This is a genomic window from Leifsonia sp. NPDC058292 (assembly GCF_042880955.1).
In the GTDB taxonomy this organism is placed as follows: domain Bacteria; phylum Actinomycetota; class Actinomycetes; order Actinomycetales; family Microbacteriaceae; genus Leifsonia.
On sequence record NZ_JBHVYL010000003.1, the window covers coordinates 128,148 to 176,549 of the forward strand.

At 68.9% G+C, this 48,402-nt stretch carries 51 protein-coding genes (1 of these 51 cut by a window edge); 32 read left to right on the forward strand and 19 right to left on the reverse strand.

From position 1 onward, the window contains the following. The 4 genes from ACFVWR_RS03965 to ACFVWR_RS03980 form a co-directional block, all read left to right on the forward strand. A protein-coding gene (locus ACFVWR_RS03965) for a GuaB1 family IMP dehydrogenase-related protein (protein ID WP_387208211.1) crosses the window boundary here: on the forward strand, positions 1–950 show its 3' portion. Its footprint begins 490 nt before the window's first position; 950 of the gene's 1,440 nt are visible here — the last part of the coding sequence; the start codon falls outside the window, past its left edge; its stop codon occupies positions 948–950. A gap of 124 nt (positions 951–1,074) precedes the next feature. Next, complete coding sequence (locus ACFVWR_RS03970; RefSeq protein ID WP_387208316.1) at positions 1,075–2,379, forward strand: hemolysin family protein; 1,305 nt, start codon at positions 1,075–1,077, stop codon at positions 2,377–2,379. Further along, positions 2,372–3,409, forward strand: a complete 1,038-nt coding sequence (locus tag ACFVWR_RS03975; RefSeq protein WP_387208213.1) for a hemolysin family protein — start codon at positions 2,372–2,374, stop codon at positions 3,407–3,409. The genes ACFVWR_RS03970 and ACFVWR_RS03975 overlap by 8 nt, the downstream gene beginning before the upstream one ends. Positions 3,410–3,452: 43 nt before the next feature. Continuing rightward, entirely contained in the window at positions 3,453–3,833 is a 381-nt protein-coding gene (locus ACFVWR_RS03980; protein ID WP_387208215.1) for a VOC family protein, read from the forward strand. Positions 3,834–3,851: 18 nt separating this feature from the next. Here the strand turns inward: ACFVWR_RS03980 and ACFVWR_RS03985 are convergent, their stop codons facing one another. Together ACFVWR_RS03985 and ACFVWR_RS03990 are read right to left on the reverse strand one after the other, a co-directional pair. After that, positions 3,852–4,937: an NADH:flavin oxidoreductase/NADH oxidase gene (locus ACFVWR_RS03985; RefSeq protein ID WP_387208217.1), complete on the reverse strand. Its 1,086-nt coding sequence runs from the start codon at positions 4,935–4,937 to the stop codon at positions 3,852–3,854. A 34-nt stretch (positions 4,938–4,971) separates the two neighbouring features. After that, entirely contained in the window at positions 4,972–5,589 is a 618-nt protein-coding gene (locus ACFVWR_RS03990; RefSeq protein WP_387208220.1) for an HAD family hydrolase, read from the reverse strand. 49 nt (positions 5,590–5,638) lie between these two features. Between ACFVWR_RS03990 and ACFVWR_RS03995 the strand changes: the two genes are divergently transcribed. Next, the gene (locus ACFVWR_RS03995; RefSeq protein ID WP_387208223.1) at positions 5,639–6,535 is read left to right on the forward strand and encodes an NAD(P)H-hydrate dehydratase; all 897 of its coding nucleotides are present in this window, start codon (positions 5,639–5,641) and stop codon (positions 6,533–6,535) included. Positions 6,536–6,538: 3 nt separating this feature from the next. Here the strand turns inward: ACFVWR_RS03995 and ACFVWR_RS04000 are convergent, their stop codons facing one another. Next, positions 6,539–7,240, reverse strand: a complete 702-nt coding sequence (locus ACFVWR_RS04000; RefSeq protein WP_387208318.1) for a YceI family protein — start codon at positions 7,238–7,240, stop codon at positions 6,539–6,541. A gap of 110 nt (positions 7,241–7,350) precedes the next feature. Between ACFVWR_RS04000 and ACFVWR_RS04005 the strand changes: the two genes are divergently transcribed. The 4 genes from ACFVWR_RS04005 (at position 7,351) to ACFVWR_RS04020 (ending at position 10,644) form a co-directional block, all read left to right on the forward strand. After that, complete coding sequence (locus ACFVWR_RS04005) at positions 7,351–8,679, forward strand: hypothetical protein (protein WP_387208226.1); 1,329 nt, start codon at positions 7,351–7,353, stop codon at positions 8,677–8,679. Positions 8,680–8,726: 47 nt separating this feature from the next. After that, positions 8,727–9,035 carry an MTH1187 family thiamine-binding protein gene (locus ACFVWR_RS04010; protein WP_387208229.1) on the forward strand — a complete coding sequence of 103 codons (309 nt, stop codon included), beginning with the start codon at positions 8,727–8,729 and terminating at the stop codon, positions 9,033–9,035. Beyond that, complete coding sequence (locus ACFVWR_RS04015; protein WP_387208231.1) at positions 9,035–9,262, forward strand: hypothetical protein; 228 nt, start codon at positions 9,035–9,037, stop codon at positions 9,260–9,262. Before ACFVWR_RS04010 ends, ACFVWR_RS04015 begins: the two co-directional genes overlap by 1 nt. A gap of 107 nt (positions 9,263–9,369) precedes the next feature. Further along, positions 9,370–10,644 carry an MFS transporter gene (locus ACFVWR_RS04020; RefSeq protein WP_387208233.1) on the forward strand — a complete coding sequence of 425 codons (1,275 nt, stop codon included), beginning with the start codon at positions 9,370–9,372 and terminating at the stop codon, positions 10,642–10,644. 18 nt (positions 10,645–10,662) lie between these two features. Here ACFVWR_RS04020 and ACFVWR_RS04025 read toward each other — a convergent pair whose 3' ends face one another. Genes ACFVWR_RS04025 through ACFVWR_RS04050 form a run of 6 tightly spaced genes read right to left on the reverse strand, consistent with a single transcriptional unit; the run spans position 10,663 to position 16,536 of the window. Next, entirely contained in the window at positions 10,663–11,316 is a 654-nt protein-coding gene (locus ACFVWR_RS04025) for a response regulator (RefSeq protein WP_387208236.1), read from the reverse strand. A 49-nt stretch (positions 11,317–11,365) separates the two neighbouring features. After that, positions 11,366–12,574, reverse strand: coding sequence for a hypothetical protein (locus ACFVWR_RS04030; RefSeq protein ID WP_387208238.1), 1,209 nt, complete (start codon positions 12,572–12,574; stop codon positions 11,366–11,368). After that, complete coding sequence (locus ACFVWR_RS04035; protein WP_387208240.1) at positions 12,571–13,734, reverse strand: sensor histidine kinase; 1,164 nt, start codon at positions 13,732–13,734, stop codon at positions 12,571–12,573. The genes ACFVWR_RS04030 and ACFVWR_RS04035 overlap by 4 nt, the downstream gene beginning before the upstream one ends. 15 nt (positions 13,735–13,749) lie before the next feature. Continuing rightward, positions 13,750–14,955: a homoserine O-acetyltransferase gene (locus ACFVWR_RS04040; RefSeq protein WP_387208243.1), complete on the reverse strand. Its 1,206-nt coding sequence runs from the start codon at positions 14,953–14,955 to the stop codon at positions 13,750–13,752. 40 nt (positions 14,956–14,995) lie between these two features. Next, positions 14,996–15,754: a potassium channel family protein gene (locus ACFVWR_RS04045; protein WP_387208246.1), complete on the reverse strand. Its 759-nt coding sequence runs from the start codon at positions 15,752–15,754 to the stop codon at positions 14,996–14,998. 2 nt (positions 15,755–15,756) lie between these two features. Beyond that, on the reverse strand, positions 15,757–16,536 hold the full coding sequence (locus ACFVWR_RS04050) for an SDR family oxidoreductase (protein ID WP_387208249.1): 780 nt from the start codon (positions 16,534–16,536) through the stop codon (positions 15,757–15,759). Between the two features lie 151 nt (positions 16,537–16,687). On the opposite strand from ACFVWR_RS04050, the gene ACFVWR_RS04055 reads away from it, so the two are divergent. After that, on the forward strand, positions 16,688–18,010 hold the full coding sequence (locus ACFVWR_RS04055) for a bifunctional o-acetylhomoserine/o-acetylserine sulfhydrylase (RefSeq protein WP_387208251.1): 1,323 nt from the start codon (positions 16,688–16,690) through the stop codon (positions 18,008–18,010). Between the two features lie 66 nt (positions 18,011–18,076). Here the strand turns inward: ACFVWR_RS04055 and ACFVWR_RS04060 are convergent, their stop codons facing one another. Continuing rightward, on the reverse strand, positions 18,077–19,588 hold the full coding sequence (locus ACFVWR_RS04060; protein WP_387208253.1) for an MFS transporter: 1,512 nt from the start codon (positions 19,586–19,588) through the stop codon (positions 18,077–18,079). A 42-nt stretch (positions 19,589–19,630) separates the two neighbouring features. Here ACFVWR_RS04060 and ACFVWR_RS04065 point away from each other — a divergent pair, with 42 nt between their 5' ends. The 5 genes from ACFVWR_RS04065 (at position 19,631) to ACFVWR_RS04085 (ending at position 23,267) form a co-directional block, all read left to right on the forward strand. Continuing rightward, on the forward strand, positions 19,631–20,149 hold the full coding sequence (locus tag ACFVWR_RS04065) for a phosphoribosyltransferase (protein WP_387208255.1): 519 nt from the start codon (positions 19,631–19,633) through the stop codon (positions 20,147–20,149). A 16-nt stretch (positions 20,150–20,165) separates the two neighbouring features. Continuing rightward, the gene (locus tag ACFVWR_RS04070; protein WP_387208257.1) at positions 20,166–20,876 is read left to right on the forward strand and encodes a uracil-DNA glycosylase; all 711 of its coding nucleotides are present in this window, start codon (positions 20,166–20,168) and stop codon (positions 20,874–20,876) included. A 46-nt stretch (positions 20,877–20,922) separates the two neighbouring features. After that, entirely contained in the window at positions 20,923–21,501 is a 579-nt protein-coding gene (locus ACFVWR_RS04075; protein WP_387208259.1) for a GNAT family N-acetyltransferase, read from the forward strand. Between the two features lie 525 nt (positions 21,502–22,026). After that, positions 22,027–22,656 carry a hypothetical protein gene (locus ACFVWR_RS04080; protein ID WP_387208262.1) on the forward strand — a complete coding sequence of 210 codons (630 nt, stop codon included), beginning with the start codon at positions 22,027–22,029 and terminating at the stop codon, positions 22,654–22,656. Positions 22,657–22,718: 62 nt separating this feature from the next. Beyond that, on the forward strand, positions 22,719–23,267 hold the full coding sequence (locus ACFVWR_RS04085) for an EXPERA domain-containing protein (RefSeq protein WP_387208264.1): 549 nt from the start codon (positions 22,719–22,721) through the stop codon (positions 23,265–23,267). A gap of 81 nt (positions 23,268–23,348) precedes the next feature. Here the strand turns inward: ACFVWR_RS04085 and ACFVWR_RS04090 are convergent, their stop codons facing one another. The 4 genes from ACFVWR_RS04090 to ACFVWR_RS04105 all read right to left on the reverse strand — a co-directional run bounded on the left by ACFVWR_RS04090 (position 23,349) and on the right by ACFVWR_RS04105 (position 26,213). Then, on the reverse strand, positions 23,349–24,125 hold the full coding sequence (locus tag ACFVWR_RS04090; protein WP_387208266.1) for a hypothetical protein: 777 nt from the start codon (positions 24,123–24,125) through the stop codon (positions 23,349–23,351). Then, positions 24,122–25,039, reverse strand: a complete 918-nt coding sequence (locus ACFVWR_RS04095; protein WP_387208269.1) for an ABC transporter ATP-binding protein — start codon at positions 25,037–25,039, stop codon at positions 24,122–24,124. Before ACFVWR_RS04095 ends, ACFVWR_RS04090 begins: the two co-directional genes overlap by 4 nt. After that, a complete protein-coding gene (locus ACFVWR_RS04100; protein WP_387208271.1) occupies positions 25,036–25,398 on the reverse strand; it encodes a GntR family transcriptional regulator in 363 nt (120 codons plus the stop codon). The genes ACFVWR_RS04095 and ACFVWR_RS04100 overlap by 4 nt, the downstream gene beginning before the upstream one ends. 116 nt (positions 25,399–25,514) lie before the next feature. Further along, positions 25,515–26,213, reverse strand: coding sequence for a hypothetical protein (locus tag ACFVWR_RS04105; RefSeq protein WP_387208273.1), 699 nt, complete (start codon positions 26,211–26,213; stop codon positions 25,515–25,517). A 41-nt stretch (positions 26,214–26,254) separates the two neighbouring features. Here ACFVWR_RS04105 and ACFVWR_RS04110 point away from each other — a divergent pair, with 41 nt between their 5' ends. Further along, positions 26,255–27,682: an amidase gene (locus ACFVWR_RS04110; RefSeq protein ID WP_387208276.1), complete on the forward strand. Its 1,428-nt coding sequence runs from the start codon at positions 26,255–26,257 to the stop codon at positions 27,680–27,682. Here ACFVWR_RS04110 and ACFVWR_RS04115 read toward each other — a convergent pair. Next, complete coding sequence (locus ACFVWR_RS04115; RefSeq protein ID WP_387208278.1) at positions 27,664–27,993, reverse strand: MmcQ/YjbR family DNA-binding protein; 330 nt, start codon at positions 27,991–27,993, stop codon at positions 27,664–27,666. The genes ACFVWR_RS04110 and ACFVWR_RS04115 overlap by 19 nt on opposite strands. Before the next feature lie 22 nt (positions 27,994–28,015). On the opposite strand from ACFVWR_RS04115, the gene ACFVWR_RS04120 reads away from it, so the two are divergent. Beyond that, positions 28,016–29,410 (forward strand): pyridoxal phosphate-dependent decarboxylase family protein, encoded by a 1,395-nt coding sequence (locus ACFVWR_RS04120; protein ID WP_387208280.1) that lies wholly within the window; start codon positions 28,016–28,018, stop codon positions 29,408–29,410. On the opposite strand, the gene ACFVWR_RS04125 is transcribed toward ACFVWR_RS04120, so the two are convergent. Together ACFVWR_RS04125 and ACFVWR_RS04130 are read right to left on the reverse strand one after the other, a co-directional pair. Continuing rightward, positions 29,407–31,218: a gamma-glutamyltransferase family protein gene (locus tag ACFVWR_RS04125; protein WP_387208282.1), complete on the reverse strand. Its 1,812-nt coding sequence runs from the start codon at positions 31,216–31,218 to the stop codon at positions 29,407–29,409. The genes ACFVWR_RS04120 and ACFVWR_RS04125 overlap by 4 nt on opposite strands. 31 nt (positions 31,219–31,249) lie before the next feature. Continuing rightward, the gene (locus tag ACFVWR_RS04130; RefSeq protein WP_387208321.1) at positions 31,250–31,603 is read right to left on the reverse strand and encodes a DUF1844 domain-containing protein; all 354 of its coding nucleotides are present in this window, start codon (positions 31,601–31,603) and stop codon (positions 31,250–31,252) included. 318 nt (positions 31,604–31,921) lie between these two features. Here ACFVWR_RS04130 and infC point away from each other — a divergent pair, with 318 nt between their 5' ends. The 14 genes from infC to ACFVWR_RS04200 all read left to right on the forward strand — a co-directional run bounded on the left by infC (position 31,922) and on the right by ACFVWR_RS04200 (position 45,626). Beyond that, positions 31,922–32,578 carry a translation initiation factor IF-3 gene (gene infC / locus ACFVWR_RS04135; RefSeq protein ID WP_387208323.1) on the forward strand — a complete coding sequence of 219 codons (657 nt, stop codon included), beginning with the start codon at positions 31,922–31,924 and terminating at the stop codon, positions 32,576–32,578. After that, on the forward strand, positions 32,578–32,772 hold the full coding sequence (gene rpmI / locus ACFVWR_RS04140) for a 50S ribosomal protein L35 (protein WP_387208284.1): 195 nt from the start codon (positions 32,578–32,580) through the stop codon (positions 32,770–32,772). The genes infC and rpmI overlap by 1 nt, the downstream gene beginning before the upstream one ends. Before the next feature lie 34 nt (positions 32,773–32,806). Then, positions 32,807–33,199, forward strand: coding sequence for a 50S ribosomal protein L20 (gene rplT / locus ACFVWR_RS04145; protein WP_387061220.1), 393 nt, complete (start codon positions 32,807–32,809; stop codon positions 33,197–33,199). A 28-nt stretch (positions 33,200–33,227) separates the two neighbouring features. Next, on the forward strand, positions 33,228–34,043 hold the full coding sequence (locus ACFVWR_RS04150) for a TrmH family RNA methyltransferase (RefSeq protein ID WP_387208286.1): 816 nt from the start codon (positions 33,228–33,230) through the stop codon (positions 34,041–34,043). Positions 34,044–34,089: 46 nt separating this feature from the next. Further along, positions 34,090–35,130 (forward strand): phenylalanine--tRNA ligase subunit alpha, encoded by a 1,041-nt coding sequence (gene pheS, locus ACFVWR_RS04155; RefSeq protein ID WP_387208288.1) that lies wholly within the window; start codon positions 34,090–34,092, stop codon positions 35,128–35,130. Beyond that, positions 35,130–37,676 carry a phenylalanine--tRNA ligase subunit beta gene (pheT, locus tag ACFVWR_RS04160; RefSeq protein WP_387208290.1) on the forward strand — a complete coding sequence of 849 codons (2,547 nt, stop codon included), beginning with the start codon at positions 35,130–35,132 and terminating at the stop codon, positions 37,674–37,676. Before pheS ends, pheT begins: the two co-directional genes overlap by 1 nt. A 311-nt stretch (positions 37,677–37,987) precedes the next feature. Further along, positions 37,988–39,031: an N-acetyl-gamma-glutamyl-phosphate reductase gene (gene argC, locus ACFVWR_RS04165; RefSeq protein ID WP_387208292.1), complete on the forward strand. Its 1,044-nt coding sequence runs from the start codon at positions 37,988–37,990 to the stop codon at positions 39,029–39,031. After that, positions 39,028–40,200 carry a bifunctional glutamate N-acetyltransferase/amino-acid acetyltransferase ArgJ gene (gene argJ, locus ACFVWR_RS04170; RefSeq protein WP_387208294.1) on the forward strand — a complete coding sequence of 391 codons (1,173 nt, stop codon included), beginning with the start codon at positions 39,028–39,030 and terminating at the stop codon, positions 40,198–40,200. The genes argC and argJ overlap by 4 nt, the downstream gene beginning before the upstream one ends. Further along, positions 40,200–41,114: an acetylglutamate kinase gene (gene argB, locus ACFVWR_RS04175; protein WP_387208296.1), complete on the forward strand. Its 915-nt coding sequence runs from the start codon at positions 40,200–40,202 to the stop codon at positions 41,112–41,114. The genes argJ and argB overlap by 1 nt, the downstream gene beginning before the upstream one ends. A 44-nt stretch (positions 41,115–41,158) precedes the next feature. Then, a complete protein-coding gene (locus ACFVWR_RS04180; protein WP_387208325.1) occupies positions 41,159–42,337 on the forward strand; it encodes an acetylornithine transaminase in 1,179 nt (392 codons plus the stop codon). A gap of 37 nt (positions 42,338–42,374) precedes the next feature. Beyond that, positions 42,375–43,340 carry an ornithine carbamoyltransferase gene (gene argF, locus ACFVWR_RS04185; protein ID WP_387208298.1) on the forward strand — a complete coding sequence of 322 codons (966 nt, stop codon included), beginning with the start codon at positions 42,375–42,377 and terminating at the stop codon, positions 43,338–43,340. A gap of 3 nt (positions 43,341–43,343) precedes the next feature. Further along, the gene (gene argH / locus ACFVWR_RS04190; protein ID WP_387208300.1) at positions 43,344–44,813 is read left to right on the forward strand and encodes an argininosuccinate lyase; all 1,470 of its coding nucleotides are present in this window, start codon (positions 43,344–43,346) and stop codon (positions 44,811–44,813) included. Then, positions 44,813–44,953 carry a hypothetical protein gene (locus ACFVWR_RS04195; RefSeq protein WP_387208302.1) on the forward strand — a complete coding sequence of 47 codons (141 nt, stop codon included), beginning with the start codon at positions 44,813–44,815 and terminating at the stop codon, positions 44,951–44,953. The genes argH and ACFVWR_RS04195 overlap by 1 nt, the downstream gene beginning before the upstream one ends. Before the next feature lies 1 nt (position 44,954). Further along, on the forward strand, positions 44,955–45,626 hold the full coding sequence (locus ACFVWR_RS04200) for a DNA-3-methyladenine glycosylase (RefSeq protein ID WP_387208304.1): 672 nt from the start codon (positions 44,955–44,957) through the stop codon (positions 45,624–45,626). Positions 45,627–45,641: 15 nt separating this feature from the next. Here the strand turns inward: ACFVWR_RS04200 and ACFVWR_RS04205 are convergent, their stop codons facing one another. Next, positions 45,642–46,253, reverse strand: coding sequence for a hypothetical protein (locus ACFVWR_RS04205; protein WP_387208306.1), 612 nt, complete (start codon positions 46,251–46,253; stop codon positions 45,642–45,644). Next, positions 46,250–46,864, reverse strand: coding sequence for a DNA-binding protein (locus ACFVWR_RS04210; protein WP_387208308.1), 615 nt, complete (start codon positions 46,862–46,864; stop codon positions 46,250–46,252). Before ACFVWR_RS04210 ends, ACFVWR_RS04205 begins: the two co-directional genes overlap by 4 nt. 139 nt (positions 46,865–47,003) lie before the next feature. Here ACFVWR_RS04210 and tyrS point away from each other — a divergent pair, with 139 nt between their 5' ends. Next, positions 47,004–48,305 carry a tyrosine--tRNA ligase gene (tyrS, locus tag ACFVWR_RS04215; RefSeq protein ID WP_387208310.1) on the forward strand — a complete coding sequence of 434 codons (1,302 nt, stop codon included), beginning with the start codon at positions 47,004–47,006 and terminating at the stop codon, positions 48,303–48,305. Positions 48,306–48,402 lie beyond the last annotated feature (97 nt).

Here is a 48,402-nt window from a genome sequence, read left to right on the forward strand (position 1 = left end):
ACATCACCGACGGGCGCAGCGCGTTCGACGTGATGAACGCCGCCGGGCTCGAGTTCGCGCCGGTGCTCGACCACGGCCGGGTGGTCGGCACCCTCAGCCAGCGCAGCGCGCTGCGCGCCACCATCTACACGCCGGCCGTCGACGCGCACGGCCGGCTGCGGGTCGCCGCGGCCATCGGCATCAACGGCGACGTGGCAGGAAAGGCCAAGGCGCTCGCCGCTGCCGGCGTCGACGTTCTGGTCATCGATACGGCGCACGGCGACCAGGAGGGGATGCGCAGCGCCATCCGCCAGGTGAGGGCGCTCGACCTCGGGCTGCCGATCGTGGCGGGCAACGTCGTCACCGAACAGGCGGTGCGCGACCTCGTCGAAGCAGGCGCGGACATCCTCAAGGTCGGTGTCGGCCCCGGCGCCATGTGCACGACCCGCATGATGACCGCCGTCGGGCGCCCCCAGTTCTCCGCGGTCCTCGAGACGTCGGCCGCGGCCCGCGAGCTCGGCGCGCACGTGTGGGCGGATGGCGGAGTACGGTATCCGCGCGACGTGGCGCTCGCGCTCGCCGCCGGCGGCGCCTCCGTGATGATCGGCTCGTGGTTCGCAGGAACCATCGAGGCGCCGGGGATGCTCGACTCCGACGCGAGCGGTGCCCTCTACAAGGAGAGCTGGGGCATGGCGAGCACGAAAGCGGTCAAAGGCCGGTTCGAGCGGCTCGACGCCTACGAGCTCGCGCGGAAGACCCTGTTCGCCGAAGGCATCTCGAGTTCGCGCATCTACCTCGACCCGCTGCGGCCGTCGGTGGAAGACCTGCTCGACATGATCACGACCGGCGTGCGCAGCTCGTTCACCTACGCCGGAGCCCGCTCGGTGCCGGAGTTCCACGAGCGCGCGCTGGTCGGCATCCAGTCGGCGGCCGGCTATGAAGAAGGCAAGGCCCTCCCAGTCTCCTGGTAGCGACGGGGCGGTATAGTTGGCGGGGAAATGGACGACCCTCCCTCTGCTGCCAGCCCATTCCTCCGCACTCAAGAGCGCGGTACCCCACTTTGCGGGGGTGACGACCGTGGCCTCTGAGTGGATCATGCTCGGCGTCGGCCTCCTGCTGACGGTCGGCACCGGCCTCTTCGTGGCCAGCGAGTTCGCGCTGGTGAACCTCGACCGCGGCGACCTCGAAGCCCGCCGGGCGCGGGGTGAGACGCGCCTGACGATGACCATCGCGGCGCTCAAGATCACCTCGACGCACCTCTCGAGCGCCCAGCTCGGCATCACGCTGACGACACTGCTCACCGGTTACACGATGGAGCCGGCGATCAGCGGTCTGTTGCGCGGGCCGCTGACGTCGACGGGCCTGCCCGACGGCGCGGTGGCGCCGATCTCGACCACGGTCGCCATCGTGGTGGCGACGCTGCTCTCGATGATCCTCGGCGAGCTCGTTCCGAAGAACTTCGCGCTCGCGCTGCCCATTGCGACGGCCAAGCTCGTCATCCCGTTCCAGACGATGTTCACGGTCGTCTTCAAGCCCTTCATCGCGCTCCTCAACGGCACGGCGAACGGCGTGCTGCGTCTCTTCGGCATCGAGCCGAAGGAGGAGCTCTCAGGGGCGCGCACGGCGGAGGAGCTGTCGTCTCTGGTGCGCCGCTCGGCCAGCGCCGGCGTTCTCGAGGAGGACACGGCGACGCTGCTGAGCCGCACGCTCGCCTTCTCCAGCCACACCGCGGCTGACGTCATGACACCGCGGCCGCGCATCGCGACGGTGCAGCGGGGCGAGCCGGCACAGGCCGTGCTCGACCTCGCCCGGCGCACTGGATACTCGCGGTTTCCCGTGATCGACGAGGACATCGATGACATCGCGGGCATCGTGCACGTCAAGCAGGCGGTCGCCGTTCCGCGCGAGCGGCGCTCCCGCGTTCCCGCCTCTGCCCTGCAGACGGATGCCCTGCGCGTGCCGGAGACGATGAACCTCGACACCCTGCTCGGCGAGCTGCGGGCCCGCGGCTACCAGATGGCTGTCGTCGTCGACGAGTACGGCGGAACCTCGGGAATCGCAACACTCGAAGACCTCGTGGAGGAGATCGTGGGAGAGGTGGCGGACGAGCACGACCGCACGCGTGCCGGCGTGGTGCGCGGGCGCGACTCGCTGACCTTCCCCGGAATCCTGAGGCCAGACGAACTGCAGGAACGCGCGGGCGTCACCGTTCCCGACGACGGACCGTACGAGACGGTGGCCGGCTTCGTGATGAACGAGCTCGGGCGCCTGCCGGTCGTCGGCGACGAGGTGCAGCTGCACGGTGGGACGCTTCGGGTGGAGCGCCTCGACGGACGGCGGGTGGACCGCATCCGGTACACGCCCGACCCGGAGATCGAGGAGGTGAGCGACCATGAGTGACTGGGCGGGAATCATCTGGCTCGTCGTGCTGCTACTCGTCAACGCGTTCTTCGTCGGCGCCGAGTTCGCCGTGATCTCTGCGCGTCGCTCACAGATCGAGCCGCAGGCCGAGCGCGGCAAGCGCAGCGCGAAGACGGCGCTCTACGCCATGGAGCACGCGACGCTCATGCTCGCGACGACACAGCTGGGCATCACGGTGTGCTCGCTGCTCATCCTGAACGTCTCCGAGCCGGCCATCCACCACCTGCTGGAGGGGCCGCTGCATCTGACCGGCTGGCCGGACGAGGTCATCGGCACGATCGCGTTCATCGTGACCCTGGTGATCGTGTCGTTCCTGCACGTGGTGTTCGGCGAGATGGTGCCGAAGAACCTGTCGTTCTCGATGCCAGACAAGGCTGCGCTGCTGCTGGCTCCGCCGCTCGTCGCGATCGGCCGGGCCGTGCGCCCGATCATCGTCGCGTTGAACGCGTCCGCCAACAGCGTGCTGAGGCTGTTCCGGGTGGAGCCGAAAGACGAGGCCGCAAGCACGTTCACGCTCGACGAGGTGGCGACGATCGTCAGCCAGTCGACGCGGGAAGGGGTGCTCACCGACCGCACGGGAGCGCTCACCGCGGCGTTCGAGTTCACCTCCAAGAAGGTGCGGGATGTGGCGGTCGGGCTCGACTCGCTGATCACGCTGCCCGTATCGGCGCGGCCGGTCGACGTCGAGCGTGCGGTGTCGAAATACGGGTTCTCGCGCTATGTCGTTCCCGACGCATCGGGTGAGCCGACGGGCTACCTGCACCTCAAGGATGTGCTCGACCTCGAAGAGACCGGATTCGAACTGCCGGTGCCGGCGAAACGCATCCGCCGCCTAGCGACGGTCTTCGCCGACAGCGACCTCGAAGACGCCCTGGCGACGATGCGTCGCTCGGGGGTGCACCTGGCGCGCGTCGTCGACGCCGACGGCACGACGACGGGAGTGCTGTTCCTCGAAGACATCATCGAAGAGCTCGTGGGAGAAGTGCAGGACGCGACCCGGCGCTCTTGAGGCCGAAGGCGCGTACCCTGGACCTAGAAGAGGAGGAAATCTCATGTTAGAGAAATTTCCGATCTATGCGGTCCTGCCTGCTTCCGACCTCCAGCGCGCCACGGAGTGGTTCCGCGACAAGCTGGAACTCGAACCCGAAGAGGCCGTCGAAGGTGTCTACACGGTCTATGCCGCCAGCGGTGGCGCGAAGATCCAGCTCTATGAGACGGCGAACGCCGGCACCGCGGAGAACACCGCGATGGGATGGTCCACCGACGACATCGAGGGGACCGTCGCTCACCTGCGCGACCGGGGCGTCGTGTTCGAGGAGTACGACTTTCCGGGGCTGAAGACCGAGAACGGCATCGCCACATCGCCCGGCGATCGCGCGGCGTGGTTCAAAGACAGTGAGGGCAACATCCTCTGCGTGTCGCAGAAGAACTGAAGAACTGAAGAACTGTACCTAGCGGCGCCAGCGGGCACGCAAGTACTGCGAGGGCCAGTAGTCGACCTCCACGCCGAGCTCGTGTGCGGCGCGCAGGGGGAAATGCGGGTCGCGCAGCAGCTCCCGGGCCAGCATCACCGCATCCGCTTCGCCGCGTTCGACGATGTCGGCCGCCTGCTGCGGGGTGGTGATGAGGCCGACGGCGCTTACGCCCACCTCTGCGGAGCTGCGAACGTGTGAGGCGAACGGAACCTGGTAGCCCGGCTGGAGCGGGATGCGGATGCCCGCCTGGATGCCGCCGCTCGAGATGTCGAAGAAGTCGGCGCCGGCCTCCTCGGCCCACCCTGCGACCGTTGCCGTCTGCTGCTCGTCCCACCCGCCGGGAGCCCAGTCGCTGCCCGAGAAGCGGACGAACAACGCGATGTCGTCGCCGATGACTTCGCGCACCGCCGCGACGATTCTCATCAGCAGCCGTGCGCGGTTCTCGAGGGAGCCGCCGTAATCGTCGGTGCGCTCGTTGGCGATGGGGGAGAGGAACTGGTGCAGCAGGTAGCCGTGCGCTGCGTGCAGCTCGATCACACGGAACCCTGCCTCGACCGACCGGCGGGCGGCGCTCGTGAAGTCGTCGACGATCTTGTCGATGCCGGCGAGATCGAGTTCGCGCGGAACGTCGTCGTCGCCGAACGGGATGGCCGACGGCGCCACGGTCGGCCAACCGCCTTCGTCGACGGGCACGCTCCCGATTCTGTCTTCGTAGCCCCAGGCCGGCCACGTGCACGCCTTGCGCCCGGCGTGGCCGAGCTGGATGCCCGGCACCGCGCCCTGCGACGCGATGAACGATGCGATCGGCATCCAGGCGTCGCGCTGCTCGTCGTTCCAGATTCCGGTGTCGCGCGGCGAGATGCGCCCTTCGGGGCTCACCGCCGTGGCCTCGGCGAGCACGAGGCCGCTCCCGCCCGCGGCAAGCGAACCGAGGTGCACGAGGTGCCACTGCTGGGGGATGCCCGACTCATCGAGCACGGAGTACTGGCACATCGGCGAGGTCCAGATGCGATTGCGGATGGTGACCCCGCGCAGGGTCAGCGGGTCGAAGAGTTTGGGCATGGATGTCCTTTCTGTCGCGAACGGTCTGCTGAGGTCAAGCCGCGAGCGACGTCAGATATGCCCGGAGGTCGGCGGCGGTGGTGAAAACGTGGCCGGCGATGCCGAGCGCCTGGGCGCCGAGCACGTTCGCCTCCTTGTTGTCGATGAACACCATCTCTGCCGGAGTGATGGCCAGCTCGCGCAGCACCGTCTCGAAGATCTCGGCGCCAGGCTTCACGGTGCCGAGCTCGCCGCTCACGAAGACCTGCTCGAAGAGGTCGCCCAGAGTGCCGTGCCGGAAGTAGGAGCCGAAGTCGCGGCCGGCGTTCGAGAGCAGCGCCATTCTCGTGCCGCCCTGCTGCAGCTCGACCAGAACGTCGAGGGTGTCATGATCGATGCTCAGCCAGCTGCGGAAGTCGGCGAGCCACAGGCGGTGCACCTTCGCGTCGCCCCACTGCTCGCCGAGCTCGCGCTCGATACCCCGCCAGTAGTCTCGGATGCTCAGTGTGCCCTGGTCGAGAGCGTCGCGATGGCGCCAGTATGCCGGCCAGAAGACGTCGGCGTCGCCGCCGGCGAGCTCGGTGAGCTGAGCCCTGTCTGCCTCGGTCGGTGTGACCGAGATGACCTCGCCGTAGTCGAAGACGATGACCTTGCCCGGGATGGTGATGCCCATGTTCGCTGCCCCTCTGCCTGTCATTTCAACCTATCGTGAAGGGGTGGACGTGAACGCGCGGAGCGGAGAAGCTGTGGAGAACTGGCACGAGTGGCACCTTGTGGACACTCTCGACTGGATAGCGGTGCCTGCCGCGTCGAGCGACAAGTACAGCAGGGGGGTGCTCGGTGTGGTCACCGGCTCCGACCGCTACCCGGGCGCCGCTGTGCTCGGCGTCGAGGCGGCCGTGCGCACCGGCCTGGGAATGGTGCGCTACCTGGGCGCACCCGCGGCGGCGGGGCTCGTGCTCCAGCGCCGCCCCGAGATCGTGACCGCCCCTGGGCGCGTGCAGGCGTGGCTCATCGGATCGGGCATGGATGCGGCCTCGCGGCCCCAAGACGACGCGGTGCGCCTGAACGCGGCGCTCGCCGACGGCGCGCCTGTCGTCATCGACGCGGGCGCCCTCGACCTCGTCGGAAAAGCGAAAGGGCCGGTGGTGATCACGCCCCACTACCGGGAGCTCGCCGGCGTGCTCGCAGCAGCGGCCGACGACGACACGGATGCGGTCACGGCCGACGACATCGCCGCCGATCCGGGGGCGTGGGCGGTGCGAGCGAGCGAGTCGCTCGGCGTGACCGTGCTGCTGAAGGGCAGCACGACGTACATCGCGAGCCCGGACGGCTCCCGCTTCAGCGTGGCGGACGGGCCCGCCTGGCTGGCCACCGCCGGAAGCGGAGACGTGCTGGGCGGCGTGCTCGGCGCGCTGGTGGCGACGCACGCCGACGAGATCGCGGAGCGGGGCGCATCCGCACTCGCCGCGCTCGCCGCGACCGCAGCGTTCATACACGGTCGCGCCGGAGAGATCGCCTCCGACGGCGGCCCGATCGCAGCGCTCGACATCGCGGAGTCGCTGCCGATCGTGGTGCGGGAACTGCTCGGTCACGGTGTGGACACGGGCCAGGGGTAGCCGCTACTTCGACTTCTCGAGGTTCAGCAGGAACTCCACCGAACCGGTCTTCTCGACCGTCACGAAGCCCAGGCTCGGGGCCTCGACGCCGAAGTCTGCGAAGGTGATCGGGATGCTGCCGCTCAGCTGCCCACCGTTGCCGTTCAGAGCGACCTGCAGGTCGATGGTCACGTGTTTCGTCACTCCGTGCAGAGTGAGGTCACCCGTTGCCTTGAGGGTCTGAGCCGTGCCCGCCTTCGGCGTTCCGGTGGCGGTGACCGGTTCGGTCAGCTGAAACGTCGCCTCCGGAAACTTGTCCGTCTGCAGGGCGGTGGAGCGGAAGTACGCATCCCGGGCCTGCTCGTCGGTCGCGATGGACGCCACGTCCACCGTCACCTTCGCCTGGGTCAGGGTCAGCCCGTCGACCTTGAGCGATCCCGACACCTTCTCGGTGCGACCGGTCACGGTCACGTCGACGCCGTTCAACACCTCTTTGACCCGGTAGCCCGCGAACGACGAAGCGCCCACTGTCCAGTCACCGCTGAGGTCGGATGTGTCGAGCGTGGTCTCGGCGTCGGGTTCGGTCGTGAGGGCGACCGTCGGCACAGCAGCAGGAGGGCCGGAGATGAGGTCCCGGTAGATGTAGGGGCCCGCTATGGCGGTGGCGGCACCCACCACGACGACGGCGGCGACAACCCCGATCCAGATCTTCGACGAGCGGCGCATTGGAGACATGTCACCGACCTTAGGGAGAGCGCATGTCGTCTTCCTGGGAGTTGTCGATGGCGTTTCTGGGAACCAGGAACGCCGACTGCCGACCGCTACGATGGGCGACTATGGGGACAGAACCGGCACCGGATCCGGCGCCGGAGACGACGAGCGCTCGGCGGGTGCTGAGGAGCCCGTTCGCCCTCTGGATAGCGTTTCTGCTGGTGCACATCCTCATCGGATTCCTCAGTCTGCACTCGGTCGGGATGCCGCTCGGCGACGTGTTCCTCGTCTACAAGCCGTGGGCGCAGCTCGCGGCGCAGGGCACCTCCGTCGTCGGGGTGCAGACCGACTGGGTGTATCCGCTGGTGGCGATCGTGCCGATCATGCTGCCCCTCCTGCTCGGGGCGGACAACTACACCGGCGGCTGGCTGACGCTCGTTCTGCTGGTGGACGCGGCCGCGTTCGCGCTCCTCGTCATCGGCAGAGACCCCCGTCGCATCGCGGCGGCCTGGTGGTGGCTCGTCTTTCTCGCGCTGCTCGGCCCGATCGCGGTGGGCAGGCTCGATGCGATCTCCGTCGCGCTCGCCATCGTCGGCCTCCTCTGGCTGACCATGCACGAGAGGGCCGCGATCGTGGTGCTGACTCTGGCCACCTGGATCAAGGTGTGGCCGGCCGCGCTGATCGCCGCCGCCGTCATCGCCCTGCGCTCCCGCGGGCACATCCTCGTCGTCGCCGCCGTCACGAGTCTGGTCATCGTCATCGTCGCGCTGACCTTCGGCTCCGGGATGCACGTGTTCAGCTTCATCACGACGCAGACCGACCGCGGGCTGCAGATCGAGGCCCCGGTCAGCACGATCTGGATGTGGCAGGCCGCGCTCGGCGTTCCGGATGCGGTCATCTATTACGACCGCGAGATCCTCACCTTCCAGGTCACCGGGCCGGGCACGGCGACCGCGAGCGCCGTCATGACCCCCCTTCTGATCGTCGCGGTGGCGGTCGTGGTGCTGATCGGGGTGCGCTCGGTGCGCCGCGGGTTGCCGGTCACCCGCATCCTGCCCGAACTCTCGCTGGCGTTCGTGGCGGCGTTCATCGCCTTCAACAAGGTCGGCTCGCCGCAGTACGTCGCCTGGCTGGCGGCTCCCGTGCTCCTCGGCCTCGTCTACCAGGGCCGCGGCTTCCGCACGCCGGCCGTGCTGGTGACGATCACCGCGGCGCTCACCCAGCTGATCTACCCGTTCTTCTACGACGAGGTGCTCACGGCACAGGCCGCCCTCATCACGGTGCTCACCGTGCGCAACCTGCTCTTCTTCGTGATCCTCGGCTGGGCGATCGTGGCGCTCTGGCGCCGGCCGCATCCGTCGGACATCGAACTCGACGCGCTGCCGCACCAGGTCTGGCCTTTCCGGGCGCCCTCCGTCGCGGTCCCGGCCGAAGGGGTCGGCGCAGAACACTGAGTCGTGGTTAGGCTGGGATACACGGTCGTCGAACTCGAGGAGGAACGATGCTGGTTGCATTCTCTGTGGCACCGAGCGGGGGAGAGGGCGCAGACGCCTCCGTGCACGACGCGGTGGCGGCCGCGGTGCGGGTGGTGCGCGAGTCGGGGTTGCCGAACCGCACCGACGCCATGTTCACCACGATCGAAGGTGAGTGGGACGAGGTCTTCGACGTCGTCAAGCGGGCGACGGATGCGGTGGGCGCGTTCGGAACGCGCGTCTCGCTGGTGCTGAAGGCCGACATCCGGCCCGGGTTCACGGGTGAGCTCACCGGCAAACTCGAACGACTCGAGACCGCCCTGGGCGGCGGTGACTGATGGACCCGGAGAGCTGGGTCTGGCTCTTCGTAGTGGCGGTCTCTGTGTGGTGGCCGGTCATTCTGGTGGTCGCCCTGCTGATCGTCGGGCCCCTGGTGGGAGCCGTGATCGTGGCCATCGTGGGCACGATCACCCGGTCGGTGCGGGGCCGGCGCGACGAGGACGACGCGCAGGACGAGCAGGCGGCCGACGCCTACCCGGAGCTGTTCGGAACGCTCGCGCCGTAACGGCGCACGGCTCGATCAGCGCCGCGGCGTCCCGCGATGACGTACCGCGGAGTCGAAACGATTCGATAGGCTGATCCGGTGAACCCCTTCTCTGAAGGGCACGAGGCGTGAGCCTCGCGCCCTCGCCGACGACCTCTCCCGCCCGAACCCGTCTCGCCCTGCTGGCGCTCGCCCTCGGCGGCTTCGGAATCGGCGCGACCGAATTCGTGGCCATGGGGCTGCTGCCCAACATCGCCCATGACCTCCTGCCGACCCTCTACGCGACGTCACCGGACGAGGCCAACGCGCAAGCGGGCTGGATCATCTCCGCCTACGCGCTCGGCGTCGTGGTCGGGGCGCCGACGATCGCGGCGTTCGCTGCGCGGCTGCCGCGCAAACAGCTGCTGCTCTGGCTCCTGGTGGCGTTCACCATCGGCACCATCGCCTCGGCGCTCGCGCCCACCTTCCAGTTGGTGCTGCTCGCTCGGTTCGTGAGCGCGCTGCCGCACGGCGCATACTTCGGCATCGCGTCCCTCGTCGCCGCTTCGCTGATGGGGCCGGGCAAACGCGGTCAGGGAGTGGCCTTCGTGCTCTCCGGTCTCACGATCTCCAACGTCATCGGAGTTCCCGCCATCACCTGGCTGGGCCAGGCCCAGGGCTGGCGCACCGCCTATCTCGTGGTCGCCGCGATCTTCGCGTTGACGTTCGTCGCCGTCGCCTTCCTCGTGCCGTGGCAGGCGGGCGACCCCAAGGCGACGATGGCGAACGAGCTCAAGGCGTTCACGCGCCTCCAGGTGTGGCTGGCGCTCGCCATCGGAGCGGTCGGATTCGGCGGGTTCTTCGCCGTGTACACCTACGTGTCCCCCCTGGTGACGACCGTCACCGGGCTGCCGGAGTCGTCGGTGCCGCTGGTGCTCATCCTGATCGGGATCGGCATGACCGTGGGCAACCTGTACGGCGGGTGGATGGCCGACCGCGATCTCAAGCGCGGCATGCTGATCTTCTTCGGCATCTTCCTGGTCGGGTTGGCCACGCTGTTCTTCACGGCGCAGACCCTGCCGGGGCTGCTCATCTCGCTCTTCGTGATCGCCGCGGCGTCGACGGCGCTGTCGCCGGCCATCCAGACCCGGCTCATGGATGTGGCCCACGACAGTCAGTCGATCGCGGCGGCCCTCAACCACTCGGCGTTGAACATCGCCAACGCCGCGGGGGCTTTTCTCGGCGGGCTGACGATCGCCGCCGGGTTCGGCTACCTGTCGCCGGTCGCCGTGGGCGCGGTGCTCTGCGCCGGGGGCATCGTGCTGGCCGTCATCTCGTTCGGCATCGACCGCTCGCGCGTGCGCCGCGGTGTCGACACCGGCGTCGTGCACGCCCAGCGCGCCACCCCGCTCCCGCTCGACTAGCCCGCGGACGCTGGGACTCTAGTCGTTCTGGAGCAGGATTCCGTCGAGGATGGCGCGCTTGCGGAGGGCGACCTTGGTGCCGACGTCGTAGCCGGCCACACGGTACTTCTCGCGGATGCGCTTCAGGTAGCTCTTCGCCGTCTCGTCGGAGATGCCGAGCTGGAAGGCGACGGCCTTGACCGGCTCGCCCGCTCCGTAGAGGGCCATGACCCGGCGCTCCTGCGCGCTCAGCTTGGGCGACCCGCCGGCCTCACCGGCGTTCAGGGCGAGGTCGAGCTCGGCCGAGATGAACGACTCGCCCTTGCTCGCCGCGCGGATCGCCTCGACGATCATCTCCGCGTCTTCGCTCTTCACGAGGTAGCCGAGAGCGCCCGCGGCCAGCGCCTCGCGCACCACGGCCGGCTCCGAGTACGTGCTCATCAGAACCGTGCGGACTCCCGTGGTCTTCAGCGTCGAGAGCTTCAAGGAGACGGGGATGTTGTCTTTGAGATCGAGGTCGAGCAGCACGACGTCGACCGGGAACTCCGGGGAGGTGAGCAGTTCCGGCCACGTGGTGACCGCGGCGACCATGCGAATGTCGTCCGCGGCGCTGCGGATCCATTCGGTGAGTGCGCCGAGCAGCATCTTGTGGTCGTCGACGATCGCGATCCTGATCGGGGGAGCCTCGCTCACGAGTGGCCTTTCTTCGCGGTATCCGGTGGCCGAGAGCACTCGGGGAGTGCTAGAAGTCGGCCGGGTTGTGGCTGACGCTGTCGATCTCGATCCGTAGCGTCGAGTCCGAGAAGGTCTCGACGTGACGGCCAACCTTTCTGATAGCTTGCCATGCCGCTGGGTCTACCCCGTTTCGCGGCACACCGGTCGCTGAGATCACGATTCGTATTCTGCCACCCGGAGTGGGGCCGCTGCGCTCTGGCGCGCTGACCCGTTCGAGGTCGAGGAGCAGCGACCGCGTCTGCAGCGCGCCCTGCCGCACCGGGTCGCTGATGATGAGCCACACCGCCGTGAGGAGTCCGTCGCGCTGGTCGCGGGCGAGGAGGCCCGCGACACCTTCGGGGTCGGTCAGCGACACCGACGGGCCGAGCAGCGCCGACTCGGTGATCGCATGGTAGAGCCAGGTCTCGCGGCGCCCTTGGATGAGGTGCAGCCGCAACTCCGTGGCGATCGAGGCGGCCTCGGATGCGGTGGCCTCGTCGAGCGGGAGCGCGGTGCGCCCCGTGGCGACCCCGTCGAGCAGCCTCTCGGCGGCGAGGTCGAGCCTCGCCAGTTCTTCCGACGCCATCATGCCGACCGCGTACGCGGGTGAGCTGACCGTGCTCTGCACCTGCACCAGGTCGAGCTCGAGCTGCACGAGCGTGCGCAACGATCGCACGATCTGCACGCCGAGCAGCGGGGGAGCGGTCGCCAGGGCGATGGTCACGAACGCCGGCCCGAGCGCGGAGAGCTCGTGCTGACCGCGCAGCGCGAACGTAGCGGCGAGCACGACACCGAGAACGATCGCGCCGATCACGATGTCTCCCGCGGGCCTGACGGTCGCGCAGAGCAGCAGCGCCGCGCCGACGGCGACGGCGGCCGTCGGTGGGGCGCCCGTGTCACCGGCGCTCCACGTGCCGACGACGTCGAGGGCGACGACGAGCACCCACAGCCCGATGGCGGTGAAGAAGAGCCAGTCGGGCAGTTCATCCGGCAGCCGCGGATGCATGATCAGGGTCGCGACGAGCGTCGCGATGAGCAGGCCCCAGGCCACGCAGCTCAGCGTCAGCATCGGGTACGAACCGAGGTTCAGCACCAGCACGACGAACTGGTAGCCGATCAGCGCGATCGCGGCGATGTTGAATCCGAGGTCGAGGCGGGCGCGGCCGAGCGCATCCCGCTCGCTCGAACTGGCGACGGAGCGGGGTCCCGTGGTCTCGGGGAGTCTGCTGCGCCTCACTTGGGCACCTCCAGCACGACGGTGGTGCCCGACCCGGGCGAGGAGAACAGGCGGGCGTTTCCGCCCACGTCGCGGAGGCGCGCGACGATCGACTCGGTGAACCCGAGCCGTCCCTCCCCGATGGTGGCGACGTCGAATCCCTTGCCGGCGTCGGTGACCATGGCGCGCACGGTGGTCTCGTCGTCGGTGATCGTCACGTGGGCCTCGCTCACGCCGGAGTGGCGGCGCACGTTCTCCAGGCACTCGGCGAGGGCGAGCAGGAAGGCGTCGAGTATGTCGCTAGGCAGCAGCACCTGGCCGGTTCCGTGCCAGTTCACTTCGAGGCCCATCCGGCGGAACCGCTGCTTCACCGATTCGAGGGTGTTGCCGAGCGTCGACTCCTCGACGGGCTTGAGCTTGTAGTCGCCCGACGATGCCGGGTCGGGGGTGAAGCCGAGGCGCAGCTGACGCAGCAGGGCGGCATCCTCGGCCGCCTGCTCCCGGAGAGCGCCGACGCTCACCCCGACGCCGGAGTGGGCGAGCAGGGTGAGGGTGGCCAGAACCGTGTCGTGCAGGAGGCGCGCACCCTGCCGGCGACGCGCCTCGGTCTCGCTCGCCTGCCGTTCGACCCGGTAAGCGCGGCTCATCGTGGAGATGCGTTTCAGCGTGCGTGGAACGGTTCGCGCGAGCCAGGCGCCGGTGGAGGTCAGAGCGACCCAGCCGGCGAGCGTGAAGACGAGCGGCTCGCCCATCCGGGAGCCCGTGACCATCAGGGTGACGACGAGGGCCGCGACGGTGAGCACGGACGCGCTGAGGAGCAGGATCCGCCCGCCGACGCCGGTCACCGAAACGATCGCGACCGAGGGGATGGCGACGCCCGCGACCATGCCGACGGCGCTCAGCGCTGCGGGCCCCAGCGGCACGCCGGGCAGGAGGTTCAGGAGGATCATCGCGACCCCGGCGACCACGATCGTCGCCACCCACGGCCATGGGTGGGGAGACGGCAGCTGGAACTGCGCGAGCGCGAGCGCGGCCAGCAGCACGATCGACGCGAAGTAGAGCGGAAGCGGGAGGGTTCCCGGGATGCTCAGGCAGAACAGGGCGGTGGCCGACGCGGTGAGCCCGACGTTGCGCGCCGTGACGGAGAGAAGGCGATCACGCTCCTTCTGGATGCGCGACATGCTCCTCCGATCGGCTCAACCTGCGAACAGGCGACGGAGCTGCTCGCTCACCATCGAGTTCTCGATCAGAAAACCGTCGTGTCCGAAGTCCGACTCTATTACGACCGGCGCGTCACCGTCGATCGTGCTCGGCAGGTGTCGCGCGATCAGTCGCTGCCCTTCGAGAGGGAACAGGCGGTCGCTGTCGATCCCGACCACCAGGGTGCGCGCGGTGACCGCGGACAGCGCCGCGGCCACGCCGCCGCGCCCTCGACCGACGTCGTGGGAGTTCATCGCCTGCACCAGGGTCAGATAGCTGTTGGCGTCGAAGCGGCGCGTGAACTTGTTGCCGTGGAAGTCGAGATACGACTCGACGGCGAAACGGCCGCCCGCGCCGAGCGGACTGATCTCGCTCTGCCAGGTTCGTTCGAACCGCTCGTTCAGCTCCGACGGACTGCGGTAGTTGAGCAGCGCCATCCGGCGGGCGAGGGCGAGACCCTGGTGCGGCCCTTCGCCGTCACCGGCGTCGTAGTAGAGGCCGGCGTTGAACTTCGGGTCGGTGCGCACGGCCTCGATCTGCACCGAGTTGAGCGCGATCTGGTCGGCCGTCGTGAGCGGAGGAGCGGCGATCACGGCGAGGCGCTCGACCCTGTCGGGGTAGGAGACGGCCCATTCGAGGGCCTGCATCCCGCCCATCGAACCGCCGACGACCGCTGCCCAGCGGTCGATGCCGATCGCGTCGGCGAACGCGGCCTGGGCGTTCACCTGGTCTCGGATGCTCGTGAACGGGAAGCGCGGGCCCCATTCGGTGCCGTCGGGCGCGATCGAGGCGGGGCCGGTCGTTCCCTGGCAGCCGCCGAGCATGTTCGGCGCGACGACGAAGAAGCGGTCGGTGTCGATCGCGAGCCCCGGGCCGACGATGCCCTGCCACCAGCCGGGGGTCGGATGCCCCGGGCCCGCAGCTCCCACGGCGTGGCTGTCGCCGGTGAGCGCGTGCAGCACGAGCACCGCGTTGTCGCGGGCGGGGGAGAGCGTTCCCCACGACTCGTAGGCGATCCGCACGAACGGCAGCGACTCGCCGCTCTCGAACGCGAACGCTCCGATGCCGGCGAACTGGCGGTCGCCGGCCGGATCGCTCTCCTTCCACGCGCCGCTCGCCGCGGGCTTGCCGAGCAGTGATCGTGCTTGCGCCTCCGTGATGAAACTCGACGGTGCGGTGTCTGCCGATGTCTGCCACTCCATAGGGCAATTGTGGCCGAGCGGATGGACCCCCGCCGCCGTGTTACGTGCCCGGGTGGTCGCCGCCGCGGTCGGCCGGTAGATTCGGTGCGCGATCTCCCGGGTCGTGCGGGTGCTGATCATGCGGGTGCTGATCGCGCGCGGGCTGGTCGGGCGTTCGCTGCTCGCGCAGATGACGGGCCCGGTCGTTGAAGTACGACACGATGGTCGCCGATGTCGTGCCCACGATCGCGATGCCTCCCAGCATCAGCAGCACGGCGAGCATCCGGCCGGGCACGGTCACCGGGTAGTAGTCGCCGTAACCGACCGTGGCCATCGTGACGCACGCCCACCAGACGGCGTCGCCGAAAGACCTGATGTTGCCGTGCGGGGCATCCCGCTCGACCGAGTAGACCGCCAGCGAGATGACGTACACGAAGGTCACCACGAACGACGCGGCCACGATGACGACGCGGCGGCGGAGGTGCACCCCCGAGTCGCCTCTCAGCGCCGGCACCCGGCTCAGGTCGACGAGCAGCCGGAACGGACGCGCGAGCGGGAGCAGGATCGAGGCCAGATCGATGAGGTTGCGGCGCACGAACGCCCACTTCGCCGGGCTCAGCACGAGCCGAACGACGTAGTCGACCACGAACGAGACCCAGACGATGGCGAGCAGAACGACGAGGGCGGCCGCAAGGCCACCCGGCATCCTCGGTTCGAGCACGAGCCACGAGTACGCGACGAGGAACACGAGGGATGCGGCGATCATCGGCCAGATCGTCGCGCGCTCCCAGCGCCTCAGCGCGCCATCGTCGCCCCCCATGATCAGTCTTCGCGAACCCGGAGGTCGCCCTTGTGCAGGCGATACGACGCGGCCTGCGCCACAGGTTTCACCACGATCAGGTCGAGGTCGACATGGCGGGGGCGCTCCAGGGCGTTCACGATCGTCTCGGCGACGTCGTCGGCGCTGAGCGGCTCGGGCACATCCTCGTACACCGCATCCCGTCGCTCCTTGTCGCCGCCGAAGCGCACCAGCGAGAACTCCTCGGTGGCGACCATGCCGGGCGCCACCTCGATAACCCGGATGGGCTCGCCGTTCAACTCCAGGCGCAGCACCTCGGTGAGCGCGTGCTCGGCGAACTTGGCCGCGTTGTAGCCGCCGCCGCCCGCGTACGCCGCGTGGCCGGCGATCGAGGTGACCGTGAGGATGTCCGCGTGGCCGGTGGCCGCGGCGCCCTGCCGCAGGAGCGGAAGCAGCGCACTGATCACCCGCTTGGTGGCGATGACGTTGACCTCGTACATCCACACCCAGTCGTCGATGGTCGACTTCTCCACCGAGTCGAGCCCGCGGGCGCCACCGGCGTTGTTGACGAGCGCGTGGACGGGCCCGGTCTCCTCGAGATACGCACGAAGCGCATCCACGTCGTGCTGGCTGGTCAGGTCGGCCACGAACGTGCTCGCGCCGGTCTCCGCGGCGAGTGCCTCCAGTCGGTCAGCGCGGCGGGCCACGCCGACGACATCCCACCCCCGCGCCCGGAACAGGCGGACCGTCGCCGCCCCGATCCCCGAACTCGCACCGGTCACGACCACACGCCTCAGACTCATGAAGACCATTCTGGCGCGGGGCGGGGCCCATTACGCCCTGTTTCGCGCGCGTTGTGGGGATGCGGGCCGGAGAATAGCCTGCTCGGAGGAGAAAAGTCCACCGGCGGTAGCCCACCCAGCTCCCTCCACCATCCACCCGAGGAGTACAGCCATGACCGACGCCGCCGACTGGCAGTTCGAGACCAAGCAGATCCACACCGGCGCTGCGCCCGATCCGGTGACCAACGCCAGGGCGACGCCGATCTACCAGACCACCTCCTACGTGTTCAACAACGCGGAGCACGCCAAGAACCTGTTCGCGCTCGCCGAGTTCGGCAACATCTACACGCGCATCCAGAACCCCACGCAGGCCGTGGTCGAGGAGCGCGTCGCCGCGCTCGAAGGGGGCACCGGAGCCCTCCTCGTCGCCTCGGGCCAGGCGGCGGAGACCTTCGCCGTGCTGAACATCGCGCAGGCCGGCGACCACATCGTCTCCTCCAGCTCGATCTACGGCGGAACGTACAACCTCTTCAAGTACACGCTCGCCAAGCTCGGCATCGAGACCACGTTCGTCGAGAACCAGGACGACGCCGAGGAGTGGCGCCGCGCCGTTCGCCCGAACACCAAGCTGTTCTTCGCCGAGACCATCGGAAACCCGAAGATCAACATCCTCGACATCTCGCTCGTGGCCGACATCGCCCACGAGGCCGGCGTTCCGCTGATCGTCGACAACACGATCGCCACGCCGTACCTCATCCGCCCGTTCGAGTTCGGCGCCGACATCGTCGTGCACTCGGCCACCAAGTTCCTCGGCGGGCATGGAACGGTCATCGGCGGCGTGGTCGTCGACGGCGGAAAGTTCGAGTGGTCGAAGAACGTCGAGAAGTTCCCGGGCCTCACCGAGCCCGACCCGTCGTATCACGGCGCGAGCTACACGGCCGCGGTCGGCGACGGCCTCGCCTACATCATCAAGGCGCGCGTGCAGCTGCTGCGCGACCTCGGCTCCGCGATCGCTCCGGCCAGCGCCTGGCAGCTCATCCAGGGCATCGAGACGCTCTCGCTGCGCGTCGAGCGTCACGTGCAGAACGCCCAGGAGATCGCCGAATACCTCGAGAACCACCCCGACGTCGCGACGGTCAACTACTCGGGCCTGCCCACCAGCCCCTGGTACGCGGCCGCGAACAAGTACGCGCCGAAGGGCGTCGGCGCCGTTCTCTCGTTCGAGCTGAAGGGCGGTGTGGATGCGGGCCGCGCCTTCGTCGACAACCTCGACCTGTTCAGCCACCTCGCCAACATCGGCGACGTGCGCAGCCTGGTGATCCACCCGGCGTCGACCACCCACTCGCAGCTCACCCCCGAGCAGCAGCTCACCGCCGGAGTCACCGCCGGCCTGGTGCGTCTGTCAGTCGGTCTCGAGAACATCGAAGACCTGAAGGCCGACCTCGAGGGCGGCCTCGCCGCCGCCCGCGCCGTCGTGCAGGCAGCGCGCGTCTAACAGCGCACCATCGGGGGGTCCCGACACGCCGTCCGACGCATCCGTCAGACGGCGTGTCGGGACCCCTCAGTGCTGGGTGGCGGGGTCGGAGGCGGCGGGGTCGGCGTCGGCGTCGGCGTCGGCGAAGGCGAGCTTCGGCACGAAGAAGAGGAGCACGGCGGCGACGAGAGCGCCGGCGCCGCAGATGGTCCAGACGAGCATGTAGCCGAAGAGGCTGGCTGCGGTCGCCGTGACGGTGGCGGCGCCGGCGAGCAGCACGACGCCGAAGACCGCCGACGCGAACGAGCCGCCGATGGTTTTCGTCGTGTTGGTCAGCGCCGTCGCGATGCCGGTCTGCCCGCGGGGCGCGGCAGCTGCCGCCGCCGCGGGAAGGGCGCCGACGAGGGCGCCGGAGCCGATGCCCGCGATCGCCATGTTCATGAAGACCTGCCACGTCTCTTGGTGGAACGGCAGGAACAGCAGGTACCCGATCGCGACGAGGAAGGCCGCCCCGATCAGGGCCACCCGGGGCGTCAGTCGCGACGAGATCAGCGGGAAGAGCAGCGCGCCCACGATCATCGAGATGAGGTAAGCGCCGATCAGGATGCTGCGCTGGCCGGCGGTCAACCCCAGACCGTAGCCGTTGACGGGGTCGGTGCCCGCGAACGTGCTGAGCGGCGCCTGCGCGCCGAGAAGGCTGATGCCCACGAGCCCTGCGGTCAGCTGCACCGGCCACATGGTGGGGCGACGCAGCACCCGCAGGTCGATCGCAGGGTCGTCCTGTTTGAGCTCGTACCGCCCGAACGGGATGAAGGTGAGGATGCCAACGGCGATCAGCACCCACACCCACCACGTTCCCACTCCGTTGATGCGCAGGAACGTGAGGCCCGAAGTGATCAGCAGCAGGCCGATGGTCAGAATGGTGAAGCCCACCGCATCCAGTCGCCGCCCCGGCATCGGCTCCGACTCGGGCACGCCGAACAGGATGGCGAAGAACACCAGCGTGACCGCGATCGCCGGAACGATGAGCGTGAGCGTCACGTTTCCGCCGAGCGCCTCGAACAGCAGACCGGCGCCGACGGCCCCCACGATCGCGCCCGCTTCGAGCGCGACCACGAGCAGACCCGCGGCCTTGCGGGTCTGGGAGGCGGCTGTTCCGGTTCGGCGCCCCCGGTCGAAGATCAGGGCGACCTCCAGCGGCAGCCACACGACGTAGAAGCCCTGCAGCGCGAAGGCGATCAGAAAGGTGACGAAGTTGTCGGCGAATGCCAGCGCCCAGGTCGACAGCGCCGTCAGCACGGTGGCGATCAGCAGGATGCGCTTGTGTCCGAACATGTCGCCCAGCTTCGCGAGCACGGGCACGACCAGGGCCGACAGCAGCAGCTGGGCCGCCTCGAACCAGTTGTAGTCGGCGTCGTGGATACCGAGGTGCTTCACGACATCCGAGATCAGCGGAACGTAGTATCCCTGCAGAATTCCGCTCGTCACCTCGACGAAGGCGAGCCAGCCGATGAGCCCGGCGGTGACGCCGAGCGCCACGGCGCCACGGCGGGAAGATCGGGGTGCAGCGTCGGGCGCGCTCGTCTTCTGTGACGTCATTCGTGGATGCTAACACCGCCGTAGCCCCAGTACCCTAGACGGATGGCCAGCGAACTCGACGACTCAGGATCAACCGTTCTCGCGGAGACCGAGAGGGAGGTTCTCGGCTGGCTCGAGTTCGGCGAAGCCTCCCGTCATCTGGCCGGCGAGGTCGTCGAATCCGACTTCCAGCCCGACCTGGTCGTCGCGATCGCCCGCGGAGGCCTGCTGCTGGCCGGCGCGATCTCCTACGCACTCGGCATCAAGGCGTGCGGGGCGCTCAACGTCGAGTTCTACACCGGCGTGGACTCGCGGCTGCCCGAGCCGGTCGTGCTGCCTCCGATGCTCGACGCGTCGGCGCTCACGGCGAAGAAGGTGCTGCTCGTCGACGACGTCTCCGACTCGGGTCGAACCCTGGCGATGGTGGTCGATCTCATCAAGGCGTCCGGCGCCGAGGTGCGCACGGTGTGCCTTTACAGCAAGCCGCGCACGGTGCTCGAACCCGATTTCGTGTGGCGCAAGACCGACCGGTGGATCACGTTCCCCTGGTCGGCGCTGCCGCCCGTCACCGCTGGCGAGTAACCGGCAGAGCCGCGCCGTGCCGAAGTCTCTCGCCGAGCTCGCCGCCGACGGGTCGATGGACCCGGGCTGGGCCGCCGCGCTCGAACCGGTCGCCGTGCGTCTGGCCGACATGGGGGATTTCCTCCGAGGCGAGGTCGCGACCGGTCACCAGTACCTTCCCGCGGGGCCGGATGTGCTGCGCGCCTTCCGTGAGCCGCTGGCCGACGTGCGCGTGCTCATCGTCGGCCAGGATCCTTACCCGACGCCCGGGCATCCGATCGGCCTCTCGTTCGCGGTGAATAAGGATGTACGCCCGCTGCCGCGCAGCCTGCAGAACATCTATCGCGAAGTGCGAGACGACCTCGGCGTGGTGCCGCCGCCGCATGGAGACCTGAGCGCCTGGTCGCGCAACGGCGTCATGCTCCTCAACCGCGTGCTCACCGTGCGTCCGGGTGAACCCGCCTCGCATCGCGGCAAGGGCTGGGAGCAGGTGACCGAGCATGCGATCCGCACGCTCGTCGCACGCGACCGACCGTTCGTCGCCATACTGTGGGGCAGAGACGCGGCGACGCTGAAACCAATGCTGGGCGGCACTCCCGTGATCGAGTCCGCGCATCCGAGCCCGCTGTCCGCTTCGCGCGGGTTCTTCGGCTCCCGCCCGTTCTCGCGGGCGAACGAACTGCTTCAGAAGATCGGGGAACGGCCGGTGGACTGGTCCCTCGAGCCGCTGGCGGAGGGCCGGGTTTAACCTCGCCGAAACGCGCTGCCGCGAGGCGGAGCGTAGGCTTGTGATCGTGCTTGAAGAGGAATACCAGACGCGCCGCCGGCTGCCCCCGCACCTGCGCAAACCCGAGCCTGCGGAGACGCCGTTCGAGTACCGCATCCGCGAGGCCGAGCCCGCCGATCTGCCCTGGGTGCGCGAGATCTACAACCACTACGTCGCCAACAGCACCGTGACGTTCGACGAAGACGCGATGACCCTGCGCGAGTGGAAGTCGAAGTACGGCTACCTCAAGAAGCTCGGGATGCCGTTCATCGTCGCCGTCTCGCCGAACGGTCAGATACTCGGCTACGCCCTGGTGTCCCCGTGGAAGCAGAAGCGGGCATACAGGTTCACCGTCGAGAACTCGATCTACCTGGGGGCCGCCTCGACCGGAAAGGGCCTCGGGCCCGTGCTCATGCAGGAGCTGATCGACCGCTCGAAGGCCGCAGGGCTCAAAGAGATGATCGCCGTCATCGCCGACAAGGGCGCAGAGGCCTCGATCAAGATGCATGAGAACTTCGGATTCACAGAGATCGGCCGGATGGGCAGGGTCGGCTTCAAGTTCGACCGCTGGCTCGGAACGGTGCTGCTGCAGAAGTCCCTCAAGTAACGATTCGGGTTCGGCGGCCCCCGGCGCGTTGCGCGGCGCTACAGTGGCGATCGTACCGATCGGTCGTTTTACATGCTGTGGGGGGAATATATGAACAGGGCACCTCGACGGTGGGCGTCAGTGACGGCGACAGTCTTAGCAGTGGGACTGATGCTGTCGGGCTGCGCCGGGGGCGCCTCCGCCCCGGCGTCGCAGCCCACTGGGGCGCACAGCGCATCGCCGACACCGACACCGACGTCTCCGACAGTGCGGGTCGACGCCACGTGCGACCAGCTGATTCCGCAGACCGTGATCGACGCTGCCGCGAAGATGCACCTCGAGCCAACCGAGTACGCGCCCAGGCCGTACCCGTCGGACAGGGCCAATGCCCGCGTCGGAGTGTTGCAATGCGTGTGGGCGAATGGAGCGATCGACTCAGCCGGATCGACGGTAATATCGCTCGGTGTCGCACCGGACGCCTCTCGAACGGGATTCGAGGACTATCGCACCGGGGAAGCAGTCGGAGGAGCAGACACTCCGTCGCCAGTGGGACCGGACGCGTACACGTATTGTCCCAGCCCCGACTTCGGTTTCTGCAGCTTCCACGCCTTGCTTGGCGCGTACGGGTTCGTCGGAAACCTGCGCAACTCCGCCGGCTCGGGATGGCCGACGCAGGAGACCGCCGAGAAGTTGCTCGAGCAGGCGTATTCCGTCGTCGCGGCACTCAACGCCCCTGCGGGTCTTTGGCAACCACAGCAGCCAGCGCTGAAAGGAGCGTCGAGCTGCGACGGGCTCGCGACAGCGGCCCAGCTCGAGCAGGCTGTCGGAATGGACGACCCACGGCCGGTCAAGTCGGATGGCGGCGAATACTCGACGTCACTCCTGGATGCCGACCGACAGGTCGGTGGCTACTGGTGCACCTGGCTCGCCGACACGGGCAGGTCGTCTGTGAATGTCTCCGTGCTTCCCGGCGGGGCGACCTATCTTGAGCATCTGCGGGGAAGCGACGCCGTCGCGCAGCCCGGAGTGGGCGAGAACGCGTACTGGTCGCCGAAGGGCGAATTGAACATCGTGGACCGTGCCGGATGGTTGCAGGTGAGCTCCGCAGACGGCGAGGTCACCAAGGACCAGCTCATCGCGCTCGCCAAGCAGGTGCTCGGGAATCTCGGAGGGTAGGGCTGAGCGGTGCGGCGGTTCGTTGCTGCGCATCCAGCCCAGCAGTCACTAAGGTTTCTCGCGTGACCACCGCGACTCCCGACCCCACGTCCGTCGCCCCCGCCGCCCCCGCGACGCCGGCGAACGTTCCTCTGCGCCAACGCCCCGTCGACATCTTCTTCATCTGCGTGTTCTCGCTGTTCATCGTGACGTGCATCATCAGCGACTCGGTGGAGGGCCTCGGCCTCGACCAGGTCGCCGACTCGCCGAACATCCTGGTGCAGTGGAACTACACGTACTCGTCCAACTTCGACCCGCTCTACCAGTCCCACCCGCTCTGGCTGCGCTTCATCAGCGGCACCTCGGCGTTCGTGTACGTCGGGTTCTACGTGCTGCTGATCATCTCGCTGGTGAAGGGCTTCAACTGGATCCAGCTCTACTCGGTGATCTACGCCACCATGATCATCTCGCTCACCGCGATCCCCATCTTCGGCGTCGAGTTCTTCGGCCCTGTCGGGCAGCGCACGCCGAATCCCGGGATCTTCCTGCTCTACAACGGACCGTATGTGGTGATCCCGCTGCTCCTGCTCATCCGGATGCGCAAGGCGCTTCCCTTCACAAGGAAGTTCTGAGCGAGGGGCGGGTCGTTGCGGGCTGCACGTGTTCTGAGACCGCAACGAGGCACCCCTCGCGGCCCGTCGGTCGGTCGCCGGTCAGCTCTTCGGCGTCGAACGGCGGAGCACGAAGAAGCCGAACACGGCGGCGATCGCGGTCGGCACGAGAAGCCAGGCGACCACCCCGAGCGGGCCCATCCGCATGAACCAGTCGCCGACCGCACCCCAGTTGCCGGTCCAGGTGATCAGTGCGACGACGCCCACGACGAGCAGTGCGAGTAGTGCGCCCGTGATCAGCAGGCCGTTGACGCGCCAGCGCATGAAGAGGGTTCCGCTGGCGGCTCCGGTGAAGAAGAAGAACAGCATCGATACGAACACGATGAAGAACCTCTGCAGGAACCCGCCGTCTCCGAAATACACCGTGGTGAACAGGTGGCCGCCGAGCCCCCATCCGTTTGTCCACTCCTCGATGAACGAGAGGATGGTGAACCCGAGCGCGTACCCGGCCGACAGCATCGCGAAGGTCAGCGACGAACCCAGCCAGAAGTCCCGGCGCGTCACGCTGTAGCCGAGCGCGAAGGGGAACGTCATGCTGATCACCTGGATGCCGACCACCAGCATGTAGACGAAGACGTAGAAGCCTCCGCCGCTCCACTGGGTTCCGTCCATCGCGTGAGCGCGCGCTGCAGGCGGCGTTGCGCCCCAGATGATCCACCAGATCAGCCAGTTCACCAGCCAGATGAATCCCATGATCATGACGGGAACCCAGATGGTCGTCCATTTGTTGACGAGGTTCAGTCTTACCACGCGCCAGATGCGGTGGGCGGATGCGGGGGTGGTGCGGAGGTTCGCTGCCTCCGGGGCGATGGCGGTCATGCGCTCTGCTCGAATTCTGTCGCCTTGACGTTGGTCTTGCGGACGATGAGTTGCTGGAGGGAGACGGGGGAGAGCTCGAGCCCTGCGGCTGCGGCCTCTGCCCGTTGGGTCTGGCTGAGGGCGGCGACGGTGACCGAGGCGAGGCCGCCGATCCCTTCGCGGTGGAGCACCTCGTGATCGGCGACGAACGACTCGACGGCGCCGCGCTGGCCGACGACTGTGGTCGCGGCTCCGCGCATCTCTTCGGCGTCTGCGTCCATGAGGATGCGACCCTGGTCGATCACGAGCACGTGCTCGAGCAGGTTCGCGACCTCATCGATCAGGTGCGTCGAGAGGATGACGGTTCGAGGATGCTCCGCGTAGTCCTCGAGCAGACGGTCGTAGAAGATCTGGCGCGCCACCGCGTCAAGGCCGAGATACGGCTCGTCGAAGAATGTCAGCGGCGCCCGGGATGCGAGCCCCACGATGACCCCGACGGCCGACAGCTGCCCGCGCGACAGCTTCTTGATGCGGCGGTTCACGGGGAGGCGAAAGTCGTCGATGAGCTGCCCGGCGAGCTCCGCATCCCAGTTCTCGAAGAACCAGGGGGCGCTGCGGAACACGTGCTTCGGCTGGAAGTCGTCGGGGTAGCGCTGGCTCTCCTTGATGAAGCAGATGTTCTGCAGCACGCGGGCGTTCTCCACCGGCCGATCGCCGAAGACGCGGATGTCGCCGCTCGTGGCGAAGTCCTGCCCGGTGAGCAGTTGCATGATGGTGGTCTTGCCGGCGCCGTTGCGGCCGAGCAGTCCGTAGATCTTGTTCGGTTTGACGGTGAAGCTGACGTCGTCGATGGCGGTGAACGATCCGAAGCGCTTGGTGAGCCCTTCGACGTGCACGGCCGGCGCGATCGACGTCGGCGTGGCGGTGCTGCTCATGCGCTGACTCCTTCTGTGCTGATCATCTCGGTCAATTGCTGGGGGTCGATCCCGAGTTTCGCCGCTTCGGCGAGCAGGGGCCGGAGGTACTCTTCGCGGAACGCGTCGCGCCGCTTGACGATGAGGCGCTCCCTGGCGCCGTCGGCTACGAACATGCCGATTCCTCTCTTCTTGTAGAGAATCCCGTCGTCCACCAGGCGGTTGACGCCTTTGCCTGCGGTGGCGGGATTGATGCGGTAGAACGCCGCGAACTCGTTGGTCGACGGCACCTGGGTCTCAGGGGGATAGACGCCGTCAATGATGTCGTTCTCGATCTGATCGGCGATCTGCACGAAGATCGGCTTTCCTTCTTCGATCATTCGCACCTCCCTCGGGTCGGTCCAACCTCATGGGTTAGTTACTTATGTAACTAACCAACCAGGGCGCGACGATATTGTCAAGCACGGATTCGTGCCGGGCGGCGCGCGGCCGGGGGTCAGACGAGGTTGATCGTGACGTCGTCGATGAAGAGCACGCTCGCCATCACGACCGCGAGGGTGCCGGTGACCGCGAGGAGTGCGGGATGCGCGAGCCCGATGATCATCCGGTGGGTGCGAGGGTCGTGGGCCAGAAAGGCGCTCGGAACCCGGGTGTGCGCCGGGTGCGAGCGCCAGCCGCGGAGACGGGAGAGGAACCACGCGTACCGGAAGATCAGCACGAGCCAGAGGAAGAGGATGACGACCGGGATGATCTCGGCGAGGAAGGAGAGCCCGACGCCGAGGGTCTGCACCTCGTTGTCGGCGCCCTCGTTCTGCAGCTGCACCGCGACGGTCGCGCTCAGCACGACGGACAGCGTCCAGGCGATGAACGCGAAGACGTAGGCCGCGAACCGTCCGAAGAAGTGGCCGAGCACCGACTCGTTGCGCTGGAGGTGCGAGTGCGGCGTCTGGCTCAGCACGATCACGGTCGCCGCGAAGGTGGGGAGCACGGCCAGCACCACGAGCAGCACGTAGATCCAGTGATGCCAGTCGAAGTGATCGGCGGGCACGAGCATGAGCACCCAGACCGCGGCCCAGATCCACCCGGCGGTGAGGGCGTGCTCCACCAGCCAGTTCGGGTGCTTGGACTCGTACCGGGCGACCACTCGCACGATGGAGCGCCGTGCGACGACCTGTTCGACCGGCTCCTGCTCCATGCGATCACTGTAGTGGCCCGCGCACGAGCTAGCCTCGAACCATGGCCGAACTTCATGAGCTGACAGCCCTGGACCTCTGGCAGGAATTGCAGAGCGGTCGCGTGTCACCCCGGGAACTGACCGAGCACTACCTCGACCGCATCGACACTCTGAATCCGGAGCTCGGTGCGTTCGTGACCGTGACGCGGGAGGCGGCTCTGGCCCGCGCCGACCGGGTCACGCGCGAGGTGCCGCGCACAGCGCCGTTGTGGGGCCTCCCGAGCGGCGACAAGGATCTGTGGCTGCGAGCGGGAGTGCACGCGGGCTTCGGCTCCCGCCTCTTCGCCGGGTTCCTTCCCGACACCTCCGACGAGATCGTCGAGACGATGGATGCGGCCGGCGCCGTGAGCCTCGGCAAGACGAACGCCCCCGAGTTCGGTCTGCCCGCCTACACCGAGTCGCTGGCCGCGCCTCCGGCCCGCAACCCGTGGAATCCCGGGCTCGGCGCCGGCGGCTCGAGCGGCGGCGCGGCCGTCGCCGTGGCGAGCGGGATGCTTCCGTTCGCGCCCGGTTCCGACGGTGGCGGCTCCATCCGTATTCCCGCGGCGGCATGCGGGCTCGTCGGGCTCAAGCCGTCCCGCGGGCTCGTTCCGGCCGGCAGCGGGATCGGCTCGCTGGGCGGGCTCGTGGTGCAGGGGCCTCTCGCCCGCACGACCACCGACGCCGCCCTGCTGCTCGACGGGATGATCGCCAAACGCGACGGCCGGATCGACCACCACTACACGCTGCGCGCGCCCTACGACGACGATGGGCCCTTCCTCGGAACCGCCGTGCGCGGCGAGGGCCGCTTCCAGCTCGGCGTGATGACGACGTCGGCCTGGGACGACGCGTACGACGTCAGCGTCTCGCTGGAGGCACGCGCGGCCCTCGACGTCGCGATCGAGACCTTCGCCGAGATCGGCCACGGCATCGAAGAGACCGCCCTGACGCCCGACCCCACCTATGCGCCTGCGTTCCGCACGATCTGGCAGGCGGGCGCGGCGAGCATCCCGGCCGAGGGGAAGGCGGAGGAGCTGCTCGAACCGCTCACCCGGTGGCTGGTGCGTCGAGGCCGCGCCCTGTCAGCACGCGAGCTCGGCGAGGCGCTCTCGACGCTCACCGCTTACGAGCGCTCGCTGATCGCGCAGCTGTCGTCGTTCGACGCCGTGCTGACCCCTGCCCTCGCGCTCACGCCGCGACCTGTGGGCTGGTTCGACCAGGAAGACGGCGAACGCAACTTCGAGCAACAGGTGCTCTACACGCCGTTCACTTCGATGCTGAACGTCTCCGGCCTTCCCGCCATCGTGCTGCCGGTGTGGCAGACCGACGACGGCCTGCCGATGGGCGTGCAGCTGATCGGACGCCCGGGCGGGGAGCGCACGCTGCTCTCGCTCGCGACGCAGCTCGAGCGGCGCATCCGCTGGTCGCTGCGCTATCCGCCCACCTGGTGACGCAGGGATGCGGGCGCTCGCGCGAGCCACGCATCCGTCACCAGTTCTCGCAGGAGTTGCGGGTCGATCGTGGAGAAGTCGACCCGAGCGGCGGCGAGTCTGCCCGCGAACCAGCGCTCGGAGCAGTGCTGGGGCCACGCCGCCGCCGCCTCGCGGACGCCGGCCTCGCCGAGCATCAGGTTCACCGTGTGCTCTTCGAGCATGGTGGCGAACCGCCTGTCCCGCACGCGGAACGCGGGGAAGCCGCCGTGCTCGTACTCCTCGACCTCCGGAAGCGCGAGCGCGACTGAGCGAACCTCGACCGCGTGCACTCCGTCAGCGTACAATCCAGGCGTGGCCGAGCGGAACGATGACCCTCGCGCCGACACCTTCGATGAGGCGCTCGGTACTGCTTCAACGCTCGCCGACCGGTGGCTGCGCGGGATGCGCGACGCGCCCATCCCGCCGACCGCCGGCATCGACCGGGTGAAGGACGCCCTCGGTCGCGACCTGCCGGCCCGAGGCGCCACAGCGCCCGAGGTCCTGCACCGACTCGCGGATGCGGTCGAGCCCGGTCTGATGCGGATGCACTCGCCCCGGTTCTACGGGTGGGTCATCGGCGGGGCGCAGCCTGTCGCCCTCGGCGCCGACTGGCTGGTGTCGTCGTGGGACCAGAACGCCGTCATCCGAAGCGTCACCCCGGGCGTCGTCGCGGCCGAAGAACTCGCCGCGAGCTGGCTGCTGGCACTGCTCGGTCTCCCGGCCGATGCGGAGGTCGGATTCGTCACGGGCGCCACCATGGCGAACCTCGTGGGAATCGTGACCGGCCGCGATCGAGTGCTCCGCGATGCGGGGTGGGATGTGCGCGCGAACGGTCTCGCCGGTGGACCGCGCGTGCGGGTGCTCGCCGGGGCGGAGGTGCACGTCTCGGTGGACGAGGCGGCCCGGTACGCAGGTCTCGGGATGCCCACTCGCGTCGACAGCGACGACCAGGGCCGGATGTGTCTCGACCCGCTCCGCGCCGCGCTCGCCGCGGACTCGGCACCCACGATCGTCGCGCTGCAGGCCGGGAACGTGCACTCCGGCGCCTTCGACGATCTGGCCGCCGCCATCGAGATCGCTCACCAGGCGGGCGCGTGGGTGCACGTCGACGGTGCGTTCGGCTTGTGGGCAGCGGCGGCTCCGGGGCTGTCGTCTCTGACCGCGGGGCTGGCCGGCGCCGACTCGTGGGGCACCGACGCTCACAAGACGCTCAACGTGCCGTACGACTCGGGCATCGCCATCGTCGCCGACGGCGCGGCCTTGCACGCGTCGTTCTCGCAGGTGGCCGCCTACCTTCCTTCCTCGACCGACGTCTCCGATCCGAGCGACCGGGTGCCGGAGCTGTCGCGGCGTGCTCGCGGTGTTCCGGTGTGGGCGGCACTCGCGCGGCTCGGCAGCGAGGGCGTCGCCGATCTGGTGCAGGGTCTGGCGGATGCGGCCCGCGAGCTCGCCGACGGACTCCGGGCGGTGCCGGGGGTGAGCATCCTGAACGACGTCGTGTACACCCAGGTGTGCGTGTCGTTCGGCGACGACGATCGCACGCGGGCGGTGGCGGCGGCGCTCGACGACGCGGGCGGGGTGTTCGCCTCGCCGTCGCGCTGGCGGGATCGGGCGGTGCTGCGGTTCTCGGTGAGCAACTGGCTCACCGACCACGACGAGGTGCGCAGAACGGTGGATGCTGTGCGCGCGGCCGTCGACACGCTCTAGCGACCCGCTGCATAGCCCTGGGCGCCGCGCGGATTCGCCGCAGCGGTGAGAACGCCGCGCTCGCGATCGCGGCCGACCGAGGAGAGTCGGCCGAGGGCCCAGTCGCCCGCGCGGGTGACCACGTGTCCGCGGCTCTCCAGCTCGGCGATCACGGTATCGCCCAGGCGGTTCTCGACCACGGCTCCCGCCGGCTCCCAGGTGCGCGGCCAGAACGACCCCGGCATGGAGGTCGTGTGCAGCGCCGGAGCGTCGATCGCCTGCTGCGGGCTGTACCCGCCGACGATCGTGCGCAGCAGGTAGAGCAGCTGCCACTGGTCCTGCTGGTCGCCGCCGGGCGAGCCGAGCGCGGTCACCGGATGCCCGTCCTTCAGCACGAGGGTCGGCGTCAGGGTGGTGCGCGGCCGTCTCCCGGGACGCAAGGTCGACGGGGCGCCGTCTTCCAGCCAGGTCATCTGCAGTCGCGTGCCGAGGCAGAACCCGAGCGCCGGGATGGTCGGCGAGCTCTGCAGCCACCCGCCCGACGGGGTGGCGGAGACGATGTTCCCCCAGCGGTCGACGACGTCGATGTGACAGGTGTCGCCGCGGGTCTCGCCGGTCGGCAGCACGGTCGGCTCGCCCACCCCCGAGCTGTCGACGGCGACTTCGGCACCTGCCGACGGCGGGCTGTAATGGGTGCGCAGCGGCGGCACGAAAGGCTCGACCCCCGGCACCGTTCCGGGACGGAACTCAGCTGAAGCCGTGTCGGCGATGAGGGCGCGTCTCCCCGCCGCGTACTCGGCCGAGAGCAGCACATCGAGGGGCGCATCCGCATCGCCGTAGTAGGCCTCGCGGTCGGCGTAGGCGAGTTTCTGCGCCTCGAGGACGGTGTGGGCGCCGAGCGATGTCGACGGGTCGAGCCGCTCGTCATCGAAGCCGTCGAGGATGGCGAGGGTCTGCAGCAGGGCAGGGCCCTGACCCCAGGCGCCGGTCTTGGCGATCGTGTGGCCGCGGAACTCGAGAGTCGTCGCCTTCTCGTACGTCGCGTCGAACGCTGCGAAGTCCCACACCGTGATCACGCCGGCGTGATCCGTCCCCGAGGAGTGCCGATGCGGGGTCGACAGGAAAGCCGCCGCCTCGGTGGCGACGAAGCCGGTCTTCCACTCGGTGCGCGCGGCGTCGATCCTCGCTCGGCGATCGCCCGCTGCGGCACCGGCCGCGATCAGTCCCTCCAGCACCGCCGCGTAGGCAGGGTTGGTGACGGCACTGCCCGCCACGGGAAGCTCGCCGTTCGGCAGCCACCGCTCGGCCGAGCTCGTCCAGTGCTCGGAGAACAGGCGCTCGACCGTGGCGATGGTCGCGCGCACGCGTTCGAGCAGTGGATGCCCGTCGCGGGCGTAGCCGATCGCGAAGTCGAGCACGTCGGCGAGCTCCCACGTTCCGTGGTCGCGTAGCAGCAGGAGCCACGCATCCACCGCCCCCGGCACCGCGGCAGCGAGAGCGCCGGAGCCCGGCACCAGTTCGAGTCCCTCCGCGAGGTAGTGCTCGCGCGTCGCACCCGCCGGCGCCGGCCCTTGCCCGCACAGCACGACCGGCTCCGGGTCGGATGCGGTGGCGAACACCGCCGTCATATCGCCGCCGGGCCCGTTCAGGTGCGGCTCGACGACATGAAGCACGAACGCTCCCGCCGTCGCCGCGTCGAACGCGTTGCCACCGCGCTCGAGCACGGCCTGGGCGCTCGCGGTGGCGAGCCAGTGCGTCGACGCGCTCATCCCGAAGGTGCCTTCGAGTGTCGGTCGGGTGGTGAACGTCGGGGGAGGCGTGAAGCTCATGCCCCCAGGCTAATCGGGGGGTCGACGCGGTCTAGTTGACCGGGCCGGTGTACTTCTCGCCGGGGCCTTTGCCGATCTCGTCGGGGAACGGCGACGCCTCGCGGAAGGCGAGCTGAAGCGAGCGGAGTCCGTCGCGGAGGCTGCGGGCGTGCTGGTCGCCGAGGTGGGCTGCGCTCGCCGTCACCAGGCCGGCGAGGGCGTCGATCAGCTTGCGCGCCTCATCCAGGTCGGTCTGGGTCTCCGGGTTGTCCGCCAGGCCGCATTTGACCGCGGCGGCGCTCATCAGGTGCACGGCGGTCGTCGTGATGACCTCGACCGCCGGAACCTCGGCGATGTCGCGCATTGCGTCGCCGTACTCCTCGTCACCGTATTGCTCAGAGCCGATGGCCTCCTCGAAGGCATCGTCGGGGGTTCCGAGGGGAGTTGTGTCGCTCACTGCATTCCTCTGTTAGAATCGTTTGGCTCCAGAACTTCTGTTCTGGTACGAAAGTGGAGATTCCTCCCACCCGCGCTTGACCGCTTCACTAGGTTACCGGGTTGTTGCACTCCGCCGTCGCGCCGCCAGCGCGAGGGTAGACAGGGTGCGGTACCAGTTGTGCGAGAAATCGCTCAACGGTGTTGGTGCGTGGAAAATCCTCTTTCGCCGTGACCGTCGACCGACGGGAACGAGGCAAGCAGAAATCGCTAAGCAGAGGAGAAACGCATCAGCGATCCCCGTACCAATGACCGTATCCGCGTCCCCGAAGTTCGACTCGTCGGCCCCAGCGGTGAGCAGGTCGGCGTCGTCAAAATCGAGGTCGCCCTCCGACTCGCGCAGGAAGCAGACCTGGATCTGGTTGAGGTTGCTCCCAACTCCAAGCCGCCTGTCGCGAAGATCATGGACTACGGCAAGTTCAAGTACGAGGCTGCGCAGAAGGCGAAGGAAGCCCGGCGCAACCAGGCGAACACGATTCTCAAAGAGGTTCGTTTCCGCCTCAAGATCGACAAGCACGACTACGAGACCAAGCGCAAGCGCGCCGAAGGCTTCCTGAAAGCCGGCGACAAGGTCAAAGCCATGATCCTGTTCCGCGGCCGCGAGCAGTCGCGCCCCGACCAGGGCGTGCGCCTGTTGCAGCGCTTCGCAGAAGATGTCGCCGAGTTCGGCTCGGTGGAATCCACGCCGACCATCGACGGTCGAAACATGGTCATGGTCATCGGCCCTCTGAAGAACAAGTCAGAGGCCAAGGCCGAGGCCAACGCACAACGTGCCGCCTCCAAGGCGCGGGCCCACGCCCCCGCCGAGGAGTCGGTTGCTGCAGCAGACGACTCTGCGCAGTCCGAGAAGAGTTCGCCCACCCAGGCGACGAATGAGGAGAAGTAATGCCCAAGCAGAAGACCAACTCGTCGGCGAAGAAGCGCTTCAAGATCACCGGTAGCGGCAAGGTCATGAAGCAGCAGGGGGGCATGCGCCACCACCTCGAGGTCAAGTCCAGCCACCGCAAGCGTCGGCTGAACCAGGACCAGGTCGTCCCGACGGTCGACGCCAAGGTCGTCAAGAAGATGCTCGGCAAGTAAGCCCGACCCGACTTTTTAAGGAAGCAAAGAGAAAATGGCAAGAGTAAAAAGGGCGGTCAACGCCCACAAGAAGCGTCGGGTCATCCTTGAGCGTGCAGAGGGATACCGCGGTCAGCGGTCGCGTCTCTACCGCAAGGCCAAGGAGCAGGTCACTCACTCGCTGGTCTACAGCTACCGTGACCGTCGTGCCCGCAAGGGTGACTTCCGTCGCCTGTGGATCCAGCGCATCAACGCTGCGAGCCGCGCGAACGGCCTCACCTACAACCGCCTGATCCAGGGTCTGGGTCTCGCCGGTGTCGAGGTCGACCGCCGCATCCTCGCCGAGCTGGCCGTGAACGAGCCCGCCACCTTCGCTGCTCTCGTCGAGACGGCCAAGAAGGCGCTTCCCGCCGACACGTCGGCGCCGAAGGCTGACGCCGCTGCGTAAGTTTTCCCTGCATCACTAAGCTGGTGCCATGCTTGACAATCCGCGCTCACCGCGCGTTCGAGCCGTGGCCAAACTAGCGAAGAGAGGAGCCCGGTCTGAGACCGGGCTCTTTCTCTTGGAAGGGCCGCAGGCTGTCGCCGAGGCGCTGAGCTTCCGACCCGAACTGGTGGTGGAGCTCTATGCCACCCCGACCGCCCTGGAGCGGTACAGCGACATCGCGCAGACGGCCGTCGAGGCCGGCGTCGACGTCGAGTTCGTCACCGAGCAGGTGCTGGAGGCGATGGCCGACACCGTCACCCCGCAGGGGTTCGTGTCGGTCTGCCGCCAGTTCCCGACCTCGATCCGCGACATCTTCTCGGGTGAGCCGCGCCTCGTCGCCGTTCTCGAAGAGGTGCGCGACCCCGGCAATGCCGGCACGATCATCCGTGCCGCCGACTCAGCGGGTGCGGATGCGGTGGTGCTGACCGGCCGAACCGTCGACCTCTACAACCCCAAGGTCGTGCGCTCCACCACCGGCTCCCTCTTCCACGTGCCGGTCGCTGTCGGCGCCAGCCTGGATGACGTCGTCGAACGGGCGCACGGCGCGGGCCTGCAGGTGCTCGCCGCCGACATCAAGGGCGAAGACCTGCTCGCCGCCCGCACCGACGGGCAGCTCGCGCGGCCCACCGCGTGGGTGTTCGGCAACGAGGCCCGCGGGCTGGCCGACGAACTGCTCCACCTCGTCGACCGCGTCGTCACCGTGCCCATCTACGGCCGGGCGGAGTCGATGAACCTCGCGACCGCAGCATCCGTCTGCCTCTACGAGTCGGCTTTCGCGCAACGATCGAGCGCGCTGTTCGACTGATCGGGGCGCAGGCGGGCATCCGGGCGGCCCACTAAACTTGGGTTCCGTGTCTGATCCCACCGAAATCTCCGAAGCCACGGTCGAGTCCGCCGTCGCAGCCGCGCTCGCGGCCATCGACGCTGCCGCCGACTCAGCGGCGCTCAAGGTCGTGCGCGGCGAGCACACGGCCGATGGCTCCCCGCTCGCCCGACTGAACGCCAGCCTGCGTTCGCTGCCGAACGACCAGAAGGCCGCCGCCGGCAAGCTCGTCGGCCAGGCGCGGGGCCGCGTGAATCAGGCGTTCGCGGCCAAAGAGGCCGAGATAGAGGCCGCAGAGACGGCAGCGCAGCTCGCGGCCGAGACCGTCGACGTCACCGCCGTGCCGACGCGCTGGACGCCGGGCGCGCGCCACCCGCTGTCACTCCTGCAGGAGCGAATCGCCGACGCGTTCGTCGGCATGGGCTGGGAGGTCGCGGAGGGGCCGGAGCTGGAAAGCGAGTGGTACAACTTCGACGCGCTCAACTTCGACGAGGACCACCCCGCTCGCGCCATGCAGGACACCTTCTTCGTCGAGCCGACGGATGCGCACCTGGTGATGCGCACGCACACCTCACCCGTGCAGTTGCGGGCGCTGCTCGGCAACGAGCTGCCGGTCTACCGCATCGCACCGGGGCGGGTGTTCCGCACCGACGAGTTCGACGCGACCCACCTGCCCGTCTTCCACCAGACGGAGGGCATCGCGGTCGACAAGGGCCTGACGATGGCGCACCTGCGGGGAACGCTCGACCACTTCGTGAAGACCCTCTTCGGCGACGACGCCAAGGTGCGTCTGCGCCCCAACTACTTCCCGTTCACCGAGCCGAGCGCCGAACTCGACCTGTGGCACCCGACCTTCAAGGGCGGAGCCCGCTGGATCGAGTGGGGCGGGTGCGGCATGGTGAACCCGAACGTGCTGCGCTCGGCGGGCATCGACCCCGATGTCTACTCCGGCTTCGCGTTCGGCATGGGCGTCGAGCGGGCGCTGATGTTCCGCAACGACGTCAAAGACATGCGCGACATGGCCGAAGGCGATGTGCGCTTCTCCCAGCAGTTCGGAATGGTGGTCTGATGCGCGTCCCACTCAGCTGGCTCGGCGAATACGTCGACCTCGAGCCCGGAACCACGGCGGAGGATGTGCACGCCGCGCTCGTCTCGGTCGGTCTCGAAGAGGAGGACGTGCACACGTTCGAGATCTCGGGCCCGGTGGTGGTCGGCCAGGTGCTCGACTTCGTCGAGGAGCCGCAGTCGAACGGCAAGACCATCCGCTGGTGCCAGGTGCGCGTCGCACCCGAGGGCGAGACGGCGGCCGACGGCGGCGAGTCCGTGCACGGCATCGTCTGCGGCGCCTCGAACTTCTTCCCGGGCGACAAGGTCGTGGTGACCCTGCCGGGTTCGGTGCTGCCTGGTCCGTTCCCGATCGCCGCACGCAAGACGTACGGGCACGTCTCCGACGGCATGATCGCGTCGGCGCGCGAGCTCGGCCTCGGCGACGAGCACGACGGCATCCTGCGCCTCACGACGCTCGGTCTCGACCCTGAGGTCGGCAGCGACGCGATCTCGCTGCTCGGCCTGGACGACACGGCCGTCGAGGTCAACGTCACCCCCGATCGCGGCTACGCGTTCTCGATCCGCGGCATCGCCCGCGAGTACTCGCACGCGACGGGAGCGGCGTTCCGCGACCCCGCCGACGCCGCCGGTCTGGTCGTCGACGGCGCCCACGCAGCAGGGTTCAGCGTCGTCGTCGACGATCGCGCTCCCATCCGCGGCCGTGTCGGCGCGAACGTCTTCGTGACGCGCGTCGTTCGCGACGTGGACGGAACGCGACCGACGCCGGCCTGGATGATCGCGCGGCTGAAGCTCGCGGGCATCCGTTCGATCTCGCTCATCGTCGACGTCACCAACTACGTGATGCTCGAGCTCGGCCAGCCGATCCACGGCTACGACCTCGACAAGCTGCACGGCGGCATCGTCGTGCGCCGCGCTCACCCCGGCGAGAAGCTGGTCACGCTCGACGACCAGACGCGGGCGCTCGATCCCGAAGACCTGCTCATCACCGACGACTCCGGTGCGATCGGTCTGGCCGGGGTCATGGGCGGTGCCTCGACCGAGATCGGCGCCGACACCCGCAACGTGCTCGTGGAGGCCGCGAACTTCGATCCCGTGTCGATCGCGCGCACCGCGCGCCGGCACAAGCTGCCGAGCGAGGCGTCCAAGCGGTTCGAGCGCGGCGTCGACCCTCGCGTCGCGGTCGCCGCGGCGGCACGCGTCGTGCAGTTGCTCGAGCAACTCGCCGGCGGCCACGCGGATGCCCTGGGCTCGCTGCTCGACGCGGCGGACGCTCCCGAGACCATCCGTCTGCCCAAGACCTACATCGGCTCGCTGGTCGGCGTGGAGTTCACGCCCGACGAGGTGCTCGGCGCGCTCGCGGAGATCGGCGGCACGGTGACCGACAACGGTGACACGCTGCTCGTCGTGCCCCCGACCTGGCGCCCTGATCTGCGAGACAAGTCCGACCTGGCGGAGGAGGTGGCGCGCATCGTCGGGTACGACCGCATCCCCTCCGAGCTGCCCGTCGCGCCCCCGGGCCGGGGGCTCAGCCGGGAGCAGAAGCTGCGCCGCGCCGTGGTGCAGATGCTCGCCGACAACGGCGCGACCGAGGTTCTCTCGTTCCCGTTCGTGAGCGAAGCCGCGAACGACACGTTCGGTTCGGCCGAGGCCGGATCTGTGCCGGCGGTCAAGATCGCCAACGCGCTGGATGCGACGGCGCCGTACCTGCGCACCTCCCTTCTGCCTGGGCTCGTCGACGTGGCCAAGCGCAACCTCGCACGCGGGCTCGTCGACCTGACGATCTACGAGTCGGGTGTTGTCTTCCGCCCGGTCGCGGGCGCCGGGTTCGGCAGCCGCAGCCTGCCCGCCGGAGCCGCCCTGCCGAGCGACGAGGTGCTCGCTTCGCTCAACGCGGGCATTCCGCCGCAGCCGCGCTACCTGGCTGGTCTCGCGATCGGGCATCCGATCCCCAAGCAGCCCGGTCAGGCCGCCGTCGCGGCCGGCCTCGCCGACGCGCTCACGATGGTCGCCCAGACGGCGGCCGCTGTCGGCGTCGCCGTCGAGCCGGTGCAGAGCTCCCACCAGGCGATGCACCCCGGGCGCACAGCGCAGTTGATCGCGCGCGGTGAAGACGGAACCGGCGTCGCCGTCGGCTATGCAGGCGAACTGCTTCCCGCACTGGCCGAGGAGTTCGACCTGCCGCGCGTCGTGGGTGTGTTCGAGCTCGACCTCGACGCGCTCGTGGCGGTCGCCCCGGCCGACATCGTCGCCGGCGTGATCGCGGGCTACCCTGCGGCGACGCAGGATTTGTCGCTCGTGGTGGCCGAGACGGTGCCCGCCGGGGACGTGGAGCGCGCTGTCGCGGAGGGCGCCGGCGATCTGCTGGAGCACATCCGCCTGGTCGACGACTACCGCGGAACCGGCCTGCCCGACGGCAGCAAGAGCCTCACCTACGCGCTGCGCTTCCGTGCCGCCGACCGCACGCTCACCGCGGCGGAGGCCAGCGAGGCCAAGCTCGCCGGGGCGGCTCGCGCGGAGGAGCGTTTCGGAGCGCACATCCGCGAGTAGCCGCGCCGAGTCGTCCAGCGTGACGGAGATCCCGCGCCTTGCGGCCGCGATCTCCGTCACGCCGGACATCCCGCCGGCGCGTCGGGCGAGATCTCCGACGGCCGATTCGCGCCTCGCCCCGCCGACCCGCTACGCTTGCCGCATGCTTTTCGCTCGGTGCTTCCAGGACACGCGCACGGTCTCCGCCGCCCGCGCCCTGCGCCGACGCCTGCGCGACCGCCGAATCTAGGCGGCGCTGGCGCGACCCTTTCGAGGGCGACGTGGGTGCCGCCGTCTCCGGCCCCCTGTCGTCCACTCAATAAGGTAGAAGCATGACTTTCTCGGTAGCCGTCGCCGGAGCCTCCGGTTACGCCGGCGGAGAGCTCCTCAGAATTCTCGCGGGTCACCCCGATTTCGACATTCGCACCGTCACCGCGCACCAGAACGCGGGGCAGCCGCTCATCGCCCACCAACCGCACCTCCGCTCGCTCGCCCACCTCACACTCGTCGAGACGAGCGCCGAGAACCTGGCCGGCCACGACGTGGTCTTCCTCGCGCTGCCTCACGGCAAGTCGGGGGAGATCGCGGCACAGCTGCCCGACGACGTGCTGGTCGTCGACTGCGGCGCCGATCACCGGCTGGAGAGCGAAGACGCCTGGGGAGCCTTCTACGGTGGCGAGTACTTCGGGCACTGGGCCTACGGTGTTCCCGAGTTGCAGGTCGGCGACGGCAAGCAGCGCGCGAACCTCGTCGGCGCCAAGCGCATCGCGGCCCCCGGATGCAACGCCAGCGCGGTCTCGCTGGCCATCGCCCCGGGCATCGCCGCCGGCCTGGTCGACGAGAACGACGTCGTCGCCGTGCTGGCCGTCGGTCCTTCGGGCGCCGGCAAGAGTCTCAAGACGATGTATCTCGCGAGCGAGATCATCGGCTCGGCGAATCCGTATGCGGTCGGTGGAACGCACCGGCACATCCCGGAGATCCAGCAGAATCTGCGCAAAGCGGGTGCCGCCTCGCCGACCGTGTCGTTCACCCCGGTGCTCGTGCCGATGTCGCGGGGAATTCTCGCCACCACGACGGCCAGGGTGAAGCCCGGCGTCACGGTCGAGCAGCTGCAGGCCGCGTGGGAGAGCGCATACGCGGGCGAACCGTTCGTGCAGGTGCTCCCGGCCGGCCAGGTGCCGCGCACTGCGGATGTGCTCGGTGCGAACACCGCGCTGATCGGTCTCGCGCTCGACGCGGCGACGGGTCGCGTGATCACGGTGCTCGCCCTCGACAACTTGTACAAGGGAACGGCCGGAGCGGCCATCCAGTCGGCCAACATCGCCCTCGGCCTTGCCGAGACGGCGGGACTGAACGTGAATGGAGTGGCCCCGTGAGTGTGACCGCAGCATCCGGATTCGCCGCCGCGGGCGTCGCCGCCGGCCTCAAGTCGACGGGGAAACGCGATCTGGCGATCGTGCAGAACCTGGGGCCGCTCACCGCCGCCGCGACCGTCTTCACCACGAACAGGTGCAAGGCGAACCCGGTGCTGTGGAGCGAGCAGGTGATGTCTGACGGCGTGGTCTCCGCGATCGTGCTGAACTCGGGCGGGGCGAACTGTTACACAGGCTCCCAGGGCTTCCAGACCACGCACGCCACCGCCGAGGCCGTCGCCGAGCGGCTCGGAGTGAGCGCGGGTGACGTCATCGTCTGCTCGACCGGTCTCATCGGCGACCAGCTCGATCTCGGCAAGCTGACCGCCGGCGTCAGGGATGCGGCGGCCGCCATCGCGAGCGGCGACGCGGGCTCCGACGACGCAGGGCTGGCAGCGGCAGAGGCCATCATGACCACCGACACCCGCGCCAAGCAGGCCGCGCACGTCTCGCCCGCGGGCTGGACGGTGGGCGGCATGGCGAAGGGCGCCGGGATGCTCGCCCCGGGGCTCGCGACCATGCTCGTCGTCATCACCACCGACGCGGTGCTCGACTCGGAGCAGCTCGACACGGCCCTGCGCCGCGCGACCCGCGTCACCTTCGACCGGCTCGACTCCGACGGCTGCATGTCCACGAACGACACCGTCTCGCTGCTCGCCTCCGGCACCAGCGGAGTGGTCGCCGACCTCGACGAGTTCACCGCGGCGCTCACCGCGGTCTGCCGGAGCCTGGCCGAGCAGTTGCAGGCCGACGCGGAGGGCGCATCCCACGACATCGCCATCGAGGTCGTGAACGCGTTCACCGAAGACGAGGCCGTGGTCGTCGGGCGGGCCGTCTCGCGCAGCAACCTCTTCAAGGCGGCCATCTTCGGCAACGACCCGAACTGGGGGCGGGTGCTCGCGGCCGTCGGCACCACCGACGCCGTCTTCGACCCGTACGGCATCGACGTGGCGATCAACGGTGTGCAGGTGTGCACCGCGGGCGAGCCCGACCAGCCGCGCGACCTGGTCGACCTCGCGCCGCGGGCGGTGCACGTTCTGATCGATCTGCACGCCGGCGACCAGACGGCGACCATCCTGACCAACGACCTCACGCACGACTACGTGCACGAGAACAGCGCGTACTCCAGCTGATGGCCGACGTCGAGAACGATCAGGAAGCGGCCACCGAGCACGAGCTCGCCGCGGTGAAGGCCGCGACCCTCATCGAGTCGCTGCCGTGGCTGAAACGGTTCCACGAGCAGATCATCGTGGTCAAGTTCGGCGGAAACGCGATGGTCAGCGAAGAGCTGCAGCGTGCGTTCGCCGAAGACATGGTCTACCTGCGCTACGCAGGCATCCACCCCGTCGTCGTGCACGGGGGCGGCCCGCAGATCTCCGCGATGCTCGACCGGCTCGGCATCGAGTCCGAGTTCCGCGGCGGGTATCGCGTCACCACGCCCGAGGCGATGGATGTGGTGCGCATGGTGCTCACCGGCCAGATCAGCCGCGACCTCGTCGGCAAGATCAACCAGCACGGCCCGCTCGCCGCCGCCATCTCCGGTGAGGATGCCGGCCTCTTCCGCGGTCGCAAGCGCGGGGCGGTCGTCGACGGCGAGGAGGTCGACCTCGGCCTGGTGGGCGACGTGGTCGGCGTCGACCCTGAGGCGGTGCACGCCCAGATCGCCTCGGGCCGCATCCCCGTCGTCTCCTCGATCGCGCCCGACATCGACGATCCCGGCCACTCGCTCAACATCAACGCGGACGCCGCGGCGGCAGCCCTGGCCATCGCCCTCGGAGCCGCGAAGCTGGTCATCCTCACCGACGTCGCCGGGCTCTACAGCGACTGGCCCGACCGCGACTCGCTCGTCTCCAAGATCGGCACCGACGAGCTTCGCGCCCTGCTGCCATCGCTGGAGTCGGGCATGATCCCCAAGATGGCGGCGTGCCTCGACGCCGTCGACGGCGGAGTGGCGAAAGCGGCGATCATCGACGGACGCGTCGAGCACTCGATCCTGCTCGAAGTGTTCACGCAAAGCGGTATCGGAACGGAGGTGGTGCCCTCGTGAGCACCCCGCAGCAGACGACGACGGAGACCGAAGCGAGCGGCTGGATGGACAGGTTCGGCCGCAGGATGATGCGCACCCTGGCCACGCCCCAGCTCATGCTCGCGCGCGGCGAAGGGTGCCGCGTGTGGGATGTCGACGGCAAGGAGTACTTGGACTTTCTCGCCGGCATCGCCGTGAACTCGCTCGGTCACGCGCATCCGGTGCTCGTGGATGCGGTGAGCAAGCAGATCGCCACGCTCGCGCACGTCTCCAACTACTTCGCCACCCCGCCGCAGCTGGAGCTCGCCGAACGGCTGGCCCGCCTCACGGGCGCCGGGGACTCCGGCCGCGTGTACTTCTGCAACTCGGGGGCGGAAGCGAACGAGGCGGCGTTCAAGCTCGCCAGGCTCAACCGGGGCGACGGCCGTCGCAAGCGCGTGCTCGCGCTCAACAACGCGTTCCACGGCCGCACGATGGGCTCCCTCGCGCTCACCGGCAAGCCGCCGATGCGCGAGGCTTTCGAGCCGCTGCCGTCGGGCGTGGAGCACATCGAGTCGACGATCGCCGCCCTCGAGGCGGCCATCGACGATCGCGTCGCCGCGCTCTTCATCGAGCCGATCAAGGGTGAGGCCGGCGTGCTCGACCTGCCCGACGGTTTTCTGCGCCGCGCCCGCGAGCTCACGGAGCAGCACGGCGCCCTGCTGATCATCGACGAGATCCAGACGGGCGTCGGCCGCACCGGGCGCTGGTTCGCCTACGAGCACGCCGGCATCGTTCCGGATGCGATCACGATCGCCAAGGGCATGGCCGGCGGCGTTCCGATCGGTGCGCTGGTGACCTACGGCTGGGCGTCCGAACTGTTCACCCGAGGGCAGCACGGCTCGACGTTCGGCGGCAACCCGCTGGCCACCGCCGCCGCCAACGCGGTGCTCGGCGAGATCGAGAGTTCAGGGCTGGTGGAGAACGCGGCCCGGCGCGGCGAGGAACTGAGGGCGATCATCCGGGACTTCGACTCACCGCTGATCGGCGCGATCCGCGGCTCCGGGCTGCTCATCGGCATCGGGCTCACCGACGGAGAGGGGCACCGGTTGTCGGATGCGGCTCTCGCGAACGGCCTGATCATCAACGCTCCCAACGAGTCGAGCATCCGTCTGGCGCCGCCGCTCATCGTCGGCGATCGCGAACTCGCGGAGTTCCGCGAGAAGTTCGGGCGAGCCCTGGCGGATGTCGCCGTTCCGCGCTGACGCGCCCTCCATCGACCACACAACCGGAAAAGAACACATGACCAGACACTTTCTGCGCGACGACGACATCAGCCCTGCCGAGCAGTCGGAGATCCTCGAGCTCGCCGAGCGGCTCAAGAGCGACCGCTTCGGCACGAAACCGCTCGCCGGTCCGCAGACCGTCGCGGTGATCTTCGACAAGTCATCGACGCGCACCCGGGTCTCCTTCGCTGTCGGCATCGCCGACCTCGGCGGCAGCCCGCTCATCATCTCCACGGCCAACAGCCAGCTCGGCGGCAAGGAGACCCCGTCGGACACGGCGCGGGTGCTGGAGCGCATGGTGTCGGCGATCGTGTGGCGCACGTATGCGCAGTCGGGCCTGGAGCAGATGGCCGCCGGCACGACCGTGCCCGTCGTCAACGCGCTCTCCGACGACTTCCACCCCTGCCAGATCCTCGCCGACCTGCTCACCATCAAGGAGAAGCGCGGCGAGCTGTCCGGGCTCACGATGACGTTCTTCGGCGACGGCGCGAGCAACATGGGCCAGTCGTACGTGCTGGGCGGTGTGACCGCGGGCATGCACGTTCGCATCGCATCCCCGGCCGACTATTCGCCGTCTGCCGCCGTGATCGCCGACGCCGACCGCATCGCGCAGACCACCGGCGGCTCGGTGACCGTCTACACCGACCCGAACGATGCTGCGGCCGGTTCCGACGTGATGATCACCGACACCTGGGTGTCGATGGGCAAAGAGGACGAGAAGGCGGAGCGCATCGCGGTGTTCGGCGGCTACCGCGTCGACTCCGATCTCATGGCGCTCGCGAAGCCCGACGCCCTCTTCATGCACTGCCTGCCCGCCGACCGCGGCTACGAGGTGACGGCCGACGTGATCGACGGCCCGCAGAGCGTGATCTGGGACGAGGCTGAGAACCGCCTGCACGCCCAGAAGGCGCTGCTCGTGTGGCTCCTCGAGCGCAGCGGCGCGAGCAGCAGCAGCGACCACAGCGACCAGCAGGAGGCGTGACGGATGGCCGACACCCACGACGACGACCGCACGACCGGTAACCGCGCCAGCGAGGCGGGCGCCCTCTGGGGTGGCCGGTTCGCCGGCGGACCGTCGCCCGAGCTCGCCGCCCTGAGCAAGTCGACGCACTTCGACTGGCAGCTCGCCGCCTACGACATCGCCGGTTCGCGGGCCCACGCCCGGGCGCTCGCCGCCGCGGGCTACCTCGACGACGCCGAGCTCGCCGGGATGCTCGCGGCGCTGGACAAGCTCGACGCCGATGTCGCGTCCGGCTCGTTCGCCGCTCTCGAGACCGACGAAGACGTTCACTCGGCGCTGGAGCGAGGTCTCATCGAGCGGGCCGGGGGAGAGCTGGGTGGCAAGCTGCGTGCAGGGCGCAGCCGCAACGACCAGATCGCGACGCTCGTGCGCCTCTATCTGCGAGACCACGCCGGCGCGATCGCGGAGAAGATCATCGCGCTCGTCGATGCGATCGCGGCGCAGGCCGACGCGCATCCCGCCGCCATCCTGCCTGGTCGCACCCACCTCCAGCACGCGCAGCCGGTGCTGCTCGCCCACCATCTGCTCGCCCACTGCTGGCCGCTCGTGCGCGACCTGGAGCGTCTCGCCGACTGGGACAAGCGGGCGAACGTCTCCCCGTACGGCTCGGGTGCGCTGGCCGGCTCGACGCTCGGCCTCGACCCGCTGCTCGTCGCCCGTGACCTGGGATTCGCGAGCAGTTCGGAGAACTCGATCGACGGCACGGCGGCGCGGGATGTGGTGGCCGAATTCGCCTACATCGCGGCGCAGATCGGCGTCGACCTCTCCCGGTTCGCCGAGGAGATCATCCTCTGGAACACCCGCGAGTTCGGGTTCGTCACGCTCGACGACTCCTACTCGACCGGCTCGTCGATCATGCCCCAGAAGAAGAACCCCGACATCGCCGAACTGACCCGGGGCAAGGCGGGCCGTCTCATCGGCAACGCGACCGGTCTGCTGGCGACGCTCAAGGGCCTTCCGCTCGCGTACAACCGCGACCTGCAGGAAGACAAGGAGCCCGTCTTCGACTCGGTCACCACGCTCGAGGTCTTGCTGCCCGCGTTCACCGGCATGGTGGCGACCATGCACTTCCACACCGACCGGATGGCGGAGCTCGCCCCCCAGGGCTTCTCGCTCGCCACCGACGTGGCCGAGTGGCTGGTGAAGCAGCGCGTGCCCTTCCGGGATGCGCACGAGATCACCGGGAGCCTGGTGAAGTTCGCGGAGGAGCGCGGACTGGAGCTGAGCGAGGTGGATGACGCCGGTCTCGCATCCGTGTCGCCGCTGCTCACCCCCGAGGTGCGCTCCGTGCTGACGATCGAAGGGTCGGTGGCGAGCAGGGACAACGTCGGCGGAACCGCGCCGGCTCGCGTCGCCGAGCAGCTCGCGGCGCTCACGGAGCGGGTGCGAGCGCTCGCCTCGGTGCTGCCGAGCGCACGAAGGGACCTGGTCTGATGGCCCCCGATCGGCGTGAGCGGCCGGAGAAGAAGCCGCCGAGGTATCCCTGGATCGTGCCGGCGATCGCCGTGGTGGCCGTCGCCATCATCGTGGTCGGGCTGATCGTTGCGGTGGCCAGCGGCATCCGGATGTTCTGACGTGGTGGCCTCGAACGACGACGACGGGCTCTTCCAGCCCGACCGGGAGTTCTTCGCCGGGTCGTCGCTCGACGTCGCCCCGAGACTCCTCGGCGGTGTGCTGCGCCACGAGACGCCGGACGGAACCGTCGCGCTGCGGCTCACCGAGGTCGAGGCGTATGTCGGCAACGGGGTCGACCCGGGCTCGCACGCCTTTCGGGGCCGCACCAAACGCAACGAGGTGATGTTCGGGCCGCCCGCCCATCTGTACGCCTACTTCACCTACGGGATGCACGTGTGCGCGAACGTCGTGTGCTCGCCCGAGGGAGAGCCGTCGGGAGTGCTGCTGAGGGCTGCCGAGGTGGTAGGCGGCGCCGACCTCGCGCTGGCCAGGCGGTCGATCTCGGCCGCGTCGGGAGGCTCGGAGCGCGGCCCGCGCGCGGTGGCCGCTCGGGATCTCGCGCGCGGACCGGCCCGGCTCGTGGTCGCGGCGGGCATCCGGCTCGACGAGAACGGCTCCGACCTGTTCGAGCCGCCGTTCTCACTGCGGATCCCGCGCATCCAGCAGCCGTATGCCGCCGGTCCGCGAACCGGCATCTCCGGTGCAGGAGGAGGCGACGACTATCCATGGCGATTCTGGCTTCCGGGTGATCCGTCGGTGTCGCCCTACAAGCGCCACCCGAAGTCGCACTGACGCCGGAGCGATGCTTCAGGCCGCGGCGAGGCGGAACAGGGCCGCGCAGGCGCAGGCCCAGATGAGGCTGACGAGTGTGCCGATGATGAACCGCTCGCGAGCCTCCGCTGCGTCGAGCTCGGTGAAACGACCGACGCCTTTGACTGCGACCAGAACAGCGATTGCTTCGGGGAAACCGGCGATGATCGATCCGGTGGTGGCGAGGCGTTCGAGGAAGCCGATCGTGGTTCCGCCGCGCAGCACCTCGCGCGTCGGATGCTCGCCCTCCGCCCTTTCTGCGGGGGTCGTGCGCTCGGCGACGACGATTCCGCCGTTGACACCCTCGACGGTGCTGCGCGACGCCAGCGCAAGAACGAGCTGCGACGCCGGCCCGCCGCCGGCGATGCTGAGCGCGACGGCGACGATCCCGATGAGCAGCGAGAACAGCGGGGGAGCGGCGACCGTGGGGATGGCGACGATGATCACGGCGAGTGCGAGCAGGCCTGAGGCCACGTAGATCAGCGGGCGTCTGGGGTTGCGCAGCGCGAAGAGCACGCAGCACAGCGAGGCGATCGCGAGGATGAGCACCAAGCTCCAGGCGACGACGGGTCCGATCGCGGCGAAGATGCTGGGAAGGTGCGGGATCATACGGTTTCCGTTCGCTGGGCGTCGTCGAGGCTCGCCAACAGCCTAGTCAGGGCGCCGATCGAGGCCAGTTCGATACGGATACCGCCGGCGCGGGCGCGGTCGCTCGCCGACTGCGGAGTGATGCCGAGCAGCTTTCCCGCCTCTGCCTGGGTGAGCCCGGAGGAGACGAGGTCGAAGAGCTCCCAGCCGGCGGGCGAGCGGCTTTCGCGGATGGTGAGCAGCAGGTTCAGAACCGCCTCCGCGTCTTCGGCCGCGCTCGCGTCGACGACGGCTCCGGCCGCGAACCGGGTCGGCATCCGTTTCGCGCGGGTGACGGCGGAGCGGGCGGCGATGAACGCCTCCCCGCTCGCCTCGCGGGTTTCGTCGGGAAGCGGGGTGCGGACTCCACCGCATCCGAGGCCGACGCTCCAGACTCCTTCGCGGGTGAGGTCGAGCACGAGGTCGAGGGCGGTGCGCGGGTCGGCGGTGAGCGCCTGGATCTCGTCGCCGGCGTTGCGATCGACCGGGAGGGCGAGCCGGTCGCGGTAGCGCTCGTTGAGGTCGTCGAGTGCGCCGGCGGCGAGATCGGGCCCGCTTCTGCTGCCCACCTGGTCGGCGGTGATCACGAACACAGGTTCCCCTTTCGAATCAGGTACTCAGTCCTGATGGATACAGTATCAGGGCCCACTCCCTGATGCAAGCTCAATCAGGCACACTGGCCTGATGTGCGACGGATCAGGCCTGCAGGCCTTGCGCTGATAACCTGATTCCGTGTCCGACTCAGAAACCCTCAAAGCACAGACCAACGATCCGTCGTTCGACGACATCTGGGATGAGCTGAAGTGGCGGGGGCTCATCCATGTCTCGACGGATGAAGCAGCGCTCAAACAGCTCCTCGCGGGCGAGTCGATCACGTATTACTGCGGCTTCGACCCCACCGCCTCCAGCCTGCACCTCGGCAACCTGGTGCAACTGCTCACCATGCGCCGCCTGCAGCTCGCCGGTCACAAGCCGCTCGGCCTCGTCGGCGGATCGACCGGCCTCATCGGCGACCCGCGGCCGAGCGCCGAGCGCACGCTGAACACCAAGGAGACGGTGCAGGAGTGGGTGGGTCGCCTCCAGGCTCAGGTCTCGCGCTTCCTCAGCACCGAGGGCGACAACGCGGTGCGACTGGTCAACAACCTCGACTGGACGGCGCCCCTCTCGGCCATCGATTTTCTCCGCGACATCGGCAAGCACTTCCGGGTGGGAACGATGCTCAAGAAAGACGCGGTGAGCGCTCGCCTCAACTCCGACGAGGGCATCAGCTACACCGAGTTCAGCTACCAGACCCTGCAGGGCATGGACTACCTGGAGCTCTACCGCGACTACGGCTGCGTGCTGCAGACCGGCGGAAGCGACCAGTGGGGCAACCTGACGAGCGGCACCGACCTCATCCGACGCGTCGAGCACGAGTCGGTGCACGCCATCGGCACGCCGCTGATCACCAACAGCGACGGCACCAAGTTCGGCAAGAGCGAGGGCAACGCGATCTGGCTCGACGCGTCGCTCACATCGCCGTACGCGATCTACCAGTTCTGGCTGAACACCGACGACGCCGACGTGATCGCGCGCCTCAAGGTGTTCACGTTCCTGAGCCGGGCCGAGATCGAGCGCCTCGAGCGGGCGGTCGCCGAGGAGCCGTTCAAGCGCGAGGCCCAGCGACGCCTGGCCTACGAGGTGACGAGCCTGGTGCACGGCGTCGAGGCGACCGAGGCGGCGATCGCCGCGGCGCAGGCGCTCTTCGGCCAGGGCGACCTGAGCGAACTGGATGCGGTCACCCTGGAGGCCGCACTGCGCGAGCTGCCGAACACCACGACGTCGCCCGTCGCCACGGTCACGCAGTCGCTGCTCGACACCGGCCTCACGTCGAGCCTCGGCGAGGCGCGCCGCGCCATCGCCCAGGGCGGCGTGTACCTGAACAACGAGAAGGTGGAAGACGGCGAGCTCGCCGTGGGCGACCGCCTGCTCGGCGGCCGCATGGCGGTGCTGCGCCGGGGTAAGAAGACGCTCGCTGGTCTCTTCGTCGAGTAGCGCATCCGTCGCCCCGCCGAATCATCGAGGGGTCCCGACTCGCCGTCAGCGCGCACTCGCTGACGGCGGGTCGGGGCCCCACGGTTCGCCTAGCCGA

What these genes read in the sequence shown, in the direction of transcription:
- ACFVWR_RS03970 (WP_387208316.1), top strand. Translation starts at nt 1,075, where the DNA reads ATGCTCGGCGTCGGCCTCCTGCTGACGGTCGGCACCGGCCTCTTCGTG.
- ACFVWR_RS03975 (WP_387208213.1), top strand. Translation starts at nt 2,372, where the DNA reads ATGAGTGACTGGGCGGGAATCATCTGGCTCGTCGTGCTGCTACTCGTC.
- ACFVWR_RS03980 (WP_387208215.1), top strand. Translation starts at nt 3,453, where the DNA reads ATGTTAGAGAAATTTCCGATCTATGCGGTCCTGCCTGCTTCCGACCTC.
- ACFVWR_RS03985 (WP_387208217.1), bottom strand. Translation starts at nt 4,937, where the DNA reads ATGCCCAAACTCTTCGACCCGCTGACCCTGCGCGGGGTCACCATCCGC.
- ACFVWR_RS03990 (WP_387208220.1), bottom strand. Translation starts at nt 5,589, where the DNA reads ATGGGCATCACCATCCCGGGCAAGGTCATCGTCTTCGACTACGGCGAG.
- ACFVWR_RS04000 (WP_387208318.1), bottom strand. Translation starts at nt 7,240, where the DNA reads ATGCGCCGCTCGTCGAAGATCTGGATCGGGGTTGTCGCCGCCGTCGTC.
- ACFVWR_RS04005 (WP_387208226.1), top strand. Translation starts at nt 7,351, where the DNA reads ATGGGGACAGAACCGGCACCGGATCCGGCGCCGGAGACGACGAGCGCT.
- ACFVWR_RS04010 (WP_387208229.1), top strand. Translation starts at nt 8,727, where the DNA reads ATGCTGGTTGCATTCTCTGTGGCACCGAGCGGGGGAGAGGGCGCAGAC.
- ACFVWR_RS04015 (WP_387208231.1), top strand. Translation starts at nt 9,035, where the DNA reads ATGGACCCGGAGAGCTGGGTCTGGCTCTTCGTAGTGGCGGTCTCTGTG.
- ACFVWR_RS04035 (WP_387208240.1), bottom strand. Translation starts at nt 13,734, where the DNA reads ATGTCGCGCATCCAGAAGGAGCGTGATCGCCTTCTCTCCGTCACGGCG.
- ACFVWR_RS04040 (WP_387208243.1), bottom strand. Translation starts at nt 14,955, where the DNA reads ATGGAGTGGCAGACATCGGCAGACACCGCACCGTCGAGTTTCATCACG.
- ACFVWR_RS04045 (WP_387208246.1), bottom strand. Translation starts at nt 15,754, where the DNA reads ATGGGGGGCGACGATGGCGCGCTGAGGCGCTGGGAGCGCGCGACGATC.
- ACFVWR_RS04050 (WP_387208249.1), bottom strand. Translation starts at nt 16,536, where the DNA reads ATGAGTCTGAGGCGTGTGGTCGTGACCGGTGCGAGTTCGGGGATCGGG.
- ACFVWR_RS04055 (WP_387208251.1), top strand. Translation starts at nt 16,688, where the DNA reads ATGACCGACGCCGCCGACTGGCAGTTCGAGACCAAGCAGATCCACACC.
- ACFVWR_RS04060 (WP_387208253.1), bottom strand. Translation starts at nt 19,588, where the DNA reads ATGACGTCACAGAAGACGAGCGCGCCCGACGCTGCACCCCGATCTTCC.
- ACFVWR_RS04065 (WP_387208255.1), top strand. Translation starts at nt 19,631, where the DNA reads ATGGCCAGCGAACTCGACGACTCAGGATCAACCGTTCTCGCGGAGACC.
- ACFVWR_RS04090 (WP_387208266.1), bottom strand. Translation starts at nt 24,125, where the DNA reads ATGACCGCCATCGCCCCGGAGGCAGCGAACCTCCGCACCACCCCCGCA.
- ACFVWR_RS04095 (WP_387208269.1), bottom strand. Translation starts at nt 25,039, where the DNA reads ATGAGCAGCACCGCCACGCCGACGTCGATCGCGCCGGCCGTGCACGTC.
- ACFVWR_RS04100 (WP_387208271.1), bottom strand. Translation starts at nt 25,398, where the DNA reads ATGATCGAAGAAGGAAAGCCGATCTTCGTGCAGATCGCCGATCAGATC.
- ACFVWR_RS04105 (WP_387208273.1), bottom strand. Translation starts at nt 26,213, where the DNA reads ATGGAGCAGGAGCCGGTCGAACAGGTCGTCGCACGGCGCTCCATCGTG.
- ACFVWR_RS04110 (WP_387208276.1), top strand. Translation starts at nt 26,255, where the DNA reads ATGGCCGAACTTCATGAGCTGACAGCCCTGGACCTCTGGCAGGAATTG.
- ACFVWR_RS04125 (WP_387208282.1), bottom strand. Translation starts at nt 31,218, where the DNA reads ATGAGCTTCACGCCTCCCCCGACGTTCACCACCCGACCGACACTCGAA.
- rpmI (WP_387208284.1), top strand. Translation starts at nt 32,578, where the DNA reads ATGCCCAAGCAGAAGACCAACTCGTCGGCGAAGAAGCGCTTCAAGATC.
- rplT (WP_387061220.1), top strand. Translation starts at nt 32,807, where the DNA reads ATGGCAAGAGTAAAAAGGGCGGTCAACGCCCACAAGAAGCGTCGGGTC.
- ACFVWR_RS04150 (WP_387208286.1), top strand. Translation starts at nt 33,228, where the DNA reads ATGCTTGACAATCCGCGCTCACCGCGCGTTCGAGCCGTGGCCAAACTA.
- pheT (WP_387208290.1), top strand. Translation starts at nt 35,130, where the DNA reads ATGCGCGTCCCACTCAGCTGGCTCGGCGAATACGTCGACCTCGAGCCC.
- argC (WP_387208292.1), top strand. Translation starts at nt 37,988, where the DNA reads ATGACTTTCTCGGTAGCCGTCGCCGGAGCCTCCGGTTACGCCGGCGGA.
- argB (WP_387208296.1), top strand. Translation starts at nt 40,200, where the DNA reads ATGGCCGACGTCGAGAACGATCAGGAAGCGGCCACCGAGCACGAGCTC.
- ACFVWR_RS04180 (WP_387208325.1), top strand. Translation starts at nt 41,159, where the DNA reads ATGGACAGGTTCGGCCGCAGGATGATGCGCACCCTGGCCACGCCCCAG.
- argF (WP_387208298.1), top strand. Translation starts at nt 42,375, where the DNA reads ATGACCAGACACTTTCTGCGCGACGACGACATCAGCCCTGCCGAGCAG.
- argH (WP_387208300.1), top strand. Translation starts at nt 43,344, where the DNA reads ATGGCCGACACCCACGACGACGACCGCACGACCGGTAACCGCGCCAGC.
- ACFVWR_RS04195 (WP_387208302.1), top strand. Translation starts at nt 44,813, where the DNA reads ATGGCCCCCGATCGGCGTGAGCGGCCGGAGAAGAAGCCGCCGAGGTAT.
- ACFVWR_RS04205 (WP_387208306.1), bottom strand. Translation starts at nt 46,253, where the DNA reads ATGATCCCGCACCTTCCCAGCATCTTCGCCGCGATCGGACCCGTCGTC.